At 71.7% G+C, this 54,187-nt stretch carries 57 protein-coding genes and 1 pseudogene (2 of these 58 only partly in view); 34 read left to right on the forward strand and 24 right to left on the reverse strand.

The features are described 5' to 3' along the window. Window positions 1–952, forward strand: the 3' portion of a protein-coding gene (locus tag ACOWU6_RS01420) for an AI-2E family transporter (protein ID WP_421074462.1). Its footprint begins 284 nt before the window's first position; only the last 952 of its 1,236 coding nucleotides appear in the window; its start codon lies beyond the left edge, outside the window; its stop codon occupies window positions 950–952. A gap of 5 nt (window positions 953–957) precedes the next feature. Next, window positions 958–2,229, forward strand: coding sequence for a threonine ammonia-lyase (ilvA, locus tag ACOWU6_RS01425; protein ID WP_271173823.1), 1,272 nt, complete (start codon window positions 958–960; stop codon window positions 2,227–2,229). Window positions 2,230–2,278: 49 nt separating this feature from the next. On the opposite strand, the gene greA is transcribed toward ilvA, so the two are convergent. Together greA and ACOWU6_RS01435 are read right to left on the reverse strand one after the other, a co-directional pair. After that, window positions 2,279–2,767, reverse strand: coding sequence for a transcription elongation factor GreA (gene greA, locus ACOWU6_RS01430; RefSeq protein WP_271173775.1), 489 nt, complete (start codon window positions 2,765–2,767; stop codon window positions 2,279–2,281). A gap of 95 nt (window positions 2,768–2,862) precedes the next feature. Further along, window positions 2,863–3,255, reverse strand: coding sequence for a DUF4307 domain-containing protein (locus ACOWU6_RS01435; RefSeq protein ID WP_324014416.1), 393 nt, complete (start codon window positions 3,253–3,255; stop codon window positions 2,863–2,865). 102 nt (window positions 3,256–3,357) lie between these two features. Between ACOWU6_RS01435 and ACOWU6_RS01440 the strand changes: the two genes are divergently transcribed. After that, on the forward strand, window positions 3,358–3,654 hold the full coding sequence (locus ACOWU6_RS01440; protein ID WP_421074463.1) for a hypothetical protein: 297 nt from the start codon (window positions 3,358–3,360) through the stop codon (window positions 3,652–3,654). On the opposite strand, the gene trhA is transcribed toward ACOWU6_RS01440, so the two are convergent. Further along, entirely contained in the window at window positions 3,638–4,375 is a 738-nt protein-coding gene (gene trhA / locus ACOWU6_RS01445) for a PAQR family membrane homeostasis protein TrhA (RefSeq protein WP_421074464.1), read from the reverse strand. The two genes, ACOWU6_RS01440 and trhA, sit on opposite strands and share 17 nt — an antisense overlap. Window positions 4,376–4,440: 65 nt before the next feature. On the opposite strand from trhA, the gene ACOWU6_RS01450 reads away from it, so the two are divergent. The 5 genes from ACOWU6_RS01450 (at window position 4,441) to ACOWU6_RS01470 (ending at window position 10,511) form a co-directional block, all read left to right on the forward strand. After that, window positions 4,441–5,226 (forward strand): isoprenyl transferase, encoded by a 786-nt coding sequence (locus tag ACOWU6_RS01450; RefSeq protein ID WP_271173771.1) that lies wholly within the window; start codon window positions 4,441–4,443, stop codon window positions 5,224–5,226. A gap of 43 nt (window positions 5,227–5,269) precedes the next feature. Continuing rightward, window positions 5,270–6,403, forward strand: a complete 1,134-nt coding sequence (locus ACOWU6_RS01455) for an aminotransferase class V-fold PLP-dependent enzyme (protein WP_421074465.1) — start codon at window positions 5,270–5,272, stop codon at window positions 6,401–6,403. 202 nt (window positions 6,404–6,605) lie between these two features. Beyond that, complete coding sequence (locus ACOWU6_RS01460; protein ID WP_324014419.1) at window positions 6,606–7,952, forward strand: PhoH family protein; 1,347 nt, start codon at window positions 6,606–6,608, stop codon at window positions 7,950–7,952. A 112-nt stretch (window positions 7,953–8,064) separates the two neighbouring features. Further along, window positions 8,065–10,305 carry a carbon starvation CstA family protein gene (locus ACOWU6_RS01465; RefSeq protein WP_421074466.1) on the forward strand — a complete coding sequence of 747 codons (2,241 nt, stop codon included), beginning with the start codon at window positions 8,065–8,067 and terminating at the stop codon, window positions 10,303–10,305. Continuing rightward, window positions 10,305–10,511 (forward strand): YbdD/YjiX family protein, encoded by a 207-nt coding sequence (locus ACOWU6_RS01470; RefSeq protein WP_271173767.1) that lies wholly within the window; start codon window positions 10,305–10,307, stop codon window positions 10,509–10,511. Before ACOWU6_RS01465 ends, ACOWU6_RS01470 begins: the two co-directional genes overlap by 1 nt. A 60-nt stretch (window positions 10,512–10,571) precedes the next feature. On the opposite strand, the gene ACOWU6_RS01475 is transcribed toward ACOWU6_RS01470, so the two are convergent. The 6 genes from ACOWU6_RS01475 to xseA all read right to left on the reverse strand — a co-directional run bounded on the left by ACOWU6_RS01475 (window position 10,572) and on the right by xseA (window position 17,415). Continuing rightward, window positions 10,572–12,980 (reverse strand): PhoX family protein, encoded by a 2,409-nt coding sequence (locus ACOWU6_RS01475; protein ID WP_421074467.1) that lies wholly within the window; start codon window positions 12,978–12,980, stop codon window positions 10,572–10,574. Between the two features lie 197 nt (window positions 12,981–13,177). Further along, complete coding sequence (locus tag ACOWU6_RS01480; protein ID WP_271173766.1) at window positions 13,178–14,572, reverse strand: class II fumarate hydratase; 1,395 nt, start codon at window positions 14,570–14,572, stop codon at window positions 13,178–13,180. A gap of 19 nt (window positions 14,573–14,591) precedes the next feature. Next, window positions 14,592–15,242, reverse strand: a complete 651-nt coding sequence (locus ACOWU6_RS01485; protein ID WP_271173765.1) for a carbonic anhydrase — start codon at window positions 15,240–15,242, stop codon at window positions 14,592–14,594. Continuing rightward, entirely contained in the window at window positions 15,239–15,886 is a 648-nt protein-coding gene (locus tag ACOWU6_RS01490) for a DUF4245 family protein (protein ID WP_421074468.1), read from the reverse strand. Before ACOWU6_RS01490 ends, ACOWU6_RS01485 begins: the two co-directional genes overlap by 4 nt. After that, entirely contained in the window at window positions 15,886–16,110 is a 225-nt protein-coding gene (locus tag ACOWU6_RS01495) for an exodeoxyribonuclease VII small subunit (RefSeq protein ID WP_421074469.1), read from the reverse strand. Before ACOWU6_RS01495 ends, ACOWU6_RS01490 begins: the two co-directional genes overlap by 1 nt. 12 nt (window positions 16,111–16,122) lie before the next feature. Next, a complete protein-coding gene (gene xseA, locus ACOWU6_RS01500) occupies window positions 16,123–17,415 on the reverse strand; it encodes an exodeoxyribonuclease VII large subunit (RefSeq protein WP_421074470.1) in 1,293 nt (430 codons plus the stop codon). Between the two features lie 72 nt (window positions 17,416–17,487). Between xseA and ACOWU6_RS01505 the strand changes: the two genes are divergently transcribed. Then, window positions 17,488–18,549, forward strand: a complete 1,062-nt coding sequence (locus ACOWU6_RS01505; RefSeq protein ID WP_421074471.1) for a 4-hydroxy-3-methylbut-2-enyl diphosphate reductase — start codon at window positions 17,488–17,490, stop codon at window positions 18,547–18,549. After that, window positions 18,546–19,088 carry a DUF6264 family protein gene (locus ACOWU6_RS01510; RefSeq protein WP_324014423.1) on the forward strand — a complete coding sequence of 181 codons (543 nt, stop codon included), beginning with the start codon at window positions 18,546–18,548 and terminating at the stop codon, window positions 19,086–19,088. Before ACOWU6_RS01505 ends, ACOWU6_RS01510 begins: the two co-directional genes overlap by 4 nt. A 59-nt stretch (window positions 19,089–19,147) precedes the next feature. Here the strand turns inward: ACOWU6_RS01510 and fbaA are convergent, their stop codons facing one another. Further along, window positions 19,148–20,176, reverse strand: a complete 1,029-nt coding sequence (fbaA, locus tag ACOWU6_RS01515; RefSeq protein ID WP_282979568.1) for a class II fructose-bisphosphate aldolase — start codon at window positions 20,174–20,176, stop codon at window positions 19,148–19,150. A gap of 179 nt (window positions 20,177–20,355) precedes the next feature. Between fbaA and glpX the strand changes: the two genes are divergently transcribed. Together glpX and ACOWU6_RS01525 are read left to right on the forward strand one after the other, a co-directional pair. After that, a complete protein-coding gene (gene glpX / locus ACOWU6_RS01520) occupies window positions 20,356–21,360 on the forward strand; it encodes a class II fructose-bisphosphatase (RefSeq protein ID WP_271173758.1) in 1,005 nt (334 codons plus the stop codon). 120 nt (window positions 21,361–21,480) lie between these two features. Then, complete coding sequence (locus ACOWU6_RS01525) at window positions 21,481–21,702, forward strand: UDP-N-acetylmuramyl pentapeptide phosphotransferase (RefSeq protein WP_271173757.1); 222 nt, start codon at window positions 21,481–21,483, stop codon at window positions 21,700–21,702. 31 nt (window positions 21,703–21,733) lie between these two features. On the opposite strand, the gene ACOWU6_RS01530 is transcribed toward ACOWU6_RS01525, so the two are convergent. After that, window positions 21,734–22,318 carry a 3'-5' exonuclease gene (locus tag ACOWU6_RS01530; protein WP_282979567.1) on the reverse strand — a complete coding sequence of 195 codons (585 nt, stop codon included), beginning with the start codon at window positions 22,316–22,318 and terminating at the stop codon, window positions 21,734–21,736. A 104-nt stretch (window positions 22,319–22,422) separates the two neighbouring features. Between ACOWU6_RS01530 and ACOWU6_RS01535 the strand changes: the two genes are divergently transcribed. From ACOWU6_RS01535 to ACOWU6_RS01545, 3 genes are read left to right on the forward strand one after another with little or no spacing between them, the layout of a single operon-like run. Continuing rightward, the gene (locus ACOWU6_RS01535) at window positions 22,423–23,043 is read left to right on the forward strand and encodes a TetR/AcrR family transcriptional regulator (protein WP_282979565.1); all 621 of its coding nucleotides are present in this window, start codon (window positions 22,423–22,425) and stop codon (window positions 23,041–23,043) included. Beyond that, window positions 23,040–23,897 carry a hypothetical protein gene (locus ACOWU6_RS01540; protein WP_421074472.1) on the forward strand — a complete coding sequence of 286 codons (858 nt, stop codon included), beginning with the start codon at window positions 23,040–23,042 and terminating at the stop codon, window positions 23,895–23,897. The genes ACOWU6_RS01535 and ACOWU6_RS01540 overlap by 4 nt, the downstream gene beginning before the upstream one ends. Further along, window positions 23,894–25,786, forward strand: coding sequence for a YhgE/Pip family protein (locus ACOWU6_RS01545; RefSeq protein WP_421074473.1), 1,893 nt, complete (start codon window positions 23,894–23,896; stop codon window positions 25,784–25,786). Before ACOWU6_RS01540 ends, ACOWU6_RS01545 begins: the two co-directional genes overlap by 4 nt. Here the strand turns inward: ACOWU6_RS01545 and ACOWU6_RS01550 are convergent. After that, a complete protein-coding gene (locus tag ACOWU6_RS01550) occupies window positions 25,776–26,852 on the reverse strand; it encodes an FUSC family protein (RefSeq protein ID WP_421074474.1) in 1,077 nt (358 codons plus the stop codon). The two genes, ACOWU6_RS01545 and ACOWU6_RS01550, sit on opposite strands and share 11 nt — an antisense overlap. A gap of 111 nt (window positions 26,853–26,963) precedes the next feature. Between ACOWU6_RS01550 and ychF the strand changes: the two genes are divergently transcribed. Genes ychF through ACOWU6_RS01565 form a run of 3 tightly spaced genes read left to right on the forward strand, consistent with a single transcriptional unit; the run spans window position 26,964 to window position 29,345 of the window. Next, a complete protein-coding gene (gene ychF, locus ACOWU6_RS01555; RefSeq protein ID WP_282979560.1) occupies window positions 26,964–28,037 on the forward strand; it encodes a redox-regulated ATPase YchF in 1,074 nt (357 codons plus the stop codon). 56 nt (window positions 28,038–28,093) lie between these two features. Further along, window positions 28,094–28,651 (forward strand): putative immunity protein, encoded by a 558-nt coding sequence (locus ACOWU6_RS01560; RefSeq protein ID WP_421074475.1) that lies wholly within the window; start codon window positions 28,094–28,096, stop codon window positions 28,649–28,651. After that, window positions 28,635–29,345: a nucleotidyltransferase domain-containing protein gene (locus tag ACOWU6_RS01565; RefSeq protein ID WP_421074476.1), complete on the forward strand. Its 711-nt coding sequence runs from the start codon at window positions 28,635–28,637 to the stop codon at window positions 29,343–29,345. The genes ACOWU6_RS01560 and ACOWU6_RS01565 overlap by 17 nt, the downstream gene beginning before the upstream one ends. 14 nt (window positions 29,346–29,359) lie before the next feature. On the opposite strand, the gene ACOWU6_RS01570 is transcribed toward ACOWU6_RS01565, so the two are convergent. After that, window positions 29,360–30,268, reverse strand: coding sequence for an alpha/beta hydrolase (locus ACOWU6_RS01570; protein ID WP_421074477.1), 909 nt, complete (start codon window positions 30,266–30,268; stop codon window positions 29,360–29,362). A gap of 103 nt (window positions 30,269–30,371) precedes the next feature. After that, entirely contained in the window at window positions 30,372–30,788 is a 417-nt protein-coding gene (locus tag ACOWU6_RS01575) for a VOC family protein (protein WP_421074478.1), read from the reverse strand. Window positions 30,789–30,894: 106 nt separating this feature from the next. On the opposite strand from ACOWU6_RS01575, the gene ACOWU6_RS01580 reads away from it, so the two are divergent. Beyond that, window positions 30,895–31,866: a helix-turn-helix transcriptional regulator gene (locus tag ACOWU6_RS01580; protein ID WP_421074479.1), complete on the forward strand. Its 972-nt coding sequence runs from the start codon at window positions 30,895–30,897 to the stop codon at window positions 31,864–31,866. Between the two features lie 96 nt (window positions 31,867–31,962). On the opposite strand, the gene ACOWU6_RS01585 is transcribed toward ACOWU6_RS01580, so the two are convergent. Then, on the reverse strand, window positions 31,963–32,397 hold the full coding sequence (locus ACOWU6_RS01585; RefSeq protein ID WP_421074480.1) for a MarR family winged helix-turn-helix transcriptional regulator: 435 nt from the start codon (window positions 32,395–32,397) through the stop codon (window positions 31,963–31,965). Window positions 32,398–32,495: 98 nt separating this feature from the next. On the opposite strand from ACOWU6_RS01585, the gene ACOWU6_RS01590 reads away from it, so the two are divergent. Continuing rightward, window positions 32,496–33,056, forward strand: a complete 561-nt coding sequence (locus tag ACOWU6_RS01590; RefSeq protein ID WP_421074481.1) for an NAD(P)H oxidoreductase — start codon at window positions 32,496–32,498, stop codon at window positions 33,054–33,056. Between the two features lie 57 nt (window positions 33,057–33,113). Here the strand turns inward: ACOWU6_RS01590 and ACOWU6_RS01595 are convergent, their stop codons facing one another. Further along, window positions 33,114–33,617, reverse strand: coding sequence for a carboxymuconolactone decarboxylase family protein (locus ACOWU6_RS01595; protein WP_421074482.1), 504 nt, complete (start codon window positions 33,615–33,617; stop codon window positions 33,114–33,116). A gap of 88 nt (window positions 33,618–33,705) precedes the next feature. Between ACOWU6_RS01595 and ACOWU6_RS01600 the strand changes: the two genes are divergently transcribed. After that, window positions 33,706–34,575: a sigma-70 family RNA polymerase sigma factor gene (locus tag ACOWU6_RS01600; RefSeq protein WP_421074483.1), complete on the forward strand. Its 870-nt coding sequence runs from the start codon at window positions 33,706–33,708 to the stop codon at window positions 34,573–34,575. 62 nt (window positions 34,576–34,637) lie between these two features. Beyond that, window positions 34,638–35,147, forward strand: coding sequence for a pyridoxamine 5'-phosphate oxidase family protein (locus ACOWU6_RS01605; RefSeq protein ID WP_271173715.1), 510 nt, complete (start codon window positions 34,638–34,640; stop codon window positions 35,145–35,147). A 19-nt stretch (window positions 35,148–35,166) separates the two neighbouring features. Here the strand turns inward: ACOWU6_RS01605 and ACOWU6_RS01610 are convergent, their stop codons facing one another. Next, window positions 35,167–36,093 carry an alpha/beta fold hydrolase gene (locus ACOWU6_RS01610; RefSeq protein ID WP_421074484.1) on the reverse strand — a complete coding sequence of 309 codons (927 nt, stop codon included), beginning with the start codon at window positions 36,091–36,093 and terminating at the stop codon, window positions 35,167–35,169. Between the two features lie 58 nt (window positions 36,094–36,151). Between ACOWU6_RS01610 and ACOWU6_RS01615 the strand changes: the two genes are divergently transcribed. From ACOWU6_RS01615 to ACOWU6_RS01625, 3 genes and pseudogenes are all read left to right on the forward strand, one after another. After that, complete coding sequence (locus tag ACOWU6_RS01615) at window positions 36,152–36,769, forward strand: TetR/AcrR family transcriptional regulator (protein WP_324014446.1); 618 nt, start codon at window positions 36,152–36,154, stop codon at window positions 36,767–36,769. Next, window positions 36,769–36,969, forward strand: a pseudogene (locus tag ACOWU6_RS01620) (putative quinol monooxygenase); the annotation flags it as partial. The gene ACOWU6_RS01615 and the pseudogene ACOWU6_RS01620, both read left to right, overlap by 1 nt. Before the next feature lie 174 nt (window positions 36,970–37,143). Then, a complete protein-coding gene (locus tag ACOWU6_RS01625) occupies window positions 37,144–37,686 on the forward strand; it encodes a mismatch-specific DNA-glycosylase (RefSeq protein WP_421074546.1) in 543 nt (180 codons plus the stop codon). Window positions 37,687–37,701: 15 nt separating this feature from the next. On the opposite strand, the gene ACOWU6_RS01630 is transcribed toward ACOWU6_RS01625, so the two are convergent. Then, window positions 37,702–39,582, reverse strand: coding sequence for a penicillin-binding transpeptidase domain-containing protein (locus ACOWU6_RS01630; RefSeq protein ID WP_421074485.1), 1,881 nt, complete (start codon window positions 39,580–39,582; stop codon window positions 37,702–37,704). 136 nt (window positions 39,583–39,718) lie between these two features. Here ACOWU6_RS01630 and ACOWU6_RS01635 point away from each other — a divergent pair, with 136 nt between their 5' ends. Further along, entirely contained in the window at window positions 39,719–41,035 is a 1,317-nt protein-coding gene (locus ACOWU6_RS01635) for a cytochrome P450 (protein ID WP_421074486.1), read from the forward strand. Window positions 41,036–41,087: 52 nt separating this feature from the next. Continuing rightward, complete coding sequence (locus ACOWU6_RS01640) at window positions 41,088–41,705, forward strand: class I SAM-dependent DNA methyltransferase (RefSeq protein ID WP_271173710.1); 618 nt, start codon at window positions 41,088–41,090, stop codon at window positions 41,703–41,705. A gap of 1 nt (window position 41,706) precedes the next feature. Here the strand turns inward: ACOWU6_RS01640 and ACOWU6_RS01645 are convergent, their stop codons facing one another. Next, the gene (locus tag ACOWU6_RS01645) at window positions 41,707–42,186 is read right to left on the reverse strand and encodes a DUF2231 domain-containing protein (RefSeq protein WP_271173709.1); all 480 of its coding nucleotides are present in this window, start codon (window positions 42,184–42,186) and stop codon (window positions 41,707–41,709) included. Window positions 42,187–42,269: 83 nt separating this feature from the next. Here ACOWU6_RS01645 and ACOWU6_RS01650 point away from each other — a divergent pair, with 83 nt between their 5' ends. The 3 genes from ACOWU6_RS01650 (at window position 42,270) to ACOWU6_RS01660 (ending at window position 44,029) form a co-directional block, all read left to right on the forward strand. Next, complete coding sequence (locus tag ACOWU6_RS01650; RefSeq protein WP_271173708.1) at window positions 42,270–42,776, forward strand: sigma-70 family RNA polymerase sigma factor; 507 nt, start codon at window positions 42,270–42,272, stop codon at window positions 42,774–42,776. After that, the gene (locus ACOWU6_RS01655) at window positions 42,773–43,456 is read left to right on the forward strand and encodes a zf-HC2 domain-containing protein (RefSeq protein WP_282979541.1); all 684 of its coding nucleotides are present in this window, start codon (window positions 42,773–42,775) and stop codon (window positions 43,454–43,456) included. The genes ACOWU6_RS01650 and ACOWU6_RS01655 overlap by 4 nt, the downstream gene beginning before the upstream one ends. Window positions 43,457–43,519: 63 nt before the next feature. Beyond that, a complete protein-coding gene (locus ACOWU6_RS01660; RefSeq protein WP_421074487.1) occupies window positions 43,520–44,029 on the forward strand; it encodes a hypothetical protein in 510 nt (169 codons plus the stop codon). Window positions 44,030–44,076: 47 nt separating this feature from the next. On the opposite strand, the gene ACOWU6_RS01665 is transcribed toward ACOWU6_RS01660, so the two are convergent. Then, window positions 44,077–45,060 carry a bile acid:sodium symporter family protein gene (locus ACOWU6_RS01665; RefSeq protein WP_324014453.1) on the reverse strand — a complete coding sequence of 328 codons (984 nt, stop codon included), beginning with the start codon at window positions 45,058–45,060 and terminating at the stop codon, window positions 44,077–44,079. A 110-nt stretch (window positions 45,061–45,170) separates the two neighbouring features. On the opposite strand from ACOWU6_RS01665, the gene ACOWU6_RS01670 reads away from it, so the two are divergent. Both ACOWU6_RS01670 and ACOWU6_RS01675 read left to right on the forward strand, forming a co-directional pair. Further along, complete coding sequence (locus ACOWU6_RS01670) at window positions 45,171–46,736, forward strand: sodium-dependent transporter (protein ID WP_271173704.1); 1,566 nt, start codon at window positions 45,171–45,173, stop codon at window positions 46,734–46,736. Beyond that, complete coding sequence (locus ACOWU6_RS01675; protein WP_271173703.1) at window positions 46,733–46,876, forward strand: MetS family NSS transporter small subunit; 144 nt, start codon at window positions 46,733–46,735, stop codon at window positions 46,874–46,876. The genes ACOWU6_RS01670 and ACOWU6_RS01675 overlap by 4 nt, the downstream gene beginning before the upstream one ends. Window positions 46,877–47,108: 232 nt before the next feature. On the opposite strand, the gene ACOWU6_RS01680 is transcribed toward ACOWU6_RS01675, so the two are convergent. Then, window positions 47,109–48,605, reverse strand: a complete 1,497-nt coding sequence (locus ACOWU6_RS01680) for an MDR family MFS transporter (RefSeq protein WP_421074488.1) — start codon at window positions 48,603–48,605, stop codon at window positions 47,109–47,111. Window positions 48,606–48,756: 151 nt separating this feature from the next. On the opposite strand from ACOWU6_RS01680, the gene ACOWU6_RS01685 reads away from it, so the two are divergent. Beyond that, window positions 48,757–50,631 (forward strand): ABC transporter ATP-binding protein, encoded by a 1,875-nt coding sequence (locus tag ACOWU6_RS01685; RefSeq protein ID WP_421074547.1) that lies wholly within the window; start codon window positions 48,757–48,759, stop codon window positions 50,629–50,631. A gap of 213 nt (window positions 50,632–50,844) precedes the next feature. After that, window positions 50,845–51,726, forward strand: a complete 882-nt coding sequence (locus ACOWU6_RS01690; RefSeq protein ID WP_421074489.1) for a hypothetical protein — start codon at window positions 50,845–50,847, stop codon at window positions 51,724–51,726. 116 nt (window positions 51,727–51,842) lie between these two features. Here the strand turns inward: ACOWU6_RS01690 and ACOWU6_RS01695 are convergent, their stop codons facing one another. The 3 genes in view from ACOWU6_RS01695 to nadC are tightly spaced (at most 34 nt apart) and all read right to left on the reverse strand, a layout consistent with a single transcriptional unit that may run on beyond the window. Continuing rightward, window positions 51,843–52,730 carry a glycosyltransferase family 2 protein gene (locus ACOWU6_RS01695; RefSeq protein WP_421074490.1) on the reverse strand — a complete coding sequence of 296 codons (888 nt, stop codon included), beginning with the start codon at window positions 52,728–52,730 and terminating at the stop codon, window positions 51,843–51,845. A 34-nt stretch (window positions 52,731–52,764) separates the two neighbouring features. After that, the gene (locus tag ACOWU6_RS01700) at window positions 52,765–53,886 is read right to left on the reverse strand and encodes a cysteine desulfurase family protein (protein WP_421074491.1); all 1,122 of its coding nucleotides are present in this window, start codon (window positions 53,884–53,886) and stop codon (window positions 52,765–52,767) included. 3 nt (window positions 53,887–53,889) lie between these two features. Beyond that, window positions 53,890–54,187: the 3' portion of a carboxylating nicotinate-nucleotide diphosphorylase gene (nadC, locus tag ACOWU6_RS01705; protein ID WP_421074492.1), read on the reverse strand. It continues 554 nt past the right edge of the window; only the last 298 of its 852 coding nucleotides appear in the window; its start codon lies beyond the right edge, outside the window; its stop codon occupies window positions 53,890–53,892.

The raw sequence follows: 54,187 nt of genomic DNA on the forward strand, positions 1-54,187 counted from the left end.
CCGGGTGCCGCGCGTGCTCGCGGTCGTCGTGAGCGTGCTCGGGACGCTCGCGATCGTGACGGGCCTCGTGTGGCTCGTCGTCTGGCAGATCTCGCGGCAGGCGGAGGAGGTGCGCGCCCGCGCGGCCGAGTCGATCGCCGGTCTGCGGACCTTCCTCATCGACGGAGGGCTCGTCACCCCCCAGCAGCTCGACGACCTGCTCACGGGAGGCCTCCAGCTCGTCGAGGAGCAGGCCGATCTGCTCCTGAACGGCGCGCTCGCCGTGGGCTCGACCGTGGGGCACGTCGCCGCCGGCGCGCTCGTCGCGCTCTTCGTGCTCCTGTGCTTCCTCCTCGACGGCGCCGGCATCTGGCGCTGGACCGTCCGGCTCTTCCCGCGCGCGGCGCGGCCGGCGGTCGATGCGGCGGCGCGCAACGGCTGGACCACGCTCATAAACTACGCGCGCACGCAGATCATCGTCGCGACGATCGACGCGATCGGCATCGGCATCGGCGCGTTCGCGCTCGGCGTGCCCCTGGCCATCCCCATCGCGGTCCTCGTGTTCCTCGGGGCATTCGTCCCGTTCGTCGGCGCCATCGTCACGGGCGCGCTCGCGGTCGTGATCGCGCTCGCCTACAACGGCATCTGGATCGGCGTCGCGATGCTCGCGGTCGTCCTGCTCGTGCAGCAGGTCGAGAGCCACATCCTGCAGCCGCTCCTCATGGGATCGGCCGTCAAGGTGCACCCGCTCGCGGTCGTCCTCGTCGTCGCGGGCGGCTCGATGGTCGGCGGCATCGCCGGCGCCCTGTTCGCGGTGCCGGTCGCGGCGTTCGTGAACGTCGTGGCCGTGACGCTCAGCTCGGGGTCGTGGCGCACGGGAGCCGAGGTCCGCTCGGCCGATCTCATCTGGAGCACGGTCCCCAAGAGCCTCGGCCGAGGCGACGAGGACGACCACAGGAAGGCACGCACATGACGCGGATGGACGCGGACGCACCCGAGGACGCTCACGCGACGCCGGACGCCCCGCCGATCCCCGCGCTCGCCGAGTTCGAGGAGGCCGCGCGCTTCCTCGAGGGCGTCGTGGAGCACACCCCGACCGAGTACTCGCAGCACCTCAGCGAGGTGCTCGGCGCCCCGGTGCACCTCAAGCTCGAGAATCTTCAGCGCACGGGATCGTTCAAGGTGCGCGGGGCGACCTACCGCCTGTCGCGCCTCACGGAGGACGAGCGGCGTCGCGGCGTGGTAGCGGCCTCGGCGGGCAACCACGCGCAGGGCGTCGCGCTCGCGGCGCAGCAGCTCGGCATCCCGGCGACGATCTACATGCCGCTCGGCGTTCCCGTCCCGAAGCTCCTCGCGACGAAGGGCTACGGCGCCGAGGTGGTGCTCGACGGCGCGACCGTCGACGTCGGGCTGCGTCGCGCTGCGGAGCACGCCGAGCGCACGGGAGCCGTGCTCATCCACCCGTTCGACCACCGCGACGTGATCATCGGCCAGGGCACGCTCGGCCTCGAGATCCTCGACGACGTGCCCGACGTCGACACGATCATCATGGGGATCGGTGGCGGAGGCCTCATCGCGGGCGTCGCCGCGGCCGCGAAGGCACGGGCGGCCGCAGCGGGGCGCACGGTGCGGATCATCGGCGTGCAGGCCGAGAACGCCGCGCCCATGCTCCCGTCGCTCGCCGCGGGAGAGCCCGTGCGCGTCGAGACGAAGCCGACGATCGCCGACGGCATCCTCGTCGCCCGCCCGGGCGATGTGCCGTTCGCGATCGTCCGTGAGCTCGTCGACGAGGTCGTGACCGTGGGGGAGGACGACATCGCGCGCGCGCTCCTCGTGCTGCTGGAGCGGGCGAAGGTCGTCGTCGAGCCGGCCGGCGCGGTCGGCGTCGCGGCCATCCTCGCGGGCAAGGTGAGTCCGCAGGGGTCCACGGTCGCTCTCCTGTCCGGCGGCAACATCGATCCGCTCCTGTTGCAGCGGGTCGTCGCGCACGGCCTCGCCGCGTCGGGCCGCTACATGACCATCCGCATCCCGCTGCCCGATCGTCCCGGTCAGCTCGCGCGCGTCTCCGAGCTCCTCGCGGAGGCCGGAGCGAACGTGATCGAGGTGCTGCACACGCGGCACGGGCAGGGCATGCAGATCAGCGAGGTCATCCTGCAGATCTCCGTCGAGACGCGCGGCGAGGAGCACAAGCTGCTCACGCTGCAGATCCTCCGCGACGCGGGCTTCCGGCCCGAGATCCTGCCGGAATGACGAGAGAGGGCGACGGCCGGCCGGCCGTCGCCCTCTCTCGCGTGCGGGCTCAGCCCGTGAAGGTCTCGACCTTGACGATCTCGACGGGAATGTCCTTGCCGTTGGGCGCCTGGTAGCTCGTCTTCTCGCCCTCCTTGAGGCCGAGGATGGCGGCGCCGAGCGGGCTCTGCTCGCTGTAGACGTCGAGGTCGGTGCCTCCGGCGATCTCGCGGCTGCCGAGCAGGAAGCGCTCCTGGTCGCCGAACACGACCGCCGTCACGACGGTGCCGGGCTCGACGATGCCGTTGGACTCGGGGGCGACGCCGACCTTCGCGTCCTTGAGGAGCGCCTGCAGCTGGCGGATGCGCGCCTCCTGCTTCCCCTGCTCGTCCTTGGCCGCGTGGTAGCCGCCGTTCTCGCGGAGGTCGCCCTCCTCGCGGGCCGCCTCGATGCGCTTCGCGATCTCCTCACGACCGGTGGTCGAGAGGTGCTCGAGCTCGGCGGCGAGGCGGTCGTACGCCTCCTGCGTCAGGAACGGGACCTGGGTGTCATCGGACACGGTCTGTCTCCTTCGTGGATGCGCGGCCGAGGGGCCGGCATATGTGAAGACGCCCCGGCAGGTCGCCGGGGCGTCGGATGGACTGACCGTCGATCTTACGGAACCCAGCAGGACTTCACAATTCCGGTCGTCGCCTCCGCGACGGTGGGGATGCTCTCGGTGTGCGAGGCCGACACGGCGTCGGACGGCGGGTACTCGACGATCCGCCAGCCGACCACGCCGAACTGCTCGTCGAGCGCCTCGAGCGCGCAGGCGACGCTCTCGCGCGAGCCCGAGGTGATCTGGAAGGTCACCGACACCTCGTGCTCGCTGCGCACCTCGTAGCCGAGATCGTCGAAATCGACCTCGGCGGCGGCGGTCTGCATCGTCGACCACCCGAACCACCCGACCGCGAGGGCGGCGAGCGCGATTCCCGCGATCCATGCGATGCGGCGCGAGCGGCGGGGGGTTCGCCCGTAGCGCTCGTCGAGACGCTGCTGGATCGTCACGGCGTCGTCCTCTCAGGTCGGGCGAACTAGGCTGGGACTCCAGGCTAACCGCCTTTTCCCGGCGCCCCGTCTCGGGCGCCGCGCACCCCGGAGGAGTCCTCGATGCCCGCTCTCGCCGTGCTCGCCGCCACCCCGAGCCCGCAGCCGACCGTGGACCCGGACCTCGTCACGCCCGGCCCCCTCGGCTTCGCGACGATCGTCGTCCTCGTCATCGCGGTGTTCCTCCTCGTCTTCGACATGCTGCGCCGCGTGCGCCGGGCGCGGTACCGCGAGGAGGCGAACGCCGTGCTCGACGCGGAGGAGGAGGCCGCCGCACAGGAGGGCGCCGATCCGCGGGGAACCGGGACGGCGTCGGATGGCCGCGGTGAGACGGGCGAGGAGCCTACGCCGGGCCGTTGAACGCGGGCTCGAGCGCGATGAGCAGCGCCCCCGCCCAGTGGCAGAGGAACGCGAGCACCGTGCACACGTGGAAGATCTCGTGGAATCCGAAGTGGCCCGGCCACGGGTTGGGCTTCTTGATCGCGTAGACGACCGCGCCGGCCGAGTAGAGGAGGCCGCCGACGATAACGAGGACCATCATCGTCCGGTTCGCCTGGAAGAGATCGCCCATGTACATGACGGCCGCCCAGCCGAGCACGAGGTAGAGGGCGACGTAGAGCCACCTCGGGGCGCCGATCCAGAACACCCGGAAGAGGATCCCGAGGAGGGCTCCGGTCCAGACGAGGACGAGCAGCAGCACGCCCTTCGACGGCGGCAGCGCGAGCACGCCGATCGGCGTGTACGTGCCCGCGATGAGCAGGAGGATGTTCGCATGGTCGATCCGCTTGAGGATCAGACGCGTGCGGGGCTTCCAGTGGAAGCGGTGGTAGAGCGCCGAGTTGCCGAAGAGCAGGAGCGACGACGCGGCGAAGACCGCCGACGCGGCCTTCGCAGCCGCGCCGTCGGCGAGCGCCACGAGGACGATGCCCGCCACGATCGCGACGGGGAACGTCCCGGCGTGGATCCAGCCGCGCCACGACGGCTTGGGCTCCTCGTGGGCGTCCGCGCGCGCGGCATCCATCAGCGGGAGCCGGGGCACGCCGTCCGGGGTCTGCGCGGGCGTGTGCTCGTCGGAGGTCATGGTCTGACAGTACGCGCCAGCGCATGCCGTGAGCGGCACGCGGACGCCCGGAGTACGCTCGGAGGGTGATCAGCGAGCGGTCGGCGGCAGGACGGGGGCCTCTGTACCGTCTCTACATCTCGCGGCTGCACCGGCAGATCGATCCGGCGAAGGTGCCCCACCACGTCGCGATGATGATCGACGGCAATCGCCGCTGGGCGCGTCAGCTGGGCTACGAGACGCCGGCGCACGGGCACCGCGCGGGCGCCGCGAAGATGCGCGAGTTCCTCGAGTGGTGCGAGGCCATCGGCGTCGAGGTCGTCTCGCTCTACCTGCTCTCGCACGACAACCTCCGCAAGCGCGACAGCCGCGAGCTGCAGGATCTCATCGAGATCATCGCGGGGCTCGCGGGGCAGCTCTCCCGACGACGGGACTGGCGCGTGCAGCACGTGGGACGCTCCGAGGGCCTTCCGGACTTCCTCCTGTCCGCCCTGCGCGACGCGGAGGAGCGCACCCGCGGCAACAGCGGGCTGCACGTCAACCTCGCGGTCGGGTACGGCGGACGCCACGAGATCGTCGACGCCGTCCGCAGCATCATCCGCGAGCACGGGTCGAACGGGGGCACCCTCGAGGATCTCGCCGCGCACCTCACGCCCGAGCAGATCGCCGAGCACCTCTACACGGGAGGTCAGAAGGACCCCGACCTCGTCATCCGGACGAGCGGCGAGCAGCGCCTGAGCGACTTCCTGCTCTGGCAGAGCGCGCACAGCGAGTTCTACTTCCTCGAGGCGCTCGGCCCCGACCTGCGCGAGGTCGACTTCCTCCGCGCCATCCGCGACTTCGGGTCGCGAGACCGGCGCTTCGGCCGCTGACGCGCGCAACCTCGCGGACCGCCGCCTCTGCGAGAATGGAGGCGTGACCACCCTCGCAGACCTCACCGCCTCGTTCGACGTGGAACCGGGCTATCTCGACTGGGCGCGGTTCGGCCCCCTCTCCCGCACCGTGCGCGAGGAGGCGATGGCCGATCTCGAGCTGCTCGGCTCCGGTCGCGAGAGCGGGATCGGCCTCGTGTCCGGCCGTGCGGACGAGGCGCGCGCGGCGATCGCCGGCCTCCTGCGCATGGACCCCGCGGAGGTGGCCCTGCAGCCCTCGACCACGCACGGCCTCGCGCAGGCCGTCTACGGCATCACGGGCGGCGTCGTCGCGTCGCCCCTCGAGTTCCCCAGCATCCCCGTGACGATCGCGCGGGCCGCGACCGCCCTCGGCCGCATCGTGCCGCAGTGGATCGCGCCCGAGCACCGGTTCGTCACGCCCGAGGCCGTCGCCGAGACGATCGACGAGTCCACGAGCGCGGTGGCCGTGAGTCTCGTCGACTTCCGCACCGGATACCGCGCCGACCTCGCAGGCATCCGCGAGGTCATCGGCGACGACCGGCTGCTCATCGTCGACGCGACGCAGGCCGTCGGCGTCGTCGACGCCGAATGGACGGCCGCGGATGTCGTCGCCGCGCACGGATACAAGTGGCTGCGGGCGGGGCGGGGCACCGGCTTCGCGTGGTACGGCCGACGGGCGCGCGTCGCGCTCGATCCCGTGCTCTCGGGCACCACCGGCACGGACGCCGACGACCTGCCGTACGACGTCGTGCCCGTGCCGGCGCCCGCGCCCGATGCGCGCGCCTTCACGGTCTCGCGCCCCGACCCCCTGGCGGCCGCGCGTCTCGCGTCGGCGGTCGGCGAGGTCGCATCCGCGGGCATCGCCGAGATCGAGGCGGCCGTGGCGGAGCGCACCGGACGCATCATCGAGATCGCCGACGCGCACGGCATCGAGGTCGTGACGCCGCGCGATCCGGCCCGACGCGCGGGCATCGTCGCCCTCGACCCCGGGGCACGTCACGTCGGAGCCCTCGGCGCCGCCCTCGCAAACGCGGGGGTGACGGCGACGGCGCGATCCGGATACGTCCGCGTGTCGCCGCACGTCGCGACCGACGACGAGACGCTGCGGATGCTCGACGACGCGTGCGCGGTCTTCGTGCAGACGCGCGTGGGCTGACCTCGCCGCGTTCACGAGATCTTCATCCGCCCGTCAGCGTGTCCATGCGCCGCAGACCGCCCCGGCGGTCGTAGCTTCGGATCACCGGGCAAGGCGTCCGGTCGGGTCGGCCGTCAGGACTGCGACTCGTGGCCCCAGGTCGACTCGTCGAATCCGGGCGGAAGCCCGGGGTCGGGAGTGTGACGTGGCCACCACGACGGGCGTGAGCACCAGCACTGTCAGGAAGACCGGGCGGCGGTCGACGACGCGGGAGGCGCAGGACCTGCGCACCTACGTGCTCGACACCTCGGTCCTGCTGAGCGATCCGAGGGCGTTCTTCCGCTTCGCGGAGCACAGCGTCGTGATCCCCGTGGTGGTGATCACCGAGCTCGAGGGCAAACGGCACGATCCGGAGATCGGCTACTTCGCACGCGCCGCGCTGCGGCACCTGGACGAGCTGCGCGTCGAGCACGGGCGCCTCGACTTCCCCGTGCCCGTGGGCGAGGGCGGCACGCTGCGCGTCGAGCTCAACAACACCGACCAGAGCGTGCTGCCCAGCGGCATCCGGCTCGCCGACAACGACAGCCGCATCCTCGCCGTCGCCGCGCACCTCGCACAGGACGGACAGAGCGTCACGATCGTCTCCAAGGACCTCCCGATGCGCGTGAAGGCCGCCTCTCTCGGCCTTGCGGCAGAGGAGTACCTCGCGGAGCAGGCGGTCGACTCGGGCTGGACCGGGATCGCGACCCTGCAGGTCTCGGGCGACGAGATGTCGGACCTCTACGAGAGCGAGGTCGCGCTGCACGACGATGCACGCGGGCTCCCGGTCAACACCGGCCTCGTCATCCAGTCGGAGCGGGGCTCGGCGCTCGGCCGCGTCACGGGCGACGGCGAGCTGCGCCTCGTCCGCGGCGACCGCGAGGTGTTCGGCCTGCACGGGCGCTCGGCCGAGCAGCGCATCGCGATCGACCTCCTCCTCGACCCGACCGTCGGCATCGTCTCCCTGGGCGGGCGCGCCGGAACCGGCAAGTCGGCGCTCGCGCTCTGCGCGGGGCTGGAGGCGGTGCTCGAGCGCCAGCAGCAGAAGAGGATCATCGTCTTCCGGCCGCTGTTCGCGGTGGGCGGCCAGGAGCTCGGCTACCTGCCCGGCGACCAGGCCGAGAAGATGAATCCCTGGGGTCAGGCGGTCTTCGACACGCTCGGATCGGTCGTGTCGCAGAACGTCCTCGACGAGGTCGTGGAGCGCGGGATGCTCGAGGTGCTCCCGCTCACGCACATCCGCGGCCGCTCGCTGCACGACGCGTTCGTGATCGTCGACGAGGCGCAGTCGCTCGAGCGCAACGTGCTCCTCACGGTGCTGAGCCGGATCGGGCAGGGATCGAAGGTCGTCCTCACGCACGACGTGGGGCAGCGCGACAACCTGCGCGTCGGCCGCCACGACGGCATCGCGAGCGTCATCGAGTCGCTCAAGGGACACGATCTCTTCGGGCACGTCACGCTCACGCGCAGCGAGCGCTCGGCGATCGCGGCCCTCGTGACCGACCTGCTGGAGGTCGGCGAGCTCTCCTGACACGGGCGCGGCGACGGCGGCGGGGCAACGTCTCCGCCGCCGTCGCCGTGCGTATCCTCGGATACCGGTCGGCATGTCGGCCGACGCACGAGGAGACGAAGGAGTCACGGCCATGGCACAGGACCCAGCCCCGCGCATCGCCCCCGAGACCGAGGCGTCGCCGCCCGTCGCCGTTCCGGACGACCGCCGCTGGACGCCGCTGCGCATCGTGATCTGGGCGGCCATCGCCCTCCTCGGCGGTGTCGCATGGACCATGCTCGCGATCGTGCGCGGCGAGACGGTGAACGCGATCTGGTTCGTCTTCGCCGCCGTGTGCACGTACCTCGTGTTCTACCGGTTCTACGCGAAGTACATCGAGCGGAAGATCGTGCGCCCGGATGACCGTCGCGCGACGCCCGCGGAGTACCGGTCGGACGGCAAGGACTTCGTCCCCACCGACCGCGTCGTGCTGTTCGGCCACCACTTCGCCGCGATCGCCGGCGCAGGGCCCCTCGTGGGCCCCGTCCTCGCGGCCCAGATGGGATACCTCCCCGGCACCATCTGGATCATCGTGGGCGTCGTCCTGGCCGGCGCGGTGCAGGACTACCTCGTGATGTTCTTCTCGATGCGCCGCGGCGGCCGCTCGCTCGGCCAGATGGCGAAGGATGAGCTGGGCCGCTTCGGCGGCGCCGCGGCCATCCTCGCGACGCTCCTCATCATGATCATCATCACGGCCATCCTCGCGCTCATCGTCGTGAACGCCCTCGGCGAGAGCCCGTGGGGCGTGTTCTCGGTCGCCATGACCATCCCGATCGCGCTGTTCATGGGCGCGTACCTCCGCTGGATCCGCCCGGGCCGCATCCTCGAGGTCTCGATCATCGGGTTCGTCCTCCTCATGGCGGCCATCGTCGGCGGCGGCGCGATCGCGGCGACCGAGTGGGGGCAGGCCCTCTTCCACCTCGACCGCGTGACGGTCGCGTGGGCCATCATCGTGTACGGCTTCGTCGCCGCCGTCCTGCCCGTGTGGATGCTGCTCGCGCCGCGGGACTACCTCTCGACCTTCATGAAGGTGGGCGTGATCGTCGCGCTCGCGGTCGCGATCGTCTTCGTGCGCCCCGAGATCTCGGTGCCGGCGTTCAGCGAGTTCGCGAGCGGCGAGACGGGGCCGGTATGGAGCGGGCCGCTGTTCCCGTTCCTCTTCGTCACGATCGCCTGCGGCGCCCTCTCGGGCTTCCACGCGCTCATCTCGTCGGGCACGACGCCGAAGATGATCGAGAAGGAGAAGCAGACGCGCTTCATCGGCTACGGCGGCATGCTCATGGAGTCGTTCGTCGCGGTCATGGCTCTCGTCGCCGCCGTCTCGATCGACCGCGGCATCTACTTCGCGATGAACTCCTCGGCGGCGGCCACTCTCGGCACGGTCGAAGGGGCGGTGGCCTGGGTGAACGGGCTCGGGCTGACCGGCGTCTCGCTCACGCCGGACGCGCTCACCACCATGGCCCAGCTCGTGGGGGAGGAGTCGATCGTGTCGCGCACGGGCGGCGCCCCGACCCTCGCCGTCGGGCTCGCGCTCATCATGGGCCAGTGGATCGGCGGCAGCGGCATGATGTCGTTCTGGTACCACTTCGCGATCATGTTCGAGGCGCTGTTCATCCTCACGGCGGTGGATGCCGGCACGCGCGTCGCACGGTTCATGCTCCAGGATTCGATCGGGAACGTCATCCCGCGGTTCCGCGACACGTCGTGGCGGCTCGGAGCGTGGATCTGCACGGCGATCATGGTCGCCGGCTGGGGAGCGGTGCTCATCATGGGCGTGACGGATCCGCTCGGCGGCATTAACACGCTCTTCCCGCTGTTCGGCATCGCCAACCAGCTGCTCGCCGCGATCGCCCTCGCGGTCGTGCTCACGATCGTCGCGCGGCGACGGACCTTCGGGGCGCTCTGGATCGTGGCGCTCCCGCTCGCGTTCGTCACGGTCGTGACGACGGTCGCGTCGCTGCACAAGATCTTCTCGAGCGTGCCGGCGGTCGGCTACTGGGCGCAGCACGCCGCATTCCGCGAGGCGCTCGCCGCGGGGGAGACCTCGTTCGGCACCGCGCCGAGCGTCGCGGCGATGGAGGCGGTCGTGCGCAACACGGCGATCCAGGGGACGCTCTCGATCATCTTCCTCGTGCTGACGCTCATCGTGCTCATTGCGGCGATCGTCCGCGTCGTGCAGGCGCTGCGGTCGACCGAGACGATCGACAACGAGGACGCGCCCGTCCCGTCGCGCCGGTTCGCCCCGGCAGGGCTCATCCCCACGGCGGCGGAGCGGGCCGCGCAGCGCGAGTGGGATGCCCTGCCCGCGGAGCGCCGCCCCTCGCGAGGGCACTGATGGCCATCCGACTGCTTGCGCCGCTGGCCGCCGTGGGCAGCGTGTGCGCGCGCTTCGTCTCGGGGATGACCGGGCAGTCGCGGTACGCGGCGTACCTCGCGCACGAGCGAGAGCGCCATCCCGACCGCGAGCCGCTCACCGAGCGGGAGTTCTGGCGCGAGATCCACCGCGCGCAGGACCTCGATCCCGGCGGGCGCTGCTGCTGACAGCCGAGAGGGCCGGTCGGCGAGGGATCTCCTCGCCGACCGGCCCTCTCGCGTGACCGGTCAGACCTCGTCGGTCGTCTCGGACGGCTGCTGCCCGTTCTCGCGCTTGCGGCGGGCGAGGAACGCCAGGCCCGCGGTCGCGAGCGCGCCGGCGCCCGCGAGCAGGCCGCCCACGACGCCGCCGCCCGTGGGCGACAGCGGGGCGTCGGGGCCCGGCGAGGGCGCGGCACTCTGCGACGGCGACGGGACCGGCGTCTGCGACGGAGCCTGCGTGGGCGCCTGGGTCGGGGTCGCCGTGGGGCTCGCGCTCGGCGTCGTCGTGGGCGTCGGAGTCGACGTCGCGGTGGGCGTCGGCTCAGGCGTCGCGGTGGGCTCCGCCGTCGGCGTGGGCGTCGGCGACGGCGCGGCCACGGGCATCACCTGGACGACCGTCGGTCGGGGGCCGGCGAACGTCCCGCCGCCGGCGCCCGAGAGCGGGGCCTGCTTCATGCTGTCCGGGAACGTCGAGGTCTGCTCCTCGAACGAGCCGTCCTCACCCGGGTGCTGCACCGACACGAACACGTGCCATTCGTCGTCGTGGATGACGGGGCCGCAGGTCTCGGCCTCACGCGGCACCGACAGGAACTGCTCGACTCGGCCGCGCTGGTCGCCCTCGAGGCCGACGCGGAAGAGGCCGTCGTTGAACCCGATCGTGCTGGGCGCGCCGTCCGTCGAGATCCAGAGGTTGCCCGCCGTGTCGAAGGCGAGGTTGTCGGGGCACGAGATGGGCGAGACCTCGTCGACCGGGAAGCCGGAGAAGTACGCCGAGCCGTTGCGCGCGGGGTCGCCCGCGACGAGGAGCAGCGTCCAGCCGAAGGTGCGCGCGGTCTGGTCGCCGCCATCCTCGGTGATCTCGATGATGTGCCCGTCGCGGTTCTCGGTGCGCGGGTTGACCTCGTCGGGTCCGGCCTTGCCCTCCGTGCCGCGGTCGCTGTTGTTCGTGCACGCGACGTAGACACGGCCGCTCGTCGGATGCGGCTGGACGTCCTCGGGACGGTCCATCTTCGTGGCGCCCGCGCGGTCGGCCGCGAGGCGCGTGTGCACGAGCACCTCCTCCACGCTCATCCCGTCGACGGCCGATGCGCCGTCGACGACGAGGGGGAGCCACTCGCCCGAGCCGCCGAAGCCGCCGTCGGAGGGCAGCGTGCCCGAGCCGTCGATCTCGGTCGCGGGCGAGTCGCCCGAGAAGCGCGCGACGAAGAGGTCGCCGTTCTCGAGCAGCGTCATGTTGTGCGCGCGGTCGCCCTCCACGTACGTGTCGCGGGAGACGAACTTGTAGAGGTAGTCGAAGCGCTCGTCGTCGCCCGTGTACGCCACGACCCTGCCGTTCGCGGCGACGATGACGTTCGCGCCCTCGTGCTTCAGGCGGCCGAGAGACGTGTGCTTGCGCGGCGTCGAGGACGGGTCGGTCGGGTCGATCTCGACGATCCACCCGAACCGGTTGGGCTCGTTCTCATAGCCGGGGGTGCGCGCGTCGAACCGCGGGTCGACGTTCTCCCAGCCGCGCGCGGTCTCCTCGTCGGGGAGGCCGTAGCGCTGCTCGGCCTCCGAGAGGCCGGACGAGCGGAAGTAGCCGTCGAAGTTCTCCTCGCCGCTGAGGATGGTGCCCCACGGGGTCGTGCCGCCCGAGCAGTTGCCGAAGGTGCCGAGGACGGTCCTGCCCTCCGGATCGGCGACCGTGCGCAGGAGCTCGCTGCCTGCGGCGGGCCCGGTGAACGCGTAGGGAGTGTCGTCGAGGAAGCGGCGGTTGAGGGCTCCGCCCACGACGGGCGTCCACGGCGCGGTCTCGCTCGTGCGCGTGAGCTCGACGACGCTGAGACCGTGCGCCTTGAGTCCGACGCGGCGCACGCGCTCCACGTCGCCCTCGAGCTGCTCGGCGGGGAACATCACGTTCTCGTTCGTGTACTCGTGGTTCACGAAGAGGATGGCCGTGGTGGCCGAGGTGCGGATGATGTCGGTGTAGTCGACGTTGTAGCCGAACTGCCGGGCCTGGGCCTCGGGCGTCTGGTTGAGGGCGTCGAAGGCGGGGCTGTCGGCGAAGAGCGGGTCGCCCCAGCGGATGATGGGGGTCCAGTCGAATCCCTCCGGGACGACGAAGCTGTCGACCGTGTACGCAACGGGGTCGATCGGAGCGAAGCCGAAGGCGCCGGTCTCGCCCACGGCGGCGTAGGCGGCGCCGGTCGACGCGGCGGCGCGCTGACCGGCCAGCGACGGCGCCAGCACGATCGCGGCGGCGCCGGCCGCACCGAGGCCGAGGAGAGCGCGGCGGGAGAGCTGGGCGTCGACGATGTCGCGGAAGTAGCCGTTGCCGGACGTGTTGCACACGCCCTTCGCACAGGCGTTGGCGCACTTGAGGTGGCAGGTGACGGCGCTTCGCTTGCCCTTGACGTGCTGCGCCATGGGAAGCGTGCGGCCCAGGTTGATGACCATGTTCGACTGTCTCCTTCTCGCGGGCGGGGGAATCCCTTGTCGATCAGGCCCCGGAGAGCCCTCGCCACCACCTCACCGATGCCGGGTGTCCGGCAGGTGAAGCGGCGGCGAACGCCGGCTGACGCCCCGGGCACGGCTCGCATGCAGAGGGCCCGGGCGGACGATCGTCCACCCGGGCCCTGAGAGCGGGCTCCGCGTCAGCCCGCGTGCGTCATCGAGAGCAGGTCGAGCTTCTCGTCGAGCTGCTCCTCCGTGATCTCGCCGCGCTCGACGTAGCCGAGGTCGATCACGGCCTCGCGGACCGTGATGCCCTTCGCCACGGAGTGCTTGGCGATCTTCGCCGCCGCCTCGTAGCCGATCACCTTGTTGAGCGGCGTCACGATCGACGGCGACATGCCCGCGAAGGCGGCCGCGCGCTCGACGTTCGCCTCGAGACCCGCGATCGTCTTGTCGGCGAGCACGCGCGAGGCGTTGGCGAGGAGGCGGATCGACTCGAGCAGCGCGGTCCCCATGACCGGGATCGCCACGTTGAGCTCGAAGGCGCCCGACGCGCCGGCCCACGCGATCGTCGCGTCGTTGCCGATGACGCGCGCGCAGACCATGAGGGTGGCCTCGGGCACGACGGGGTTCACCTTGCCGGGCATGATCGACGAACCGGGCTGGAGGTCGGGGATGTGGAGCTCGCCGAGCCCGGTGTTCGGCCCCGAGCCCATCCAGCGCAGGTCGTTGTTGATCTTCGTGAGCGAGACGGCGATCGTGCGGAGCGCGCCCGAGGCCTCGACGAGCCCGTCGCGGTTCGCCTGCGCCTCGAAGTGGTCCTTCGCCTCGGTGATGGGCAGGCCGGTCTCGGCCGCGAGCAGCGCGATGACCTTCTGCGGGAAGCCGAGCGGCGTGTTGATGCCGGTGCCGACCGCGGTGCCGCCCAGCGGGACCTCCGCGACGCGGGGGAGCGACGCCTCGACGCGCTCGATGCCGAGCCGCATCTGGCGGGCGTATCCGCCGAACTCCTGGCCGAGCGTCACGGGCGTCGCGTCCATGAGGTGCGTGCGGCCGGACTTGACGACCGACTTCCACGCCTCGGCCTTCTCCTCGAAGGCCTTCGCGAGGTGGTCGAGCGCGGGCACGAGGTCGGTGATGAGCGCCTCGGTGACGGCGACGTGCACCGACGTCGGGAAGACGTCGTTCGACGACTGCGAGGCATTGACGTGGTCGTTGGGGTGCACGGGCGAGCCGAGGCGGTCGGACGCGAGCGTCGACAGGACCTCGTTCATGTTCATGTTCGACGACGTGCCCGACCCGGTCTGGTAGGTGTCGACGGGGAACTGGTCGTCGTGGGCGCCGGTGGCGACCTCGTCGGCCGCGGCCGCGATGGCGTCGGCGATCGCGCCGTCGAGCGTCCCGAGCTCCTTGTTGGCGAGGGCCGCCGCCTTCTTTATGCGCGCGAGCGCGGCGATCTGGCGCGACTCCAGGCCCTTGCCCGAGATGGGGAAGTTCTCCACGGCGCGCTGCGTCTGCGCGCGGTAGAGGGCGGTCGCGGGGACGCGCACCTCGCCCATGGTGTCGTGCTCGATGCGGTACTCGATCTCGGTCACTTCCTTGTTCCCTCCGGGTTCAGGCGGCCGCGTCGGTCGCGACGCCCATGGTGACGTGGGGCACCGCGGTGCCCTCGGCCAGTCGGTAGTTGGCTCCCACGATGCCGAGACGGCCCTCCGCGACGGCGCGGGAGATCAGCTCGGACGACTGCAGGATCCAGTCGATCGTGTCGCGCACGTGCAGGCGGCCGACGAGCTCGGCATCGACGGTCGCGGGGGTCGCGCCGTCCGACTCGCGCAGCGCCGCGTGCACCGCGGGCACGATCGGCGAGATCTGACGCCAGATGTGCGGGGGCAGAACGGGTGCGTCGGGCCCCGTGCTGTCGATCGCGGCGCGGACCGCGCCGCACGAGTCGTGCCCGAGCACGACGAGGAGCGGCACGCCGAGCACCTCGACGGCGTACTCGAGGGAGCCGACGATCGACTCTCCGGGGACCTGGCCGGCGTTGCGCACGACGAACAGGTCGCCGAGGCCCAGGTCGAAGATGATCTCGGCCGCCAGCCGCGAGTCGGAGCATCCGAAGAGGGTGGCGAGGGGCGTCTGCCCCGCCGCGAGCTCGTGACGACGGCGGACATCCTGGTGGGGGTGCGCGGGCGTGCCCGCCACGAACCGGGAGTTGCCGGCCTGCATCTTCTCCCACGCCTCGGCGGGGGTGAGGTTCTCGCTCATTCGGGTGTCCCTTCTGCGGTCGCGAGTGCGTCGATCTGGTCGGCCACGAGCGCGGCGAGATCGGCGGCGACCTCGGGCTCGGAGGATCCGTACACGAGGACGTGGTCGGCGCCGGCCTGGGTGCCCAGCGCGTACGACACGTTGGCGTTCGCCTCGGGGTCGGAGATCTCGTACACGTCCCAGCGGACGCCGTCGATCGTGACGGTATCGGTCGGCGCCGCCCCGCCCAGGACCCGCGCGGCCCAGGTCTCGTCGGCGTCGAAGCCCTGGCTCAGTCGGAGGAAGCCGGTCTGGGTCGGAACGTACGCGATGCTCCACGTCGTGACGTCGCCGTTCTCGAGCCGTGCCGAGTTCACGCGCCAGTCGTCCGGGGCGTCGGGGACGATCGCGTCGTGGCCCGTCGTCTCCTCGGCATCGGCGGCGATCGCCGCCACGTTGATGGGCGCAGGCTCCGGGGCCTCGCCGCGCGGCACGCCCCACACGATGACGGCCACGACGGCGAGCGAGACGACGAGCGCGACGATGAGGTTGCGGAACGTCTGGCTGCCGCGGTAGATGCGCGAGCTCTCGGCCTTCCGTGCGGCGATCTCGTCGGGCGTCTCGGGGCGGCCGAGGTGTGCGGCGATGCGCGGCTCGCGCGCCATCAGTCCTCGCCCCCCGCGGCGCGCGCGGCCTCGAGACGGCGCTTCGCCCCGAGCAGCCACTCCTCGCACCGCGCCGCGAGCGCCTCGCCGCGTTCCCAGAGCGCGAGGGACTGCTCGAGGGTGGGCGCGCCCTGCTCGAGCTCGGACACGACGCGGACGAGCTCGTCCCGCGCCTGTTCGAACGAGAGGGACGCGACGTCGGCGGGGGGAGCCTGTTCGGTCATAGCGGTTCCATCCTACGAGGAGGCGGGCGCGGCGCCCGCGTCGAGCGGTCCGCCCGAGGTCGCCGACACGGCGCCGTGCTCGAGGGTGAGCACGAGCCGCGCGCCACGGGGCGCGTCCTGCGCGGACCGGAGGATGGCGCCATCCTCGGCCTGCGCGATCGCGTAGCCCCGTGCGAGCGTCGACTGCGGCGAGAGGGCGCGCAGCGACGCCCGCAGCTCCGCGGTGCGGCGCTCGCCGTCGTGGATGCGCCGCTGGGCGATGTCGCGCCCTCGCGCCACGAGGAGGAAGACGTCCTGCTCGCGCGTCTCGACGAGGCGCTCGGGCGCGCGCAGGACGGGGCGCGAGCGGATGTGCTCGAGCTGCGCGATGTCGTGCTGGAGGCGATGCTGCAGCCGTGTCGCGAGACGCGACCGCAGCTGCGCGACCAGCGCCCGCTGCTCGCCGACGTCGGGGACGACGCGCTTCGCGGCGTCGGTGGGCGTCGAGGCGCGCAGGTCGGCGACGTCGTCGAGCAGCGGATGGTCGTTCTCGTGGCCGATCGCGCTCACGACCGGGGTCCGCGCGGCCGCGACCGCGCGGACGAGGCGCTCGTCGCTGAACCCGAGGAGGGTCTGCGGATCGCCGCCGCCGCGGGCGATGATGATGACGTCGATGTGCGGATCCGCATCGAGCGCGCTGAGCGCCTGGAGGATCTCGGGCACGCTGCGCTCGCCCTGCACAGCGGCGTGGATCGTGCGGATGTCGACGTGCGGCCACCGCAGCTCGGCGTTGCGCAGGACGTCCTTCTCGGCATCCGAGCGCTCGCCCGTGATCAGCCCGATGCCGTGGGGCAGGAAGGGGAGCGGCTTCTTCCGGGCGGGGTCGAAGAGCCCCTCGGCGCGCAGCTGCGCGCGGAGCCTCTCGAGACGCTCGAGCTGCTCGCCGAGGCCCACGTGGCGCATCGAGGTGACCTGGAAGGAGAGGTCGCCGCCCTTCGGGTAGTAATCGGCCTTGACGCACGCGATCACGTGGTCGCCGACCTTCAGATCGGCCGGGGTGCGCGCGCGGACGCTGGACCACATCCGGATCGAGATCTGCGCATCCGATCGGAGGTCCTTCAGGCGGCCGAACACGGCGCCGCCGCGCACGTTCCACGAGGTGATCTCGCCCTCGACCCACACGGCACCCCAGCGGTCGATGAAGCCCTTGATCGTCTGATTCAGGCGCGCGATCGAGGTCGGCGCATCCGGCTTCGAGTCGCGCGGGGCGACGGAATCGGCGGGGGGCTGCTCGCCCTCGGCGGGCTCCGGCTGGAACGTCGTCATGATCTCCTCGCGGCGCACTCCTCGGACGGCGGCACCCTGCCTGTCCCCAGGGGGCGCACGTAGGATCGGAGCATGAGCTCGACCGCCATCCATCTGCCCGTGCCCCGCGTGCCGGGCAGGAGCGTGCGCCTTCAGGATAACCCCGTGCCCGGACGCAAGCGGGTGCTGCTCGCGGCGCCGCGGGGCTACTGCGCGGGCGTCGACCGCGCCGTGATCACGGTCGAGAAGGCGCTCGAGCGCTACGGGTCGCCCGTCTACGTGCGCAAGCAGATCGTGCACAACATCCACGTGGTGCGCGAGCTCGAGGCGAAGGGCGCCGTCTTCGTCGAGGAGGTCGACGAGGTGCCAGAGGGCGCGCACGTCGTGTTCAGCGCGCACGGGGTCTCGCCCGCCGTCGTGAGCGCCGCGTCGGACCGGGGCCTCCAGGCCATCGACGCCACGTGCCCGCTCGTCACCAAGGTGCACCGCGAGGCCGTGCGCTTCGCCCGCGACGACTTCCACATCCTGCTCGTGGGCCACGAGGGCCACGAGGAGGTCGAGGGCACCGCGGGAGAGGCGCCCGAGAACGTCACGATCGTGAACTCGCCCGACGAGGCCGACACGATCGAGGTCGAGGATCCGTCGAAGCTCGTGTGGCTCTCGCAGACCACGCTCTCGGTGGACGAGACGATGGAGACGGTCAACCGCCTGCGCGCGCGCTTCCCCGAGCTGCACAACCCGCCGTCCGACGACATCTGCTACGCGACGCAGAACCGCCAGGTCGCGATCAAGAAGGTCGCGGCCGGAGCCGATCTCGTGATCGTCGTCGGCTCGGCGAACTCGTCGAACAGCGTGCGCCTCGTCGAGGTCGCCCTCCAGCACGGCGCGAAGGCCGCCTACCGGGTCGACTACGCGAGCGAGGTCCGGCAGGAGTGGCTCGACGGCGTCGAGACCGTGGGCGTGACGAGCGGCGCCTCCGTGCCCGAGGTGCTCGTCCAGGAGGTGCTCGACGCGCTCGCGGGCGCCGGCTACCGCGATGTCGAGGAGGTGCGGACGGCGGAGGAGGACCTCATGTTCTCGCTGCCCAAGGAGCTCCGCCAGGATCCGTCGGGTCGCCGCGACGCCCGTGCCGTGGGAGGCCGAGGCCGCGCATGACCGAGCCCCGCGACGACGCGCGGCCGCAGCCGCGGTTCGGGCAGTACGCCACGCCTGAGGAGCAGCGCGCGCGCATGGGGCTCCCCTCCGCTCCCGAGACCCGCGCGCCGGTTCCCGCGGCCCCCGTCGCGCCGCCGTCTGCCGACGCCGCGCCCCTCCTGTCGGGCGGGCGCCTGGTGGACCGCGCGGCGACCGTCGCGATGCTCGTCTTCGGAATCGTCAGCGTCATCCAGTCGATTCCGCTCGTGCTCGACACCACGCGCCTGCTCGAGACGATGGGACTCGACGTCGAGCTCGCCGACCCGGCCGGCGTGCGGATCTGGGGCGTGGCGGCCGTGATCGTGCTGACGCTCGGATGGATGGCGACCGCGCTCCTGTCATGGCGCGTCGCACGGCGCGGGCGCCTCACCTTCTGGGTGCCGATCGCCGGCGCTGTCGTCTTCAACCTGCTCGCGAGCATCGTCGTCGTGATCCCTCTCGTGAGCGATCCCGCCGTCGGGGATGCCGTGCTGCGGATGCAGGAGTCGTTCGGCTCCTAGCTCCGAGACGACGAAGCCCGGCGCCGCACGGCGCCGGGCTTCGTCGTCTGGAAGCGCTGTCAGCTCTGCGACTTGCCGAACGAGCCGAGCTGGCGGGTCGACTCCACGACGCGCGCGGCCATCGCCGACTCGGCGACCTTGCCCCACGCGCGCGGGTCGTACTGCTTCTTGTTGCCGACCTCGCCGTCGACCTTCAGGACGCCGTCGTAGTTCGAGAACATGTAGCCCGCGATCGAGCGCGTGAACGCGTACTGCGTGTCGGTGTCGATGTTCATCTTGACGACGCCGTTCGCGACCGCGAGCGCGATCTCCTCGTCGGTCGAGCCGCTGCCGCCGTGGAAGACGAGGTCGAGCGGCTTCTCGCCCGTGCCGAAGCGCGCCTGGATGCCCTCCTGGATCTCGCCGAGGAGCTCGGGGCGGAGCTTGACGCCGCCCGGCTTGTAGACGCCGTGCACGTTGCCGAAGGTCAGGGCGGCGATGTAGCGGCCCTGCTCGCCGAGGCCGAGCGCCTCGACGGCCTTCGTGACATCCGCGACCGTCGTGTAGAGCGCCTCGTTCGAGCCCTCGTGCGCGACGCCGTCCTCCTCGCCGCCGACGACGCCGACCTCGATCTCGAGGATCGCGTTGATGTTCTTCATGCGGGGGAGGAGGTCCGCCGCGATCTGGATGTTCTCGTCGAGCGGCACGGCCGAGCCGTCCCACATGTGCGAGTTGAAGAGCGGCTCGCCGCCGTTCTTCACGAGCTCCTCCGAGTACTCCAGGAGCGGGAGCACGAAGCCGGGGAGAGCGTCCTTCGGGCAGTGGTCGGTGTGCACGCCGACCGTGATGGGGTAGTTCTTGGCGACCTCGCGGACGTACTGCGCCATGGCGATCGCGCCGGTCGCGCGGCCCTTGACGGTGTGCCCGGCGAAGTAGTCGGCTCCGCCGGTCGTGACCTGGAGGATGCCGTCGGAGCCGGCCTCGGTCAGGCCCTGGAGCACGGCGTTGATCGTCTGCGAGCTCGACACGTTGAACGCGGGGTAGGCGAAGCCGCCCGCCTTCGCGCGGTCGAACATCTCTGCATACTGATCCGGGGTGGCGACGGGCATTGCGGTGCTCCTTCGAATGGCGAGGTGAGTGCAGTCTCAGCCTAGCGAAGGCCGGATCTGCTCCGAGGACGGCGGCAATCGCGCGCGATCCTCACGATCCGGAAAGAAACGCAGTTCCTTCGATCTGGAGCGCGCGAAGAACCCCGATCTGCGCCATCCGCTGCCGCTACTCTCTCAGCATGACTGCCGACACGCACGAGATCACGAGCGCCGACGACCTCATCCCGCTCCACCCCGACCGCAACATCGCGCTCGAGCTCGTGCGCGCGACGGAGGCCGCAGCGATCCGCTCGGTCCCGTTCATCGGCCGCGGCGCGAAGGAGGCCGCCGACGGCGCGGCGGTCGACGCGATGCGCGCGTTCCTCGCGACCGTCGACTTCGACGGCGTCATCGTGATCGGTGAGGGCGAGAAGGACAACGCGCCGATGCTCTTCAACGGCGAGCACGTGGGCACGGGGCGCGGTCGCTCGTACGACATCGCGGTCGACCCGATCGACGGCACCTCGCTGACGGCGGCCGGGCGCAACAACGCGCTCTCCGTGATCGCGCTCTCCGACCGCGGCACGATGCTCGACGCGTCGAGCGTCTTCTACATGGACAAGCTCGTCACCGGCCCGGCGGGCGTCGGCGTCGTGGACATCCGCCTGCCGATCGCCGAGAACATCCGCCTCCTCGCGAAGGCCCTCGACAAGCCCGTCGAGGAGATGGTCGTGTCGGTGCTCAACCGTCCGCGCCACGAGCAGCTCATCGAGGACATCCGCGCGACGGGTGCGGGAACGCGCCTCATGAGCGACGGCGACGTCGCGGGCGGCATCAACGCGGCCCGCCACGATGCGCGCACCGACATGTGCGTCGGGATCGGCGGCAGCCCGGAGGGCATCGTCACGGCGTGCGCGATCAAGGCCCTCGGCGGGCACATCCAGGGCCGCCTCTGGCCGCGCGACGACGACGAGGCGCAGAAGGGCATCGACGCGGGCCTCAAGATGGACCACGTCTACGAGGCGGATGACCTCGTCGCCGGGAGCAACACGATCTTCGTCGCGACCGGTGTGACCGACGGCGCGCTCGTCGAGGGCGTGCGCCGCAAGGACGGCTACGTCTACACCGAGAGCGTCGTGCTCCGCGGGCACTCTGGCACGCTGCGCCGCATCTCGTCGGACCACCTCGAGTCGAAGTGGTTCTGATCCCCTGAGCGCGGTCCGCCGCGTTCGTGATGTGTCTGTGACCGCCTCTCAGCCGACTTCGGCGACAATGGAGATGGCGCAGGAGGACTCAGCGCGTCACGGGAGGGGTGGACCGAGATCATGGCAGTGCACGAGACCGTTCAGCAGACCGTGCGGGAACCCGACGTCCGGACGGGCGCGCAGGCAGTCGTCGCCGCCGCGAAGGATCCGGCGCGCCGCCCCGATGTCCTCTTCCGCGTTCGCCGCGCGCCGGACCAGGAGGCGAGCCCCTGGTGGCACATCGGCGCGTTCGTGGTCACCTCGGCGGCGGTCGTCGCCCTGCTGAGCTTCCTGCCCGGCTGACTCCCGCCATCCGCACCGGCGGGTGGGCGACTCAGCCCACCGGCTCGGCGACGAGCAGCGTCGCGATGGCGATGCCCGCCGACTGCGCGAGAGCCTCGACATCGTCCACGCCGAATCGGCGCGCCGCGTCGATGACGATGTGCGCGGATGCCAGGGCGTCCGCGCCCGCGTCATGGTGCGCGAAGCCGGAGAAGCCGGCCGCGGCCGCCGCGCTCGGCAGCTTGTAGGACGGGAGATCGTACGTCTTCCGCGCGAGCTGGAGGCTGCACAGCGATCGCCAGGGTGGGCAGACGACGCCCGTGGCCGCCGACGCGCGCCCGAGCACGCCCATGTCGAAGGTCGCGCTGTGCGCGACGAGGATGTCGTCACCCGCGAAGTCGCGCAGATCGTCGAACTGCTCGGCCCATTCGGGCGCCCCGACCACGTCGTCGGCGTGGATCCCGTGGATCGTCGAGTTGAAGGCGAAGAACTCGTCGAAGCCCGCAGGCGGCCGGATCAGCCACGAGGCGCGAGCGGCGATCTCGCCGCCCCTCACGCGAGCGAGACCGACCTGGCATGCGGACTCCGGGCGGGAGTTCGCGGTCTCGAAGTCGATCGCGGTGAAGTCGAGGGGCATCCGTCCAGTCTCTCCGAACGTTCCTGGGAGCGCGGACCGCGGCGCGCCTGTGAGTACTCCGAAATAACTTGCACACCGTTGTGCAGATTACTACCGTGAAGGTCATGGACGAGACCGCACCGCCCCGTGGCCGTCGCCGCGACGCGCTCGAGAACAGGGAAGCCCTGCTCGAGGCCGCCGCGCGCCTGCTCCGACGCGATCCCGAGGCATCGATCGACGCCGTCGCCGCCGAGGCGGGTCTGAGTCGGCGCGCCCTCTACGGCCACTTCCCCTCGCGGGACGCGCTCCTCGGCGAGCTCGTCGAGCGGGGCACCGCGCGCATCGCCTCGGCACTCGCCGACGTCGGCGACCCCGACCCGGCCGCGCACGTCGCTCGGATTGGGATGGCGCTGTGGCAGGAGGTCTCGGACGTCAAGCTCGTCGCGCGCGTGATCGTGCGCGGACCGCTGGAGCGAGCGGCCGCGCGCGGGCTGGAGCCCATCCGCGCGTCCCTCCGCGACGCGGTCGCGCGCGGTGCCGCGTCGGGCTCCTTCCGCTCCGACGCGGACCCGGCGATCGTGGCACGGCTCATCGAGGACTCCGCGCTCGCGGTGCTCGACGAGGTCGTGCGGCGCGGGCTCGGCGACGCCGAGGCGCGGCACCTCGTCGTGGTCACGGCACTCGGCGTCGCCGGGCTGTCCTGGCGCGACGCCGCGGCCGTCGCGATGGCGGTGGGCGCGGCATGAGGATCTCGGCGCGGGGCATCTCGAAGGGCAGCGTGCTGCCGGAGACGACGGTCCACGCCCGCTCGGGCGAGGTCGCCGTCGTCCCCGTCGAGGGCGGACAGCGGCCGAGCGTGCTGTCGCTCATCCTCGGCGGCCGGATGTCGCCCGACTCGGGCGAGGTCGCTCTCGACGGCGCCGCGGACGCGCGAGCGCTGCGGCGCGCGGTCGCGATCGTCGACGCGCCTGACGTGAGCGCCCCCGTCGACGATCTCGCCCTGCACACCGTGCTCCGCGAGGAGCTCGCCTTCTCGGGGGTGCGCGGCACGCGTCGCGCAGCGCGCCGGATGCTCGCCGACGAGGGGCTCGTCGCCTACCGCGACACCGCCATGGGCGAGCTCCCCGCCGAGGTGAGGGGGCGCGTCCTCACCGAGACGGCGGCGCGTCGCCGAGGAGTCGAGGCGCTCGTCATCGTCTCGCCCGACCGCCACGGCGGCGACCCGCGCGGATGGTACGAGGTCGCTCGGTCGTGGGCGGACCGCGGGCTCCTCGTGATCGTGCTCGCCGGCGGCGCATCGGTCGAGGCCGTCGGGGCGCTCATGGCACTCGAGCGCGACGCGCATGCCCAGGTCCACGACGTCGTCCGCGAGCCGGTTGCGGCCGAGACCGCGCCGCTGCCGGTCGCGCCGCCCGTCACCGTCCTGCGTTCCGAGGCCGACGACCCCGTCGAGGGCGAGCGGGAGACCCCCGCTCCGTCCGACACCGCGCCATCCGACACCGCGCCATCCGACATCGCGGACGCGGGGCCATCCGCCGCCGCATCCGTCTGCCCCGACCCGATCGCGTCGCGACCCGACGCGGAGGAGACCGAACGATGACCTTCCTCACCCTCGTGCGCACCGAGCTCAAGCGCCTCACGGCCACGCCGATGGCGAAGCTCGCGCTCGCGGCGCTCATGCTCGTGCCCGTGCTCTACGCCGGCCTCTATCTCTGGGGCAACGACGACCCGTACGGGAACCTCGATCAGGTGCCGGTCGCGCTCGTCGTCGCAGACGAAGGGGCGACGCAGGACGGCGAGACGGTCAACTACGGCGATCAGGTGCGCGACCAGCTCGTCGAGGACGCCGAGATGGACTGGCACGTCACGACGTCGCAGGAGGCCGCAGACGGGATCCGCTCGGGGGAGTACGACTTCATCGTGACGTTCGGGCCGGACTTCTCGCGAGCGCTCACCTCGGCGGCGGGGGATGACCCCGAGCAGGCCGTCGTGGAGGTCACGACGAACGACTCCAACAGCTACCTCGCGGGCACGATCGCGGATCAGGTCGGCGAGAAGGTGCGCTCGAGCCTCACGCAGGAGGTCGGCCGCGAGGCCGCGCAGAAGCTGCTCGACGGGCTCGCGACCGTGCGATCGGGCCTCGTCGACGCCGCAGACGGCGCGCGGGAGCTCGCGGACGGGACGGGCGAGGCGCGGACGGGATCGGCGACGCTCGCGGATGGCGCCGGCACGGCGGCCGACGGCGCCTCGCGGCTCGCGGACGGCCTGACGACGCTGCGCGACTCGACCGCGGCGCTGCCCGACCAGACGCGCCAGCTCAACGACGGCGCGCACCAGGTCGCAGCGGGCAACGCGCAGCTGTCCGCGACGGTTCAGCCGGTCGCGCAGCGCATCGGCGACGCGGTGGCGAACCTCCCGACGGAGGAGGACATCCGGGGCCGCCTGCAGGAGGCCGGCCTCGACGAGACGCAGATCCAGACGGTGCTCGGAATCGTCTCGCCCGTGCGGACGGATCTCGAGAGCGCGAACGCGCAGGTGCAGGATGCCGCCGGCAGCATCCAGGCGCTCGCCGACGGCAGCGCGCAGGTCGCCGAGGGCACGCAGAAGCTCGCGGACGGGATGCCCGCGCTGGTCGACGGGATCTCGAGCGCCCAGACGGGCGCGTCGGACCTGTCGACCGGAGTGCGGCAGCTCGCCGACGGCGCGTCGTCGCTCGCGGACGGCCTCGTCAAGATCGACGACGGCGCCGTGCAGCTGCGTGACGGACTCGCCGACGCTGTCACGCAGATCCCCGACCAGTCAGAGGACGAGCGGAAGACGGCCGCCGCGATGATCGCCGACCCGGTGCACGTGTCGTCGAACGCGATCACGGAGGCGTCGTCGTACGGTGCGGGAATGGCGCCCTTCTTCATCAGCCTCGCGGCATGGATCGGGATCTACGCGCTGTTCCTCATCGTCAAGCCCTACTCGAAGCGCGCGGTCACGGCGCTGCGGCGACCCCTGCCCATCACGCTCGCGGCATGGACGACGCCTGCGGCGCTCGGCATCCTGCAGATGGCTGTCGTGTTCTGCGTCGTCGCATTCGCCCTCGGGTACGCCGTGGCGCAGCCCTGGCCGATGCTCGGGTTCATGGCCCTCACCTCCGCGACCTTCGCTGCGATCATCCTCACGCTGAACGTCCTGCTGGGGAGCGTCGGGCAGTTCCTCGGGCTCGTGCTCATGGTGCTCCAGCTCGTCACGGCGGGCGGGACGTTCCCGTATCAGACGCTGCCGACACCGCTTCGGACGCTGCACGAGGCGCTGCCGATGAGCCATGCGGTCGACGGCATCCGACAGCTCATGTACGGAGGGGACTACGCGCGCGCCTGGGCGGACGCGGGGTTCCTCGGGCTGTGGCTCGTCGGCGCTCTGCTCGCGGCCTTTGTCGTGACCTTCCGGATGACGCGGCGCCGCACGCTGCGCGACCTCCGGCCATCCCTCATCGGGTGATCGGCCGGGCGCTCTCGAGGATGCGCTGGAGGCAGAACCCGACCGTCGCGGCCTCGGGACTCGGAGCCCCGGCGTCGCGCACGGTCGAGAGGTAGCCGGCGACCGTGTCCTCGGCAGCAGACACGAGTTCGTCGGCGTCATCGGACTCGAGGGGCGCCGCGACGAGGTCGGCGCACGCGCGGATCGCCGTGACGAGCGGCTCATGCGCCGTGCGGTCGACCGTGGGCTCGCCGTCGTCCTCGCCACCCGAGCGGAAGAGCGCGTCGCTGAGGTCGCGGATCGAGAACACCGTGTGCTCGAGAGCCCTGCGGCGCCGGTCGTTGACGGCGCGCTCCTCACGGTGGCCGCGCGAGCGCGGGTTGCCGCGGGCGCTCTCGTCGGCATCGAGCACGTCGGCCGCGACCGCGGAGGCGGTGCGACGGAGCCCGCTCACGATCGTGTCGATCTCCTCGCGGGGCCCGGTGCCGCGCTCGAGGAGGTCCGCGAGATCGCGAAGCGACCCTGCCGCGGCATCCCTCAGCTGCGAGAGGCGCCGGCTGGCATACCCGAGGTGCAGCGGCGGCACGATCGCGAGGTTGACCGCGACGCCGACGACGACGCCGAACGCGAGCGTGACGATGTACGAGATCGAGAACTGGTCGGCGTCGGCCCCGCCGAGGAGCAGGACGAACATCCCGGCCATCGCGACCCAGTCGCCGCCCGCCCCGAGGAAGCGCGTGGCCCCCGCGAGGACGCCGACGCCGACCACGCCGCCGAGGGCGACCACGGCCGGACCGCCCGCGTGCACGAGAGCGAGCCCCGCGGCGCCGAGCGCGATGCCGATGCCGACGCCCGCGAGCGTCTGCAGGCCCGTGCGCACCGAGCGCATCAGGGTGGGATACATGCTCACCAGTGCGCCCAGGGGAGCGTAGTAGGAGTACTCGTTCTCGGCGAAGGGCACCCAGGGTGCGAGGTACCACGCGAGACCGCACGCCACCGCCGTCTTGGCGGCGAGGAGGCCGCGCCCCGGCCCCTCGAGCTCCTGGCTGCGGCGCTTGAGCGCCTCCCACCGCGAGCGCCACGTCATGGTCGAGACGGTACCTGTCGCCATGCGCTTGCGGAACGGGTGGACAGCGCCCGTGGTCGTCGTCTATCCGCGGGGCGGCCTCGCAGGCGCCGCGCCCTAGGATGGATGCCCGTGGCTCTCACTATCGGTATCGTCGGCCTGCCCAACGTCGGCAAGTCCACCCTCTTCAACGCCCTGACCAAGAACACGGTGCTCGCGGCGAACTACCCGTTCGCGACGATCGAGCCGAACGTCGGCGTCGTGGAGCTGCCGGACGCGCGCCTGGACCGTCTCGCCGAGATCTTCGGCTCGCAGCGGATCCTCCCGGCGCCGGTGTCGTTCGTCGACATCGCCGGCATCGTGCGCGGGGCGAGCGAGGGCGAGGGCCTCGGCAACCAGTTCCTCGCGAACATCCGCGAGGCCGACGCGATCGCGCAGGTCGTGCGCGGATTCGCCGATACGGATGTCGTGCATGTCGACGGCAAGGTCGATCCGGCGAGCGACATGGAGACGATCAACACCGAGCTCATCCTCGCCGACCTCCAGACCCTCGAGAAGGCGCTGCCGCGTCTCGAGAAGGAGGTCAAGGGGAAGAAGACCGACCCGGCCGTGCACGCCGCCGCCCTCGAGGCGAAGGCCGTGCTCGACACGGGCAAGACGCTGTTCCAGGCTGGCTTCGACGTCGCGCCGATCAAGGAGCTCGGCCTGCTGACGGCCAAGCCGACGCTGTTCGTGTTCAACGTCGACGAGGGCGTCCTCACCGACGCCGAGCGGATGGCGGAGCTCGCGGCGCTCGTCGCGCCCGCCAAGGCCGTGTTCCTCGACGCGAAGGTCGAGTCGGAGCTCATCGACCTCGAGCCGGCCGAGGCGCTCGAGCTGCTCCAGTCGCTCGGCCAGGAGGAGTCGGGGCTCGACCAGCTCGCGCGCGTCGGCTTCGAGACCCTCGGTCTGCAGACCTACCTCACGGCGGGGCCCAAGGAGGCGCGCGCGTGGACCATCCGCAAGGGGTGGACGGCACCGCAGGCCGCCGGGGTCATCCACACCGACTTCGAGCGCGGCTTCATCAAGGCCGAGATCGTCTCGTTCGCCGACCTCGACGAGGCCGGGTCGATGAACGAGGCCAAGGCGAAGGGCCGCGTGCGGATCGAGGGCAAGGACTACGTCATGCAGGACGGCGACGTGGTGGAGTTCCGCTTCAACGTGTAGACGCGGCGTCCTGGGCACTGGCGAGCCTGAGCTTCCGCGTCGGATATCCTCGCCGCGTGGTGTCGAATCAGACATTGAGCGACTCCGACCGGCGCGTGCTGGCGCGGTGGGCGCTGTCCTGCGCTGAGCGGGTGCTCCCGCTGTTCGATGCCGACGACGTGGCGCGAGATGAGATCCTCGATGCCGTCGCCCGCACTCGCGCCTTCAGCGCCGGGGACAGCAGTGCTGGGCAGGAGATCCGAAAGCGCCTCGTCGCTCTGAAAGCGGCACGGGCCGCGACCACTTCCGCCGGAGTGGCGGCCGCTCGCGCCGTCGGCCAGGCGGCGGCTGTCGCCCACATGGCCGCTCACGCGCTGGGCGCGGCGGCGTACGCCGCGAAGGCGGTCTCGCTTGCGCACCCCGAGCAGCCGGAGCTGGTGCAGGAGGAGGTGCGCTGGCAAGTGGCGGACCTCAGCGAGCGCGAGCGTGAGGCGCTGCGTCTGCTTCCGCCCCTCGGCGCCGATCCGTCAGGTCCGCTCGCACCTGGCCTTCTGTCCCGCGGCGTGCTCGGATCCACGATTCGCCAGATCCAAGCGCAGCTCGGCGAGAGTGGCTGTCGTGACGGACGTCGTTGATTGCGCACGAGCATTCGTGCGCGCCGACTACCCGCAGGCGTCTGCGGCGTTCCTCGGGGGGAGCGCTGCGTCCGGGAGAGCGACCGAGACCTCGGACCTGGACATTCTCGTGGTGCTGCCCGGCGAATGGTCGACGACGGCGTTCGTTCAGACCACCACGCACAACGGGCGCTTGGTGGAGGCCTTCGTCTACGGGCCGGACGCGCTGCAGCTCTGGTTGGACAAAGGGCGCGATGATGCTCGTCCCGTTCTGGATCGGCTCATCGGCTCAGGGGTGTCGCTGATCGAAGGCGACATCGCGGACGAACTGGTCTCCGCGTCGCGCGCGACGCTCGCCGCCGGGCCGGCACCCATCGACAGGGATCAGCTTCGAGTGCGCCGCTACAGCCTCTCGGCGCTCGTCGACGATCTGGAGGACGCGGCAGACTCGGGAACCCTCCGTGTGCTCATGGCGACAGCATGGCGGGAGGCGGCTGAGCTGGCCCTGCGCTCGATGCCCGCCTGGGTCGGGACCGGGAAGTGGCTCCTGCGCGAGCTGCGCGCGAACCAGGATCCCTTCGGTCTTGCCGCCTGGGTCGACAGCGGGGCGGATGATCACGCCGCGCTTGCAGGCATGTGCCGCGCAGTGCTCGACTCCGTGGGGGGATACCTGCAGGACGGCTTCATCAGGGGCGAGAAGCCGAGCAGCCTGTAGCGCAGTCGCAGCGCTCAGCGAGACGTCGGCTCAGCGCGCTCCAGCAGACCGTGCATCCTCATCCAGCTCACGAACGAGCCGAACCAGTCCGTGCTGGTCGTCTCCTTCGGATACATGCCGAAGCCGTGGCCGCCTCGCTCATAGAAGTGGAGCTCGACCGGCCGCCCCGCAGCGCGCCAGCTCTCGACGAGGGGAAACCCCCTCGGGTCCATCAGGCCATCGTCCGCGGCGAGCGCGATGAACAGCGGCGGGGCGTCCTCAGGGACGTCGAAGGCCGTGAGCGGGCCGTAGACATCGCCGATGAACGCCGGCTTCGCATCCCCGCCGACAAGGGCCGTTGCGACCGTGAGCATCGCGCCCGCGGAGAAGCCGACCATGCCGACGCGCGCGGGATCGATCATCCACTCGCCCGCGCGGCTTCGCACGAGCGCGAAAGCGGCGCGAGCGTCGGCGATCTGCGCATCCAGACCGCGGAGCGCCGTGGCCGGGTCATGCCGGTCCGACAGGCGCGGTGCGGCCAGCATCGCCCTGATCGCCGCGTCGAAGTCGTCCAGATCCTCTGGAGTCGGCTTGAGACGGTACTTCAGCACGAAGGCGGCGACGCCGCGGCTCGCGAGCGCGCGGGCGACGTCCCACCCCTCGTTCTCCATGGACAGGGACATGAATCCGCCGCCCGGAGCCACGATCACGGCGGTGCCCGTCGCCGTGGCCGGGTCGGGCAGGAACGGCGTGAGCGTGGCGGTGCTGACATTGCGAGCGAACATGCTTCCGTACTGGCTGTGCCACGCCTCGGGTGCTGAAGCCTCCGGCAGCTGTCCCGTCCCGAGTTCGATGGCGTCGGGCTGCTCGGGGATGGGGATCGGCGTCATCCCGTGCTGCGCGGACGCGGCAGGTGCGTCGCCGGAGGCCGAGGTGGTGGTCATGAGCTCTCCGATCGGACGAGGCGCCGGAAGAACGCGGCTTCCGCGCTCGGCGCCGAGCATAGCGCCCGTGGTGGCGTTCCGCTCCGACGGAGGGGGCGCGCCTTCAGCGCTCGGCGCCGACGTCCTTCGTGAAGCGCCGCCGGCCCGCTTCGCTGATCGGCGTGAAGAGGTTGATGAGGTTGCCGTCCGGGTCGCGGACGAGCAGCGACCGGTTGCCCCAGGGCATGTCCGTCGGCGCGTTGACGAACACCTCGACGACGTCCTGAACGGCCCGGTAGGTCGCGTCCACGTCGTCGACGAGGAAGTCCAGCACGACGCTGCGGTTCGCGTGGGCCTCGGCGGCGCCGTCTCCGAGCAGGTGCACGGTCGCGGAGCTGGCGATGGCCAGCGTGCCGGATGGCGTCCGAAGCTCGGCGAACATCGGGTGGAGTCGCTCGGCGGCTGCTCCGGTGATTGCCTCGTAGAACGCGACGAGAGCGTCGACGTCGTCGGTGATGATGCGGGTGGCTGCCAGCTCCATGGCCTTCTCCTTCTGTCCTGTCCGTGGCCGACGCACTCGGCCACAGACGTGACGGTACGAGCAATACCGGGCGAAAGATGTCCTGTATGCGGAGGACAATGGATGGATGGCCGACACGACCGCTCGCGCCCTGCGCCTGCTCGACCTCCTGCAGTCCGCGCATCAGCGCACTGTCGGCGAGCTGGCCGATCGGCTCGGCGTCGATGAGCGGACCATCCGCAGGGACATGGCGCGGCTGGTCGATCTCGGGCTGCCCGTGGAGACGCAGCGGGGGCGCTACGGCGGCTATCGACTGGCGCCGGGCGAGCGGGTCCTCCCGCTCATGTTCAGCGCCGAGGAGGCGGTGGCTGTCTATCTCGGGCTCGTCCGCGCCCAGACGGCGTCGGGTGACCCCGAGATCGCGGCGCAGACGGCCCTCACCAAGATCCGGCGAGCGCTCCCGGCCGCGGAGGCGGAGCGGGTCGACGCCCTTCTCGGTGCGACGATGCGCACCCCTCAGGGCGGTGCCGCTGCTCCCGACCCTGCCATCACGCTCACCCTGGCGGAGGCCGTCGCATCTCGGCAGGCGCTCGATCTCCGGTACGTCAACCGTCACGGCGCGCTCTCCCGACGAGTGGTCCATCCGCATGGCCTGGTGGCGCACGGGGATCGGTGGTATCTCATCGCCTTCGATACGGATCGGGAGGAGGAGCGGACCTTCCGCGTCGACAGGGTTCGGTCAGCTCGATCTCTGCGCGAGACCTTCGCTCCGCCGCGCCGGCCGGATGCCGAGGGCCTGCTCGATCGGTTCGCCGACGCGGACTACCGGTGGGAGGTGGTGCTGCGCATCCGGGCGACCGAGGATCGCATCCGACCTCACCTGCCGCGGAGCGTGGCCCGGCTCGAGCGGCTGGACGACGGAGAGGGTGCGACCGAGGACGGCCTGCCCTGGTATCGGGCGGAGATCCATGCCGAGAGCCTCGACTGGCTGCCGCCCGTGATCGCGGCCCTCGACTGCGAGGTGACGATCGACGGCCCGGACGAGCTGCGCGACCGCGTCCGGGCCGCAGCGGCGAGGATGTCGCGGGCAGCGGGCTGAGCGCTGTCGGGCTGCGAGTCGGGGAGGGGCGGATGGCTCCTGCCGGTGCGACGTGACGAATCCTCGGCCCACGCCGCCGTCTCAGCCCGCGCGGCGTCAGGCCGAGGCTCGTCCGAGTGCCTTGTGCAGGAGCTGGGCCAGCTGGCTCTGCTCGTCAGCGCTGAGTCGGGAGGCGGCTGTCCTCGCGAACGCGAAGCTCTGCTCGAAGGCGGCGTTGAGGCTGTCGCCGGACGGCGTGCGGATGAGCAGTCGAGACCTGCGGTCGTCGGGATTCGCGTGGCGCTCCACCAGTCCTCGCGCCTCGAGTCGGCCGACGATCTGCGTGATGTTCGATGCGTCGCATTCGAGTTCGTCGGCGAGTTCGCGCATCCCGCGCGGGCTGGAGATGCGTCCGAGCACGCACGCCTGGGCGACGCTCATCTCGTGCTGCGCGGCCGCGATCTCATAGGCCCTGTCGTAGGCGTCGACGAAGTCGAACATCGCGCGCTCGGCGTCCGTCGATGCCGGCACGGGTCCTGACGGAGCTGCCATGCGCCGAGCATAACACTTGATCCAATCAAGCAAATGTGCCACGGTAATGCTTGAGCCGATCAAGTATGCGGTGCCACCGCCGAAGGGAGTCGAGATCGATGCACGCGCTCGTCGTCGTCGCACATCCACGCCGTGATTCGCTGACCGCCGCCACGGCGGCGCGCGTTCGGGACACGCTCTTCGCCGAGGGCAGCACGGTGGACGTCCTGGATCTGTATGCGGAGGGCTTCGATCCGTCGCTGCGCACCGCGGACGAGCCCGACTGGGCCGACCACACGAAGGAGTACTCGGCGGAGGTCCGGGCGCACATGGCTCGCATCGCCGCCGCGGACCTCGTTGTCGTCGTCTTCCCCGTGTGGTGGTTCGGTCTGCCTGCGATCGCGAAGGGCTGGGTCGATCGGGTGTGGAACCGGGGGTTCGCCTACGAGCCGTCGACCCTCGACGGCACGCGCATGCTCTGGATCGGCCTGGCCGGCGCCTCGTCGGCGTACTACGCGCGCCACGGATTCGACACGGCCCTCGACGTCCAGCTGCGGGTCGGCATCTCCGAGTTCTGCGGGATCCGCGACGCCCGTGTCCACCTCATCTACGAGACCCTCGAGGAGCCCGACGCGGCGCGCGTGGATGAGATCGTCTCGTCCGCCGCGCTCGCCGCGTAGGGGGATGCGCCGCAGGTCAGGGCCGCGCCGACGTTCACGCGGCGCGGCCCGGCGTGCTCAGCGTCGCCCTGCGGGCTGACGGATGGCTGCGTTGATCCGGTTCCAGACGTTGATCGCGCCGATCTCGAACAGGAGCGCCGAGATCTGGCGAGCGTCGAACAGCTCGGTCACGCGCGACCAGAGCTCGTCCGAGATCGGGTCGTGGTGATCGGCGAGGCGGGTGATCGCCTCCGTGAACTCGAGCGCGACCCGCTCTCGCTCGGTGAAGTACGGCGCATCGCGCCAGGCGGCGACCGAGTGGATCCGCTCGGGCGATGCGCCGTCCTCGCTCATCTCGCGTGCGTGGTCGACCGCGCACCAGCTGCAGCCGTTGATCTGGCTCGCGCGCAGGCAGAGCAGATGCAGGAGGGGCTCGGGCAGTCCTGCCGAGCGGGCGACGCGGTTCAGCCCCGTGAGGGCATCGAGCCCGCCCTCCAGGAGGAAGGCAGGATGGGGCATGCGCGCCTTGTGCGCCACGACGGCGTCGGCGTCGGCGGGGGTGAGCAGAGCGGTGTCGGTCATGGTGGTCTCCTCGTATCGCATCTGTGCTGTCACACCGCCGCGTTTCGGGCGGTCAGTAGAGTGACCCGCCGAACAGAGGGAATGTGACATGACCGATCAGAACGACCTCGCCATCCGCTTCGAGGAGCACCGACCGCGGCTCGCACGGCTCGCCCAGCGCATGCTCGGATCCGCCTCAGACGCCGACGACGCGGTCCAGGAGACGTGGCTTCGCGTGTCACGCGCAGGCGACGATGACGTCGACAACTTCGGCGGCTGGCTCACGACCGTGACATCGCGCGTGTGTCTGAATGCGCTGCGCGCTCGCGCGACCCGCAACGAGATCGCCTACGAACAGGGTCTGCCCGATCCCGTCGTGGACACGGACACTCCGGAGGGCGCTCCGGATGTCGCGGCGCAGCTGTCAGACGCCGTCGGCGCCGCTCTCATGCTCGTCCTCGATCGGCTCAGCCCCGCGGAGCGCGTCGCCTTCGTGCTGCACGACTCCTTCGACGTCCCCTTCGAGCAGATCGCCCAGCTTCTCGAGCGGTCTCCCGCGGCGGTGCGCCAGCTCGCGTCCCGTGCACGGCGTCGTGTGCAGGCGGCGGGAGGAGGTGGCGACGCGGACCCGCGGCGGCAGCGGACCGTGCTCGATGCGTTCTTCGCGGCGGCCCGCTCGGGCGACCTGCCGCGTCTCATCGCCGTGCTCGATCCCGACGTCGTCCTGCGCGCGGACACGGCGACCTCGCCCCTCCGTGTGGTGCGCGGCGCCGAGGCGGTCGCGGGCAACGCGATGATGTTCGCGAACCCCGACGCGCGGCTCGTGCCCGTGCTCGTCGACGGACGGCCGGGCGTCGTCATCGAGGTGGGGGAGCGTGCGGTCTCGGTGATGGCCTTCTCGGTGCTCGGCGAGCGCATCGTCGCCATCGACGCCTACGCGGGGCCTGCTCGTCTCGCGCGAATCGAGCTGCCCCGGTGAGCGCGCGGTCCACTTCGCGCGTCCGGCGAGCCCGGCGCGCTCTCCTCGAGCGGATCGGCGCGGTGGTGCGCCGCCGGGGCATCCGCGCGCACCGCGCATCCGTCGACGTCTGGCTCGACGTCGCTCGCGCGACGATGCGCGCTCGCTACTGCCTGTGCATCACCGACGCACCGGGTGGGCCGCGGGCCCGCGCTGTGCAGCCCTTCCGGCCCGATGACGACCTCGTCGTGCACTTCGGGACGTCGCCGCACAGCCGGAAGGCTGCCGAGATCCGCCGGAGCGGAAGAGTCGTCCTCTCATACCTCCGTGAACGCGACGGTGCCTGTGTCACCGTCCGATGCGCGGCGGAGATGCTCGAGGACGCAGCCGCCCGCCGCCGCTGGTTCATGCCGTTCTGGCGAGCCTTCTGGCCGGCAGGACCGGACGACCCCGCGTTCGTCGTGGTCCGGTGCGTCCCCTTCGAGATCGAGCTCTGGGACGCGCGGCGACGCGTCACACCACCGCCGTTCGGCCTCGCGCAGGCCCGCCTCGTGCGCGATCCCGGCGGGGAGTGGCGCATCGCGGCGGCGTGAGCGGCGCGCCGCGAGCCGATCAGCGGATGGCGTCCGCGACGGCGTCGGGATGGTCGAGGTGGGGGATGTGCCCGGCGGCCGGCACGACGACGACGCGGGCCGCGCTCATCTGCGCGGCGAGGGCGCGTGCGACGTCGGGGGAAGCATGGATGTCGGCATCGCCCCACACGAAGGCGGTCGGCACGTCCGCGGCGACCAGGAGAGCGTCCACGCGCGCCGCCGGCTTCCAGCCCCGCGCGTCGGCGACGGAGCGGATCACCGCTCGGCTCGCCTCTCTCGCGCCCGGGAGGTTCACGCCCGCGAGGGCGACCGCGAGCACATCGTCGGCGATCCGCGCGGGGTCGGCCACGTAGGGCCCGAACATCCTTCTGCGCACGGCCTCCGGATCGCGCAGGGGCAGGCGCGAGACCGCCTTGCCCACGCCGGGGACCGTCCACAGGCGCAGAAAGAGCCCGATGTCCGCGAACAGCCCGCCGGCGCTTCCCGCCAGCGTGAGCCCCGCCACGCGATCGGGGTGAGCGGCCGCGAACCGGATCGTCGCGAAGCCGCCCATCGAGCAGCCGACGAGGCGGACGCGAGCCGCCCCGATGGCGTCGACGACGTCGAGCAGCCAGCTCGCGCAGGCGCGACCCCAATCGTCGATCGGGGAGGGGAGCGGATCCGAGAGGCCGAAGCCCGGGGTGTCGACGATCGCGACCCGACCCGTGACGCGCGGCGCGACGTCCGCCCACTCCGCGCTGTTCCCCACGCCGCCGTGGACGAAGACGGTGACCTCGTCGCCGCCGCCGGATGACAGGAGATGGATGCGGCTCCCGTCTCTGCGGATGACCTGGTGCTCGTCCAGCTCGAGACCGCGACGCGCGAAGAGCTCGCGCCGGAGGAGGCGAAAGCGCTCGAGGCGCCCGCCGAAGGCGTGCTGTCCGACCGGAGCGAGAGTGGGGTCCACGATGACCTCCCGAGTTTCGTTACAACGTAACGTAACGATGTGACGATAGTCTGTCAAGGTGGGACGACCCAGACGGTACGGCGCCGAGACCGAGGCGGACCTGCTCGAGGCGGCCGAGCAGGTGCTTGAGGAGGGCGGGCTCGCGGCTCTGTCGGTGCGCGCCCTCGCCGAGCGGACCGGCGTCACGACGCGTGCGATCTACAGCGTGTTCACCTCCAAGGGCCACCTCCTCGCGCGGCTCGCTGTGCGAGGGTTCGACCTGCTCGGGCGCCGCGTGGCCGAGCTGCCCGTCACCGACGATCCGGAGGCAGACCTCGTCGAGGCCGGACTGGCGCTTCGCGCGTTCGCCGCGCGTCATCCGGCCCTCTACGCTCTCGCCTTCGGTCTCGACCGCCCGACGGCAGACGACGCGCCGTCGGCGGAAGCGGCGCGGGGTGAGGCGCTCGCCGAGCTCCGGGCACGCGTCGCGCGGGTCGGCGGCTCGGTCGACGAACCGGAACTGGGGGCGCAGGTCCGCGCGTTCCACGCCCTCTGCGAGGGGCTCGCGGCGCTCGAGCGCCGGCGCGCTCTGCAGGGGGAGCAGGCCTGGCGCACGGCGCTCGCGGTCTGCGTCCGCGGCATCGCAGCCCCGCGGGCGCGCGTCGCGGACGCGCGCCCGACTGGCCGGGGGGCCTGATGCCCATCGTCCTCACGGGACACCTCCTCTGCGCGACGCCCGCCGAGGCCGAGCGCGTCGATCGCCACCTTCCCGCGCATCTCGCGGCGACCCGCGCGGAGCCGGGGTGCCTCGCGTTCCACGTGCGCCCGACCGCGGACCCCCTCGCGTGGCAGGTCGACGAGGTGTTCGCGGACGAGAGCGCCTTCGCCGCCCATCGGTCGCGGATGGCCCAGAGCAGCTGGGCGCGCGCGACCGCGGGGATCGAACGCCGCTATGTCACGCGCGAGGGCGTGCCGCCCGTGCTCGGGGAGCCGAGGCGTCCATCGCCACTCGGCGGGCGGCGGCCGCGTGCGGACGACCTGCGGCGATTCGCGGCGGATGACCCGCGGGCGATGGACGATGTCCTGCCGGCGGACCCAGAGGCCCTGCGGATGCTCATCGTCGGAATCAACCCGGGCCTCTGGACCGCTGCGGTCAACGCGCCGTTCGCCCGTCCGGGCAACCGGTTCTGGCCGTCTCTGCAGCGCGCCGGTCTCACGGACCGCGCGGTGGACGCATCGACAGGGCTGTCGGGTGAAGACGAGCAGCAGCTGCTCGGCCGGGGGATCGGCGTCACGAACCTCGTCGGCCGCGCGACCGCCCGCGCGGACGAGCTCAGCCGTGACGAGCTGAGGGCGGGCGGTCGCCGCGTGGTCGCGCAGGTCGCGCGCCTCCGGCCCCGCGTCGTCGCGGTGGCGGGCATCACGGCCTTTCGCGCGGCGTTCTCGCTGCCGAAGGCCAGGCTCGGCGCGCACGACCCACCCCTCGCCCTGGGATGGCCCGACGGCGTGGCGCTCTGGGTCGTTCCTCAGCCGAGCGGGCTCAACGCGCACGAGACGATCGACTCGCTCGCGTCGAAGTGGCGCGAGGTCTGGGCCGCTGCGGCCCGAGCCTGATCGGGCCGTCGCGGGTCACCAGCGCTCGAAGAAGGCCTGAAGCAGCGGTCCGGCGGTCTCGGCGCCCGACTTCCCGTCCTCGACGAACACGGCGACCGCGAGGTCGCCGTGCGTGCCGACCATCCAGCTGTGCGTGGGGTGCGAGCCATCCTCGCCGGGCTCGCCGTACTCCGCCGTGCCCGTCTTCGCACCGACGTCGCCGATGCCGTTCAGGAAGGTCGCCGAGCCCTCGGTGACGACCGCGCGCATGAGGGTCTGCAGCGCGGTCGCCTCGTCTGCCGTGAGCGGATCCGCCGGCTCGGCGTCGCCCGTCCGGCCCGCGATCAGATGCGGCACGACGGTCTCGCCGGCCTGGATGGACGCGGCGACCGTCGCCATGGCCAGGGGCGTGGCGATGATGCGCCCCTGTCCGATGAGGTCCGCCGCGCGCTCCGTCTCGCTCTCGGGCTCGGGAACCCGGCCGAGCCCGGCCGGGTAGCCGAGGTCGATCTCGGAGCCGAGCCCGAGGGACGCGGCAGCGGAGGCGAGCGCGCCGTCGGCGATCCGGTCTCGGGCGCCGATGAGCGCCGTGTTGCAGGAGTTCGCGATCGCGGTGCGGAAGGTCACGTCGCCCAGCGCCGAATCCGGGTAGTCGTCGTAGTTCTTGAACGTGAAGCCGTCGACCTCGATCGTCTCGGGGCAGGAGAGCACGTCGTCGAGAGCGACGCCGGATCGCAGGAGAGCGAGCGAGGTCACGAGCTTGAAGGTCGAGCCCGGGGCGAACTCGCCGGTGGTCGCGAGATTGAGGCCCGCATTGCCCTGGCCATTCGCCGCCGCGAGGATCTCGCCGGTGGACGGGCGGATGGCGACGATCGCGCTCCCCGGCGCGTCCTCGCCGCCGAGGCCGCCGAGGATCTCCTCGGCGTGCATCTGCATGGCGGGATCCAGGGTGAGCGCGAGCGGCTCACCGTCCTCGCCGGGCCACTCCGCGAGCGTGCGCCGCTCGTCCTCGGCGCCGACCGCTTCGATGACGGTGGTCGGCGTTCCGCGAAGCTGACGGTCGTGCTGCGCCTGCAGGCCGGAGAGCCCGACCTGGTCGCCAGCTCGCACGGCGCCCTCGGAGTCCTCGACGATCTCGGCCGTCGCCTCGCCGACGGTGCCGAGGATCTCGCGCGCGAACGTGCGCGTCGGCGCGAGCGGGATCTCGTCGGGCACGACGAGTGCGCCGGGGATGCTCGAAAAGGCGGGATCGACGTGCTGATCCTCCTCGCCCTCGCGCACGACGATCGCCTGCACGAAGGCCTCAGGGCCGGCGCTCTCCGCGGATGCCCGGAAGGCGGCGGGATCGATGCCGACGGCGGACGCGATCCGCTCCGCCGAGGCGCCGACCTCCTCCGCCGGGATCGCGGTCTTGTCGAGGCCATACCGGCCGACCGGGCGGTCGGTGACGATGGGGGCTCCGTCACGTCCCAGGACCTCGGCGCGCGGGGAGAAGGTGCGCTGGATCTCGATCCGATCATCCGGTCCGAGTTCGGGGATGAGCGTCTCGGGCGTCCAGTCGACGGCCCATTCGTCCTCGCCTTCCACGAGGGCGGCCGTCGTGTCGTAGGTCCACTCGTGGCCGTCGACATCCCAGCTCCAGTGCAGGGCGACGGTCGCCTCGGCGCCGTCCCGCTCGACCTCGTCGGCCGACACCTTCACCGCGTAGTCCGCGAGCGGGGCGATCTGCTCGTCGAATGCGGCGGCCGCGTCCGGCTCCGTGAGCGCGACGCCGTTGAGCGTCCGCTCGGACAGGGCCTGGGCGAGGTCGTCCGCCGCGGCGCGGGCGGCGTCTTCGGCGCCGTTCGTGCACGCGGCCAGAGGGAGCAGCAGCGCGAGGAGCGCGACGGCGGCGCCGCGTTTCGGGGAGAGGGGCATGGAGCAGTGGTCCTTCCGAGCGAGCGGGCGTCCTCCGTCATCCTGCCATGTGGATATGACGCGTCCTCCGATAGCACACCGCCGTGCTCGGCGCCGCCCCCTGGAGGGGCGCGTTGATCCCTGAGACGGTGGGAGCATGCGGACATCTCGACTCGGCAACCTGCTGCACGACGACTCCCTGTCCTTCCTCCTGCGCGGGTACGACTTCGGCTCGCACATCTGGAGCCGCGTGCGCGACGGTGCGCGGTCCGCGCCGATGCGGCTCCTCGGCGACGAGACGCTCTTCGTGCGCGGCCCCGAGGGCGTCGCGGTCTTCTACGACGAGAGCCGCATCGCGCGGCACGGGGCGATGCCCGCGATCGTGCAGGAGTCGCTCTTCGGGCACGGCTCCGTGCACAGTCTCGACGGCGAGGCGCACCGGCATCGCAAGGCGACCTTCGTCGACGTCGCCTACGAGGACGCGCAGGTGGAGAGGTTCGGCCCGCACCTCGAGGGCGAGTGGCGCACCGAGCTCGAGGCATGGCGCGACGGCGGCACGCGCTCGGCCTACGATGCCGCGGTCGGCGCGTTCGGGCGTGCGTCGATGCGATGGGCGGGTCTGCCCGGCACGGCCGACGCCCAGACGCGTTGGGCGGGGCGGCTCGCCCAGATCGTCGACGGGTTCGGCTCGCCCTACTCGCCTGCCTATCTGCTCGCGCTCGCGAACCGGCTCTGGTCGGATCGCCATGCCGAGCGGCTGATCGCGGCTGTCCGCGCCGGCGAGCTGAAGGCCGAGACGGACACCGCGCTGCGCGCCTGGGCGGACCACCGAGAGCCGGATGGCGCACTCCTGCCTGCGCGCACGGCCGGCATCGAGCTGCAGAACAGCATGCGGCCGATGATCGCGGTCGCGCGCTTCGCCGCGTTCGCCGCGAAGGAGCTGCACGAGCGACCCGCGTGGCGCGAGCGCATCGCCGAGGAGACGCGAGAGCGGGGCTCGCTCGTGGGCGGCCCGCTCGCGACGATGTTCGCGCAGGAGATCCGGCGCACCGCGCCGTTCGTGCCGATGCTCCCCGGCTGGGCCATCGCCGACGTCGAGCTCGACGGCCGCCGCGTCGCCGCAGGCGGACGCGTCGTCCTCGACATCCTCGGGACGAACACCGACGAGCGCTCGTGGGAGCGCGCCGACGAGTTCGATCCGGAGCGGTTCGCGGGCGTCGAGGACTACGAGGCCCTCGCCGCGTTCGTGCCGCACGGCGGCGCGGATGTCGCGACGGGGCATCGGTGCCCCGGTGAGAAGCTCGCGATCGCCGGTCTCGCGACCGCGATCGCCGCTCTCAGCGACCCGCAGGTGACCATCCTCGGCTCCGGACTGGAGGTCAATCGGAGGAGGCTCCCGACGATGCCCGCGTCGGGCGGGCGCGTCCGGCGCTGCCCGTTCCACTCCGGCGCGGCGGGACCCGGGCCGGCGTAGCCTCGATCGAGGCCGGGCCCCGCCGGGCGGCTCGCGCGAGAGGAGGAGCCGGATGACCGTGATGCCGTCGGATGTGTCGGTCCGCGACGCGTACACCGCGCGCGCGGACGAGTACGTGCGGCTGCTCGGATCGGTGGACGCCATGGCGCCCGCGGACGAGCGGCGCATCACCGCCTGGGCGCGGTCTGTCGATGGCCGGATCGTGGACGCCGGCTGCGGGCCCGGTCACTGGACGAAGCACCTGCACGATCTCGGGTGCGCGGTCGAGGGCGTCGATCTCGTCGACGCGTTCGTGCGCAGCGCGCGCGAGCGCTTCCCTGACGTGACCTTCCGGCGCGGGGATCTTCGCGACCTCCGCGTCGACGATGGCTCTCTCGGCGGCATCCTCGCGTGGTACTCGCTCATCCATCTCGACCCCGCGGAGATCCCGGCGGTCCTCGCCGAGTTCGAGCGCGCTCTGACGCCGGGAGGCTCGCTGCTCATCGGGCTCTTCGACGGGGCCGACATCGAGCCGTTCCCGCACAAGGTCGTGACCGCGCACCGGTGGCCGGCCGCCGAGATGCGGCGCGCTCTCGAGGCGGCCGGGTTCGCGGTCACCGACATCGAGCAGCGGGCCGATCCGGGCGCGAGGCCGCATGCGGCGATCGTCGCCGTGCGCCCGCGGCGCTGACTCAGCCGCCCCAGACGGCGCGCGCTCCCGCCTCGCCCGCGAGGACGACCGAGACCGTCGCTCCCGATGCGGTGACGAGAGCGAGACCAGCGATCGTGACGCCGACGACGCGATCGCGACGAGAGGCCTCGCGCGTGCTCGCGCCATCCGCCGGGCGCCGCCGGAACCAGAGCCATTGCGCGACCGCGACCACGGCCATCCCGATCGTCCAGGGAGGGACGAGCACCGCGAGCGCCTCGTGGCGCGCGACCTGAGGCAGCGGACCGACGACCTCCTTGAGCGCTCCGCCCGACACGACCGCGACGTACACGAGCACGACGGTCACGACGGCCGCGAGGGGCGTCACGGCGCCGAGTCGTCGACGCGCCGACGGGAGGATCGCACCCAGCACGAGCGCGAGAGCCGTGAGGGGCACGAGCACGACCGTACCGTGCACGACGAGCGGATGGAGGGGGAGGCCGGCGACCTCGAACGGGTTCATACTCGGAACACGGGATGGCGGGGCGAGCGGTTCAGATGAACCCGGGCACCGCGCATCTCGTTGCCTCAGTGGGGAGGTGTGCGATGCCGGGCGATGACGCGACACGACTGGGTGCGCTGTTCGACGCGCACGCGGCCCCGGTGTGGCGCTACGTCGTCCACCTCACGGGAGATCGCGCGGGCGCCGACGATGTCGTCCAGGAGACGCTCCTGCGCGCCTGGCGCACGCCGCGCATCCTCGCGCAGGATCCGGAGACGGCCCGCTCGTGGATGTACACGGTCGCGCGGCACATCGTCATCGACGAGGCGCGCAGCGCGCGGCATCGCCGTGAGATCGCGGTCGCCGAGACGCCGGAATCGGCTGTGCGGGACGCGACCGACGCGATCTTCGACGCCCTGCTCATCGAGGAGGCGCTCGGCGTCCTCTCGGATGCGCATCGCGACGTCGTCGTCCGCGCGTACTTCGGCGGCCTGTCGACCGTCGAGATCGCCGCGGACCTCGGCATCCCGGAGGGCACGGTCAAGTCCCGGCTGCACTACGGGCTGCGGGCGCTGCGCCTCGCGCTGCAGGAGAGAGGGGTGACGCGATGAACGCCGATCACGAGCGGTTCGCCGAGTGGGACGCGGCCTACGTGCTGGGCGCGCTGAGTTCGGCCGACCGCGCCGCGTTCGAGGCCCACCTCGTCGAGTGCGAGCGCTGTCGGGCGGCGATCGCCGACCTCGCTCCGATCGTCGGGCTCCTGTCTCGGGTGGAACCCGACCGAGGCCGCGGTCTGATCGAGGCAGAGCGCGTCAGCGACGGGCCCGACGCCGCTCGTCGCGCGCAGCTCGTCGCGCTCGGCGCACGCCGCTCGCGACGGCGCCGGCGCGCGGGCGTCGCGGTCGTCGCCGCGCTCGCCGCTGTGCTCGTCGCGGTGCCCGTCGTGGTGACCGTCACGCAGCCGCAGAGCACGGTGGTCGCGATGGCGCCCGTCGGATCGGCGCCGCTCGAGGCGTCGGTGGAGCTCACCGAGGTGGCGTGGGGCACGCGCATCGACATGACGTGCGCGTACGGACACGGCCCCTCCGACCGCGAGTGGCGCTACACCCTCGTCGTCACGGCGGCAGACGGCACGGAGAGCGCGCTGTCGACCTGGCGGGCCACAGCCGGATCGACGGCCCGCCTGAGCGCCGGCACGGCCCTCGCGCCCGACGAGATCGCGAGCATCGACATCCGCTCGTCGACGACGGGCGACGTTCTCATGCGCGCTGCGCCGCTGAAGGGGAAGTGAACCCGACGCGCCTGCGGATCGTGTCCCCGGTGACTGAACCGCAGTCGTGAACGGAGGATCGCCATGTTCCGCAAGCACGTGATCAGGTCGGCCGTGTGGGGAGGGGTGCTCGTGCTCGCGCTCGCCGGCTGCTCGGCGCCCGCCGCCGAGCCCGAGGAGGAGCCGTCCGAGTCGGAGTCCTCGGAGCCCATGACCTCGCCCGATGAGATGACCGGCGACGGCACGACCCTCATGGTGGCCGAGTCGCCGCTCGGCGAGATCGTCGTCGACGGCGAGGGCATGACCGTCTACATGTTCGACCAGGACACCCAGGGCGCCGGGGTCAGCACCTGCGAGGGGCAGTGCGCCGAGAACTGGCCTGCCGTGACCGTCGAGGGCGACCTGCCGGAGGTGGAGGGCGTCACCGGCGAGGTGGGCACCATCGAGGGCGTCGACGGCGAGACGCAGGTGACGCTGAACGGCTGGCCGCTCTACTACTTCGCGGGCGATGCCGCAGCCGGGGACGTGAACGGCCAGGGCGTCAACGACGTGTGGTGGGTGCTGTCTCCCGCGGGTGAGCGGATGGCCGAGTAGCGGACGGCCGCGCGCTGGCGGGGCGGTTCCCGCCAGCGCGCGGATCGTCAGCGCTCGCGCACGGGCTCGGGCGCTGACGGCTCGTCGGTCACGGGTCGGCGGCCCATGACCATCGCGAACAGCGCACCCGACAGGTTGTGCCAGACGGAGAACACCGCCGCGGGCAGCGCCGCGAGCGGCGAGAAGTGCGCGGCCGCGAGCGATGCGGCCAGCCCGGAGTTCTGCATTCCGACCTCGATCGAGATCGCGCGCCGCTCGCGCTGGGTCATCCCGAGCGCGATCGCGGCGAGGTAGCCGAGCAGGAGCCCCAGGCCGTTGTGCAGCACGACCGCGAGGAACACGATGAGGCCGGCCTGGACGATCCGATCCGCGCTGCCCGCCACGACGGCCGCGACGATGAGCGAGATCGCGATCGTGGAGAGCCACGGGAACCATGCCTGCACGCGCTCCACGAACGCGCGCAGGAAGAGGCGCACGACGAGGCCGGCGATGATCGGCAGCAGGACGGTCTGCAGGATCGACACCATCATCGAGCCGAACGGCACCTCGAGGAACGTGCCGGCGAGCCACAGCGTGAGCAGCGGGGTCATGATCGGCGCGAGCAGCGTCGAGCACGTCGTCACGGTGACCGACAGCGCCGTGTCGCCGCGTGACAGGTAGGTCACGACGTTCGACGCCGTTCCGCCCGGGGCGCATCCGACGAGGATGACGCCCGCCGCGAGCTCGGGCGGGAGGCCGAGCGCGAACGCGATGAGCCACGCGGTCAGCGGCATGATGAGGTACTGCAGCACGACTCCCACGAGGACCATCCACGGGCGCTTCGCGATGCGCGCGAAGTCGGGGAGCGTCAGGGTGAGACCCATGCAGAACATGATGAATCCGAGCAGCCAGGGCACTGCGGGCCCGAGCACGGGCGCGGCTCCCGGCAGGAGGAATCCGATCACCCCGGCCACCAGCACGAGGATCGGGAAGACCGTGACCGCGCGCCGTGCGGCGCGGTCGGGAGCGGAGGATGCAGTCGGCTGGCTCATCCGATCAAATCTGCCATATCCAGGTGAGCCACCTGTGCGTCTGCTGAGCATGTTGCTACGCTCGCTCGATACTGAGATGGCGTGACAACCGCCCAGTGAAGGGATACAGAATGTCTCGCACGAACACGGCCGGCGCCGTTCCGGCACGCGAGGTGTGGACCGGTCAGATCGGCTTCATCCTCGCCGCGCTCGGGTCGGCTGTCGGCCTCGGAAATATCTGGCGCTTCCCCGGCGTCGCCTACGAGAACGGGGGAGGAGCCTTCCTCATCCCGTATCTCGTCGCGCTGCTGACCGCCGGCATCCCCATCCTCTTCCTCGACTACGCGATCGGGCACCGCTTCCGCGGTTCCGCCCCGCTCGCCTTCCGACGCCTCGCGGGGCGCGTGGGCGAGAGCATCGGCTGGTTCCAGGTGATGATCTGCGTCTTCATCTGCATCTACTACACCGCCGTGCTCGCCTGGGCCTCGAGCTACTTCGTCTTCTCGTGGGATCTGCGCTGGGGGTCCGATCCCACCGCGTTCTTCGTCGGGGAGTACCTGCAGGTGGCGGCAGAGCCGATCACCTTCGAGTTCGTTCCCGGTGTGCTGATCCCGCTCGTCCTCATGTGGGTGGTCGCTCTCGTGGTGCTCGGCGCGGGCGTCGTGAAGGGCGTCCAGCGCGCGAACGTCATCTTCATCCCTCTGCTCGTGATCGGGTTCCTGATCCTCGTCGTTCGCGCCCTGTTCCTCCCCGGCGCGATCGACGGGCTCACGGCGTTCTTCACGCCGGATTTCGCGGCGCTCGCCGACCCATCCGTGTGGATCGCGGCGTACAGCCAGATCTTCTTCTCGCTGTCCATCGCCTTCGGCATCATGGTCACGTACGCGTCCTACCGCCGCCGGCGTGTCAACCTCACCACTCCCGGCCTCGTCGTCGCGTTCGGCAACTCGTCGTTCGAGCTGCTGGCGGGAATCGGCGTCTTCGCGACGCTCGGGTTCTTCGCGTTCGAGCAGGGCATCCCGGTGGCGGAGCTCGAGGGGCTGACCGGCGTCGCGCTGTCGTTCATGACCTTCCCCGCGATCGTCTCGCAGATGCCGGGCGGCGAGTGGTTCGGCGCCCTCTTCTTCGGCGCACTCGTGCTCGCCGGCCTCACCTCGCTCATCTCGATCCTCGAGGTGATCATCGCGGCCGTGCGAGACAAGTTCGGCCTCACGCGCTCGCAGGTCGTCTACGGTCTGGGGGGAGTGCTCGCGGTCGTCTCGATCCTGCTCTTCTCGACCACGTCCGGCCTCACCGCGCTCGACACGGTCGACAACTGGGCGAACAACATCGGCATCGTGGCCTCGGCGATCATCGTCTCGATCGTCGTGCTGTGGGTGCGTCGAGCCGGCCCCGAGCTCGCGTCGCACCTGAGCACCCTGTCGACCTTCAAGGTCGGCCGCGTGTGGCTCTTCCTCGTCTCGATCGTCGCGCCCGTGGTCCTCGCGTACATGCTCGTCTCGAAGATCGTGGAGCTGCTCGTCGACGGATACAGCGGCTACCCCGTGACCTACCTGGGAATCGTCGGCTGGGGATCGGTCGCCATCATGGTCGTCGGGGCGATCGCGCTCACGGGCGCACGGTGGCGCCATGATCCGGAGAAGTTCGAGCCGTGGCCGGCGACGGACGCCGTGTCGCTGAAGGGAGACCTGCGATGACCGCCATCGCGACGCTGTTCTTCATCATCGCCGCCGTCCTCATCTGGGGCGGGCTCGTCGCGAGCATCGTCTTCCTCTCGTCGAAGCCCGAGGTGCCGGCGTATCCGGACGGCGCTGTCGACGACGAGGGCGATGACTGACGCTCCGGAGCCCGGGTCCTCTCGCGGGCGTAGCATGGTCGGCATGTCCACGACCGAGGAGACCAGGGCGACGCCGCTCGTCCCGCTGCTGACCGCGTCCGCGGAGGACGCCCCCGCATGCGCCGACGGCGCGTGCAGCTGGCCGGGTGTGCAGTCGTCCTGACCTGAGCGCACAAGAGGAGAGGGCCCGCGACCATGGTCGCGGGCCCTCTCCTCTTGCGTGCGAGGGAGCTCAGTGGCCGTGGCCGCCGGGCATGCCCTCCTGCTCCTCGGGCTTGCGCACGAAGAACGACAGCGCGACCGAGACGAGCGAGATGATCGCCGCGATGAGGAAGGCCGTTCGCGCGCCGGGGGCGCCGGCTGCGGCTGCGGGCACGCCCGCCTCCTCGCCCGCATGGAGGATGCTCGAGTAGGTCGCGATGAGGATCGCGACGCCCGCCGCGCCGGCGACCTGCTGCAGCGTGTTGAGCACGGCAGAGCCATGCGAGTAGAGGTGGCGCTCGAGCGATCCGAGCGAGGCCGAGAACAGCGGCGTGAACGACATCGCCATGCCGACGGACATGGCCGTCTGCACCGCCATGAGCAGCCACCACGGGGTGTGCTCGCTCACCGTCGCGTACACGAAGATCGCGGCAGCCACGATGATCGTGCCGGGCACGAGCAGCGTGCGCGGGCCCTTCGCGTCGTAGATCCGGCCCATGATCGGCCCGAGGAGGCCCATGAGCACGGAGCCCGGGAGGAGGATGAGGCCCGACTGCAGCGCGTCGAGGCCCACGACGTTCTGCAGGTAGAGCGGCAGCAGGGTGAGCGAGCCGAACATCGTGAGGGCGATGAGCGCCATGATCACGATGGAGATCGTGAAGTTGCGTGACTGGAACACGCGCAGATCGAGCAGCGCGTCGTCGATGCGCTGCAGCTTGAGCTGACGCATCACGAAGACCGCGAGCATGACCAGGCCGACGACGAGCGCGATGGCTCCCGACGCGACCGGCGAGATGCTCGCGCCGCCGTCTGCGGCCGCGCCGTGGGCGCCCCCGCCGAACTGGCTGAGGCCGTACACGATCCCGCCGAAGGCGATCGCCGACATGATGACCGACGGCACGTCGATCGGCGCCTTGCGCGTCTCGCCGAGGTTGGTCATCCACTTCGCGCCGATGAGGAGCGACGCGAGCGCGATCGGCAGCACGATCCCGAAGATCCAGCGCCAGCTGAGCGTCGTCAGGATCGCGCCCGACAGGGTCGGGCCGATCGCCGGTGCGAGCGAGATGACCATCCCCACGCGGCCCATCATGCGGCCGCGGGACTGCGGCGGGACGACGTTCATCATCGTCGTCATGAGCAGCGGCATCATGATGCCCGTGCCGGCGGCCTGGATGACGCGTCCGAGGAGGAGCACGACGAAGCCGGGCGCGATGAGGCACACGAGCGTTCCGAGCGAGAACGCGATCATCGCCGCGAGGAAGATCTGGCGCGTCGTGAAGCGCTGGAGCAGGAAGCCGGTCGTCGGGATGACGACGGCCATCGTGAGCATGAAGGCGCTCGTGAGCCACTGGCCCAGCTCGGGCGCGAGCCCGAGGTCCGCGTTGAGGTGCGGGATGGCGATGCCCATCGTCGTCTCGTTGAGGATCGCCGTGAAGGCTGCGATCAGCAGCAGCCAGATGACGCGCATGCCCTTCGGATCGATCTCCTGCTGCTGTGCGCGGATGGCGCCGGTGTCGGTAGACGTCATGAGACTCCTGGAGAGAGAAGAGGAAGGCCGGAGGCGGAGGGGAGAAGGGTCTCCGCGCGAACGTTACAGCTTAACGGCGACATTCCCGTTGCCATTCCCGATCCGATCGGATCCACCAGCTCCGAGCATATGTATGCTCTTTGACATGAGTATGGGGCGGGGCATGGGCGGGCGCGGCGGCGGCAAGCCGATCGACGAGGCGGCGCAGCGGAGACTGAACGCGCAGGCGCCGCGCGTGCCCGGACTCGGGCGCCGCGTCGTGGCGCTCTTCCGCCCGTATCGCGGTCGCATCGCCGCGACCGCCGTCCTCGTGATCGTCGGCGCGGCGCTCGGCGTCGTGCCGCCCCTTGTCATCCAGCGGGTGTTCGACGATGCTCTCTTCCCCGTCGACGGCGGGCCCGTCGACATCCCGCTCCTCGTGCGCCTCGTCGCCCTCATGATCGCCCTCTACCTCCTGAGCGCGATCGTCGGCGTGGCGCAGACGTGGTTCACCTCGAACGTCGGCAACCGCGTGACGGGCGACCTGCGCGTCCGGATGTTCGATCACCTCCAGGCGATGGAGCTCGGCTTCTTCACGCGCACGAAGACGGGCATCATCCAGTCGCGCCTGCAGAACGATGTGGGCGGCGTCTCGAGCGTCCTGACGAACACCTTCACGAGCATCCTCGGGAACACCGTGACGGTCATCGCGTCGCTCGTCGCGATGATCCTCATCGACTGGCGGCTGACCCTGATCGCCCTCGTCATCATGCCGGTGCTCGTCGTCGTGCAGCGTCGCGTGGGCCAGGTGCGCGCACGCATCGCGGCGCAGACGCAGCAGTCGCTGTCCGAGCTGACCGCGATCACGCAGGAGACGCTGAGCGTCTCGGGCATCCTCCTGTCGAAGTCGTTCAACCGCCAGCGCACGGAGTCCGCTCGCTACGCCGAGGAGAACGCCAACCAGATCCGCCTGCAGATCCGCCAGGCGATGACGGGGCAGGGGTTCTTCGCGGTCGTGCACGTGCTCATGGCCTCCGTGCCCGCGGTCATCTACCTCGTCGCGGGCTTCCTCGTCGCGGGCGACGCCGGGATGATCACGGCGGGCACGATCGTCGCCTTCACGAACGTGCAGGCACGGCTGCTGCAGCCGCTCACGAGCCTCATGCGGGTCGCGCTCGACGTGCAGACATCGTTCGCGCTCTTCGCGCGCATCTTCGAGTACCTCGACCTGAAGCCCGCGATCGCCGACGCGGCCGACGCCGTCGACGTGGAGGACGCCCCGGGCCCGGTCGGCCGCGTCGAGTTCCGCGATGTCTCGTTCCGCTATCCGGACGCGGCGGGCGACACCCGCCCGACGCTGCAGGGCGTGTCGTTCGCGGTGGAGCCGGGCGAGCACGTGGCATTCGTCGGCCCGTCGGGCGCAGGCAAGACGACCGTGCTCTACCTCACGCCGCGGTTCTACGAGGCGACGGATGGCCAGGTGCTGTTCGCCGGCGAGGACGTGCGCCGGCTCAGGCAGGAGTCCATCGTCGACCACGTCGGCATCGTGTCGCAGGAGACGTACCTCTTCCACGCGACGGTGCGGGAGAACCTGCGCTATGCGCGCCCGGATGCGACGGACGAGGAGATCGAGGACGCGTGCCGGCAGGCGAACATCCACCACATCATCGCCGGTTTCGAGGACGGGTACGAGACCGTCGTGGGCGAGCGCGGCTACCGTCTGTCGGGCGGTGAGAAGCAGCGCATCGCGATCGCCCGCGTGCTCCTCAAGGACCCGCCCGTGCTCCTCCTCGACGAGGCGACGAGCGCGCTCGACACCGTCTCGGAGCGGATCGTCCAGGAGGCGCTCGAGAATGCGGCACGCGGCCGGACGACCATCTCGATCGCCCACCGCCTCTCCACCGTCATCGACGCCGACACCATCCACGTCGTGGACGGCGGCCGCATCGTGGAGTCGGGCACGCACGCGCAGCTCGTCGCGGCAGGCGGCCTCTACGCCGAGCTCGCCGCCGAGCAGCTCGCTGCGACCCGCGTCCTGGAGGACTGAAGCCAGGCGGGCTGCCCTGCTCTCATCCGTGCCCGTGTTTGCCTCGATCGGCCGGTGAGAGCAGCGGATGGCGGCCACTCGCGGCAAGGACCGGTGCGGGCCCCGGCCGTGCCCCGGTCACGGCTCGTGCACAGGGGGCGGAGGGCGGTGCGGCGGTGCCGGAGGGTGTGGATGCGCGCATCCGACCACTCCGTCGTGCGCGAGCCTCGCTCCGTGAGCTCACGACCATCCGATCTCCCACGTCATCTCCGTGGGCGTGCGTTCCGCCTCGCGGACGCACCCGAGGTGTCGCGTCGCCGGTCCCGCGCGTCGGATCTGTGGACGCCCGTTCGAGGCGCGCGCCTGCCCATCGACCAGCAGGGGCTGGCGAGCATCTGCCACGCGGTCGCGCTCTCGCTTCCGGCGGGGGCGGCGTTCAGTCACACGACCGCGGCGGTCCTCTGGGGGCTTCCCCTTCCGCTCGGGCAGCAGGCCGAGCGCACCGTGCACGTGACGACCCCGACGGGCACGCGCGCCCGGCGCGGCCGCCTGATCATCGGCCACCAGCGGGAGCTCGCGGCCGACCAGGTCCGGCAGCGACGCGGTCTGCCGCTGACGTCGCCGTCGCGCACCTTCTGCGACCTGTCGGAGATCCTCGACCTCGACGATCTCGTCGCGGTCGGCGATCGCGTCGCCCACGACCACGGCGCGGCCGCCATCGAGGCGGAGCTCGCGCGGCGTCCTCGGAACAGGCAGTCGCGCGTCCTCCGCGAGGCGGTCGCGCTCATCGACGACCGTGCCGAGTCGCCCAAGGAGACCGAGCTGCGACTGCTGCTCGTCCGGGCGGGATTCGGGCCCTTCGCGGCGAACTTCGTCGTGCGCGATGCGTCCGGCCGCTTCATCGCGCGCGTGGACCTCGCACTGCCCGCGCAGCGGATCGCCGTCGAATACGAGGGCGATCATCACCGGGATCGGGACCAGTGGCGCCGAGACCTCGCGCGGCGGCGTCGTCTCGAGGCACTCGGCTGGATCTACCTCCCGGTGACCCAGGCCGACCTCTCCGACCCCGCGGACCTGCTCGCGGACCTGCGCGCCGCGGTCGCGCGGCGTGGGTGAGAGGCGACATCCCTTCGGGCGTCTGCCGCGTCCGGCCGGTGAGAGGGGCGGATGGCGGCCACGCGCGGCAAGGACCGGGCCGGAGAACGCGGGAGGTGAGGCTTGGGGGATGGGGGCTAGGCGCGGTGCAGCGCCTCGACCTCGGCGGCGAACGCGTCGAGGTCGGAGCGAGTGGACGCGTCCGCGATCGCGGAGAGTCGAGGGATGTCCATGCGCAGGATCTGACCCGCCCGGGCACGCTGCGCGGCGCCGTGGCCGGTGAGCACCGCGAGGCCGTCGCGCATCGCGGCGAGGCACGCGCGGAAGACGCGGGGGTCGGCCTCGTGCTGCGTGATCGAGCTCCCGTCGGCGCGCACGCGCCACTGGACGACGACGTCGGGGACCGTGTCGATCGCACGCGCGGCCGTGTACATCCGCTGAGCGATCGCCTGGTCCTCGTAGAGCGCGTTCTCGGGAAACCGCAGGTCGTGCGCACGCCAGAAGTCCGTGCGCGAGACCTTCGACCACGCCACGACGTTCCCGGTGACCTCGGGGTGCGCGTCGAGCGTGACGCCGACGCGCCGCGGGCTCGTCGAGGCGGAGACCCACGGCTGCACCTCTCCCGCCGTGTACGACCCTCCTTCGGGCCACAGGCGCACGTACGCCCCCACCGCGACGTCGCTTCCGGATGTCTCGAGCGACCCGACGAGCGTCTCGAGCGCGCGCGGGAGCATGATGTCGTCGCCGTCGAGGAAGCCCAGGTACGGCGTGTCCACGTGCGCGAGCGCCGTGTTGCGCGCCGCGCCCAGCCCCTTGCGTCGCGGATGCCGGATGACCCGGAAGCGATCGTCGCGCGCGGCGAACTCCTCGAGCACGCGGCCCGTGCCATCGGTCGACGCGTCGTCCACGAGGATCGCGCGCCAGCGGGTCAGGGTCTGCGCGCGCAGCGAGTCGAGCGCCTCGGCGATGTATCCCTCGATGTCGAAGCCCGGGACGACGACGGTCACGAGGGGAGCGGTGGTCACCGGATGAGACTATCGGCGCACGGGGACACCGGGGTCAGACCGCCGCAACCGCAGCGGCGACCGCGTCGGCGACGGCGTCGAGCGAGCCCTCGTGGCGGTGCGCGAGCGTGAAGCGGACCGCGGTCTGCGCCTCCTCGGGCAGGACCCCGAGCGCGACGAGGACGTGCGACGGCTCGTCGCTTCCCGCGGCGCAGGCCGACCCGCTCGACGACACGACGCCGCGGCGCTCGAGCTCGAGCAGCACGGCCTCGCCGCTCGTGCCCGCGAAGGTGAAGCTCGCCGTGCCGGGGAGGCGCCGGGTCGGATGGCCGGTGAGGCGCGCCGAGGGCACGAGCGCGAGCACCCGTGAGATGAAGGCGTCGCGGATGGCCGCCACGCGCCGAGCGCTGTCGGCGCGCTCGGCGTCGGCGAGCTCGAGCGCCGTCGCGAATCCGACGGCATCCGCGACCGCCTCGGTGCCGCTGCGGCGTCCGCGCTGCTGGCCGCCGCCGTGGAGGAGCGGCTCGATCGGGATGCGTCCGCGCACGGCGAGGACGCCGGTGCCGGGCGGTGCCCCGATCTTGTGGCCGGCGAGCGCGATCGCGTCGGCGCCCGTGTCGGCCAGCGGCAGCCATCCCGCCGCCTGCACGGCGTCGAGGTGCAGGGGGACGCGGCGCCCCGCGAGCGCGTCGGCGATGCCCCGCGCGTCCTGCACGGTGCCGATCTCGTTGTTGGCGAGCCCGATCGACACGAGCGCGGTGTCGTCGCGGAGGGCTGCGGCGACGTCGTCCGGCCGGACGAGGCCGTCCGCGTCGACGGGGAGGAGGGTCACCTCGAACCCGTGGAGGCGGCGGAGGTAATCGGCCGAGGCGAGGATCGACTCGTGCTCGATCGGCGTCGTCACGACGTGCCGTGCACGCGGCGCAGCGCCCAGGGCGATCCCCTTCACCGCGAGGTTGTTCGCCTCGGTTCCGCCCGAGGTGAAGACGATGTCGCCTCGGCGCATCCCGAGCACGGCCGCGACCCTGGCGCGGGCGTCCTCGAGAGCGCGCGCGGCTCGCTCGCCGACCGTGTGGTGGCTCGACGGGTTGCCGAATGCGCGCGTCAGGTGGGGCTCCATGGCCGCGAGCACCTCGGGCCGCACGGGCGTCGTCGCGGCGTTGTCGAGGTAGAGCACGGCTCAGCTCACGCGCATGTCGAGACCGAGATCGAGCGCGCGGGCGGAGTGCGTCAGCGCGCCGACCGAGATGACGTCGACGCCCGTCTCGGCGATGCCCCGCACCGTCCCGAGGTCGACGCCGCCCGACGCCTCGACGATCGCTCGCCCGCCGACGATCCCGACGCCGCGACGGAGGTCGTCGAGAGAGAAGTTGTCGAGCATGATCGTGTCGACTCCGGCCGCGAGCACGGGCTCGATCTGGTCGATGCGATCGACCTCGACCTCGACATGCGCCGTGTGCGGCAGACGCGCGATGCCC

It is taken from the genome of Microbacterium sp. SA156, assembly GCF_049065455.1.
In the GTDB taxonomy this organism is placed as follows: domain Bacteria; phylum Actinomycetota; class Actinomycetes; order Actinomycetales; family Microbacteriaceae; genus Microbacterium; species Microbacterium barkeri.

Coding starts and splice junctions, on each gene's coding strand:
- ACOWU6_RS01505 (WP_421074471.1), top strand. CDS start 17,488: ATGAGCTCGACCGCCATCCATCTGCCCGTGCCCCGCGTGCCGGGCAGG.
- xseA (WP_421074470.1), bottom strand. CDS start 17,415: ATGACGACGTTCCAGCCGGAGCCCGCCGAGGGCGAGCAGCCCCCCGCC.
- ACOWU6_RS01670 (WP_271173704.1), top strand. CDS start 45,171: ATGTCTCGCACGAACACGGCCGGCGCCGTTCCGGCACGCGAGGTGTGG.
- ACOWU6_RS01465 (WP_421074466.1), top strand. CDS start 8,065: ATGGCACAGGACCCAGCCCCGCGCATCGCCCCCGAGACCGAGGCGTCG.
- ACOWU6_RS01540 (WP_421074472.1), top strand. CDS start 23,040: ATGAGGATCTCGGCGCGGGGCATCTCGAAGGGCAGCGTGCTGCCGGAG.
- ACOWU6_RS01485 (WP_271173765.1), bottom strand. CDS start 15,242: ATGAGCGAGAACCTCACCCCCGCCGAGGCGTGGGAGAAGATGCAGGCC.
- ACOWU6_RS01660 (WP_421074487.1), top strand. CDS start 43,520: ATGTTCCGCAAGCACGTGATCAGGTCGGCCGTGTGGGGAGGGGTGCTC.
- ACOWU6_RS01600 (WP_421074483.1), top strand. CDS start 33,706: ATGACCGATCAGAACGACCTCGCCATCCGCTTCGAGGAGCACCGACCG.
- ACOWU6_RS01680 (WP_421074488.1), bottom strand. CDS start 48,605: ATGACGTCTACCGACACCGGCGCCATCCGCGCACAGCAGCAGGAGATC.
- ACOWU6_RS01585 (WP_421074480.1), bottom strand. CDS start 32,397: ATGGCAGCTCCGTCAGGACCCGTGCCGGCATCGACGGACGCCGAGCGC.
- ACOWU6_RS01640 (WP_271173710.1), top strand. CDS start 41,088: ATGACCGTGATGCCGTCGGATGTGTCGGTCCGCGACGCGTACACCGCG.
- ACOWU6_RS01655 (WP_282979541.1), top strand. CDS start 42,773: ATGAACGCCGATCACGAGCGGTTCGCCGAGTGGGACGCGGCCTACGTG.
- ACOWU6_RS01580 (WP_421074479.1), top strand. CDS start 30,895: ATGGCCGACACGACCGCTCGCGCCCTGCGCCTGCTCGACCTCCTGCAG.
- ACOWU6_RS01550 (WP_421074474.1), bottom strand. CDS start 26,852: ATGACGTGGCGCTCGCGGTGGGAGGCGCTCAAGCGCCGCAGCCAGGAG.
- ACOWU6_RS01545 (WP_421074473.1), top strand. CDS start 23,894: ATGACCTTCCTCACCCTCGTGCGCACCGAGCTCAAGCGCCTCACGGCC.
- ACOWU6_RS01475 (WP_421074467.1), bottom strand. CDS start 12,980: ATGGTCATCAACCTGGGCCGCACGCTTCCCATGGCGCAGCACGTCAAG.
- ACOWU6_RS01675 (WP_271173703.1), top strand. CDS start 46,733: ATGACCGCCATCGCGACGCTGTTCTTCATCATCGCCGCCGTCCTCATC.
- ACOWU6_RS01570 (WP_421074477.1), bottom strand. CDS start 30,268: ATGACCACCACCTCGGCCTCCGGCGACGCACCTGCCGCGTCCGCGCAG.
- ACOWU6_RS01595 (WP_421074482.1), bottom strand. CDS start 33,617: ATGACCGACACCGCTCTGCTCACCCCCGCCGACGCCGACGCCGTCGTG.
- ACOWU6_RS01510 (WP_324014423.1), top strand. CDS start 18,546: ATGACCGAGCCCCGCGACGACGCGCGGCCGCAGCCGCGGTTCGGGCAG.
- ACOWU6_RS01470 (WP_271173767.1), top strand. CDS start 10,305: ATGGCCATCCGACTGCTTGCGCCGCTGGCCGCCGTGGGCAGCGTGTGC.
- ACOWU6_RS01650 (WP_271173708.1), top strand. CDS start 42,270: ATGCCGGGCGATGACGCGACACGACTGGGTGCGCTGTTCGACGCGCAC.
- trhA (WP_421074464.1), bottom strand. CDS start 4,375: ATGACCTCCGACGAGCACACGCCCGCGCAGACCCCGGACGGCGTGCCC.
- ACOWU6_RS01490 (WP_421074468.1), bottom strand. CDS start 15,886: ATGGCGCGCGAGCCGCGCATCGCCGCACACCTCGGCCGCCCCGAGACG.
- ACOWU6_RS01525 (WP_271173757.1), top strand. CDS start 21,481: ATGGCAGTGCACGAGACCGTTCAGCAGACCGTGCGGGAACCCGACGTC.
- ilvA (WP_271173823.1), top strand. CDS start 958: ATGGACGCGGACGCACCCGAGGACGCTCACGCGACGCCGGACGCCCCG.
- ACOWU6_RS01575 (WP_421074478.1), bottom strand. CDS start 30,788: ATGGAGCTGGCAGCCACCCGCATCATCACCGACGACGTCGACGCTCTC.
- ACOWU6_RS01590 (WP_421074481.1), top strand. CDS start 32,496: ATGCACGCGCTCGTCGTCGTCGCACATCCACGCCGTGATTCGCTGACC.
- ACOWU6_RS01645 (WP_271173709.1), bottom strand. CDS start 42,186: ATGAACCCGTTCGAGGTCGCCGGCCTCCCCCTCCATCCGCTCGTCGTG.
- ACOWU6_RS01535 (WP_282979565.1), top strand. CDS start 22,423: ATGGACGAGACCGCACCGCCCCGTGGCCGTCGCCGCGACGCGCTCGAG.
- ACOWU6_RS01530 (WP_282979567.1), bottom strand. CDS start 22,318: ATGCCCCTCGACTTCACCGCGATCGACTTCGAGACCGCGAACTCCCGC.
- fbaA (WP_282979568.1), bottom strand. CDS start 20,176: ATGCCCGTCGCCACCCCGGATCAGTATGCAGAGATGTTCGACCGCGCG.
- ACOWU6_RS01440 (WP_421074463.1), top strand. CDS start 3,358: ATGCCCGCTCTCGCCGTGCTCGCCGCCACCCCGAGCCCGCAGCCGACC.
- ACOWU6_RS01635 (WP_421074486.1), top strand. CDS start 39,719: ATGCGGACATCTCGACTCGGCAACCTGCTGCACGACGACTCCCTGTCC.
- ACOWU6_RS01625 (WP_421074546.1), top strand. CDS start 37,144: ATGGACGATGTCCTGCCGGCGGACCCAGAGGCCCTGCGGATGCTCATC.
- ACOWU6_RS01685 (WP_421074547.1), top strand. CDS start 48,757: ATGGGGCGGGGCATGGGCGGGCGCGGCGGCGGCAAGCCGATCGACGAG.
- glpX (WP_271173758.1), top strand. CDS start 20,356: ATGACTGCCGACACGCACGAGATCACGAGCGCCGACGACCTCATCCCG.
- ACOWU6_RS01495 (WP_421074469.1), bottom strand. CDS start 16,110: ATGACCGAACAGGCTCCCCCCGCCGACGTCGCGTCCCTCTCGTTCGAA.
- ACOWU6_RS01630 (WP_421074485.1), bottom strand. CDS start 39,582: ATGCCCCTCTCCCCGAAACGCGGCGCCGCCGTCGCGCTCCTCGCGCTG.
- ACOWU6_RS01665 (WP_324014453.1), bottom strand. CDS start 45,060: ATGAGCCAGCCGACTGCATCCTCCGCTCCCGACCGCGCCGCACGGCGC.